The 57,671-nt window shown below is 69.2% G+C and carries 46 protein-coding genes (2 of these 46 running past the window's edge); 16 read left to right on the plus strand and 30 right to left on the minus strand.

The genetic code is table 11. The annotated features are described in order from the left end of the window. Together KL771_RS11975 and KL771_RS11980 are read left to right on the plus strand one after the other, a co-directional pair. On the plus strand, nucleotides 1–792 hold the 3' portion of the coding sequence (locus KL771_RS11975) for a GntR family transcriptional regulator (RefSeq protein ID WP_261968785.1). The gene continues 9 nt to the left of window position 1, outside the view; only the last 792 of its 801 coding nucleotides appear in the window; the start codon falls outside the window, past its left edge; it ends in the stop codon at nucleotides 790–792. Further along, complete coding sequence (locus KL771_RS11980; RefSeq protein ID WP_261968786.1) at nucleotides 792–1,490, plus strand: flavin reductase family protein; 699 nt, start codon at nucleotides 792–794, stop codon at nucleotides 1,488–1,490. Before KL771_RS11975 ends, KL771_RS11980 begins: the two co-directional genes overlap by 1 nt. 42 nt (nucleotides 1,491–1,532) lie before the next feature. Here the strand turns inward: KL771_RS11980 and KL771_RS11985 are convergent, their stop codons facing one another. The 10 genes from KL771_RS11985 to KL771_RS12030 form a co-directional block, all read right to left on the minus strand. Further along, nucleotides 1,533–2,303, minus strand: coding sequence for an SDR family NAD(P)-dependent oxidoreductase (locus KL771_RS11985; RefSeq protein WP_261968787.1), 771 nt, complete (start codon nucleotides 2,301–2,303; stop codon nucleotides 1,533–1,535). Between the two features lie 4 nt (nucleotides 2,304–2,307). Next, nucleotides 2,308–3,789: an aldehyde dehydrogenase family protein gene (locus KL771_RS11990; protein WP_261968788.1), complete on the minus strand. Its 1,482-nt coding sequence runs from the start codon at nucleotides 3,787–3,789 to the stop codon at nucleotides 2,308–2,310. Nucleotides 3,790–3,797: 8 nt separating this feature from the next. After that, nucleotides 3,798–5,249 carry an aldehyde dehydrogenase family protein gene (locus KL771_RS11995; RefSeq protein WP_261968789.1) on the minus strand — a complete coding sequence of 484 codons (1,452 nt, stop codon included), beginning with the start codon at nucleotides 5,247–5,249 and terminating at the stop codon, nucleotides 3,798–3,800. A 38-nt stretch (nucleotides 5,250–5,287) separates the two neighbouring features. Then, entirely contained in the window at nucleotides 5,288–6,253 is a 966-nt protein-coding gene (locus tag KL771_RS12000) for an aldo/keto reductase (protein ID WP_261968790.1), read from the minus strand. Nucleotides 6,254–6,412: 159 nt separating this feature from the next. After that, nucleotides 6,413–7,159: a GntR family transcriptional regulator gene (locus KL771_RS12005; RefSeq protein ID WP_261968791.1), complete on the minus strand. Its 747-nt coding sequence runs from the start codon at nucleotides 7,157–7,159 to the stop codon at nucleotides 6,413–6,415. A gap of 98 nt (nucleotides 7,160–7,257) precedes the next feature. Continuing rightward, the gene (locus KL771_RS12010) at nucleotides 7,258–7,914 is read right to left on the minus strand and encodes a carboxymuconolactone decarboxylase family protein (RefSeq protein WP_261968792.1); all 657 of its coding nucleotides are present in this window, start codon (nucleotides 7,912–7,914) and stop codon (nucleotides 7,258–7,260) included. Beyond that, complete coding sequence (locus KL771_RS12015; RefSeq protein WP_261968793.1) at nucleotides 7,911–9,107, minus strand: CaiB/BaiF CoA transferase family protein; 1,197 nt, start codon at nucleotides 9,105–9,107, stop codon at nucleotides 7,911–7,913. The genes KL771_RS12010 and KL771_RS12015 overlap by 4 nt, the downstream gene beginning before the upstream one ends. A 3-nt stretch (nucleotides 9,108–9,110) precedes the next feature. Further along, entirely contained in the window at nucleotides 9,111–9,776 is a 666-nt protein-coding gene (locus tag KL771_RS12020) for a glutathione S-transferase N-terminal domain-containing protein (RefSeq protein WP_261968794.1), read from the minus strand. Next, nucleotides 9,773–10,594, minus strand: coding sequence for an alpha/beta fold hydrolase (locus tag KL771_RS12025; protein WP_261968795.1), 822 nt, complete (start codon nucleotides 10,592–10,594; stop codon nucleotides 9,773–9,775). Before KL771_RS12025 ends, KL771_RS12020 begins: the two co-directional genes overlap by 4 nt. 2 nt (nucleotides 10,595–10,596) lie before the next feature. Further along, nucleotides 10,597–11,358, minus strand: coding sequence for an enoyl-CoA hydratase-related protein (locus tag KL771_RS12030; RefSeq protein ID WP_261968796.1), 762 nt, complete (start codon nucleotides 11,356–11,358; stop codon nucleotides 10,597–10,599). A 344-nt stretch (nucleotides 11,359–11,702) separates the two neighbouring features. Here KL771_RS12030 and KL771_RS12035 point away from each other — a divergent pair, with 344 nt between their 5' ends. Then, complete coding sequence (locus tag KL771_RS12035; RefSeq protein ID WP_261968797.1) at nucleotides 11,703–12,515, plus strand: alpha/beta fold hydrolase; 813 nt, start codon at nucleotides 11,703–11,705, stop codon at nucleotides 12,513–12,515. A 26-nt stretch (nucleotides 12,516–12,541) separates the two neighbouring features. Here the strand turns inward: KL771_RS12035 and KL771_RS12040 are convergent, their stop codons facing one another. From KL771_RS12040 to KL771_RS12070, 7 genes are all read right to left on the minus strand, one after another. Further along, a complete protein-coding gene (locus tag KL771_RS12040) occupies nucleotides 12,542–13,246 on the minus strand; it encodes an ABC transporter ATP-binding protein (protein WP_261968798.1) in 705 nt (234 codons plus the stop codon). Continuing rightward, entirely contained in the window at nucleotides 13,246–13,998 is a 753-nt protein-coding gene (locus KL771_RS12045; RefSeq protein WP_261968799.1) for an ABC transporter ATP-binding protein, read from the minus strand. Before KL771_RS12045 ends, KL771_RS12040 begins: the two co-directional genes overlap by 1 nt. After that, nucleotides 13,995–15,275, minus strand: a complete 1,281-nt coding sequence (locus KL771_RS12050; RefSeq protein ID WP_261968800.1) for a branched-chain amino acid ABC transporter permease — start codon at nucleotides 15,273–15,275, stop codon at nucleotides 13,995–13,997. Before KL771_RS12050 ends, KL771_RS12045 begins: the two co-directional genes overlap by 4 nt. 4 nt (nucleotides 15,276–15,279) lie before the next feature. Beyond that, a complete protein-coding gene (locus KL771_RS12055) occupies nucleotides 15,280–16,221 on the minus strand; it encodes a branched-chain amino acid ABC transporter permease (protein ID WP_261968801.1) in 942 nt (313 codons plus the stop codon). A 132-nt stretch (nucleotides 16,222–16,353) separates the two neighbouring features. After that, nucleotides 16,354–17,583, minus strand: coding sequence for an ABC transporter substrate-binding protein (locus tag KL771_RS12060; RefSeq protein ID WP_261968802.1), 1,230 nt, complete (start codon nucleotides 17,581–17,583; stop codon nucleotides 16,354–16,356). A 274-nt stretch (nucleotides 17,584–17,857) separates the two neighbouring features. Then, nucleotides 17,858–18,442: a glutathione S-transferase family protein gene (locus tag KL771_RS12065; protein WP_261968803.1), complete on the minus strand. Its 585-nt coding sequence runs from the start codon at nucleotides 18,440–18,442 to the stop codon at nucleotides 17,858–17,860. Further along, nucleotides 18,439–19,548 (minus strand): NAD(P)-dependent alcohol dehydrogenase, encoded by a 1,110-nt coding sequence (locus tag KL771_RS12070; protein ID WP_261968804.1) that lies wholly within the window; start codon nucleotides 19,546–19,548, stop codon nucleotides 18,439–18,441. The genes KL771_RS12065 and KL771_RS12070 overlap by 4 nt, the downstream gene beginning before the upstream one ends. A gap of 207 nt (nucleotides 19,549–19,755) precedes the next feature. On the opposite strand from KL771_RS12070, the gene KL771_RS12075 reads away from it, so the two are divergent. From KL771_RS12075 to KL771_RS12090, 4 genes are all read left to right on the plus strand, one after another. Beyond that, nucleotides 19,756–20,817, plus strand: coding sequence for a hypothetical protein (locus KL771_RS12075; protein WP_261968805.1), 1,062 nt, complete (start codon nucleotides 19,756–19,758; stop codon nucleotides 20,815–20,817). Then, nucleotides 20,817–22,661, plus strand: coding sequence for an NAD-dependent epimerase/dehydratase family protein (locus tag KL771_RS12080; RefSeq protein WP_261968806.1), 1,845 nt, complete (start codon nucleotides 20,817–20,819; stop codon nucleotides 22,659–22,661). Before KL771_RS12075 ends, KL771_RS12080 begins: the two co-directional genes overlap by 1 nt. 11 nt (nucleotides 22,662–22,672) lie before the next feature. Then, complete coding sequence (locus tag KL771_RS12085; protein ID WP_261968807.1) at nucleotides 22,673–25,738, plus strand: glycosyltransferase; 3,066 nt, start codon at nucleotides 22,673–22,675, stop codon at nucleotides 25,736–25,738. A 130-nt stretch (nucleotides 25,739–25,868) separates the two neighbouring features. After that, complete coding sequence (locus tag KL771_RS12090; RefSeq protein WP_261968808.1) at nucleotides 25,869–26,852, plus strand: MBL fold metallo-hydrolase; 984 nt, start codon at nucleotides 25,869–25,871, stop codon at nucleotides 26,850–26,852. A gap of 154 nt (nucleotides 26,853–27,006) precedes the next feature. Here KL771_RS12090 and KL771_RS12095 read toward each other — a convergent pair whose 3' ends face one another. Continuing rightward, nucleotides 27,007–27,492, minus strand: coding sequence for a CYTH domain-containing protein (locus tag KL771_RS12095; protein WP_261968809.1), 486 nt, complete (start codon nucleotides 27,490–27,492; stop codon nucleotides 27,007–27,009). A 318-nt stretch (nucleotides 27,493–27,810) separates the two neighbouring features. Beyond that, the gene (locus KL771_RS12100) at nucleotides 27,811–28,689 is read right to left on the minus strand and encodes a xanthine dehydrogenase (protein WP_261968810.1); all 879 of its coding nucleotides are present in this window, start codon (nucleotides 28,687–28,689) and stop codon (nucleotides 27,811–27,813) included. 373 nt (nucleotides 28,690–29,062) lie between these two features. Between KL771_RS12100 and KL771_RS12105 the strand changes: the two genes are divergently transcribed. Further along, nucleotides 29,063–29,692, plus strand: a complete 630-nt coding sequence (locus tag KL771_RS12105) for a LysE family translocator (RefSeq protein WP_054360973.1) — start codon at nucleotides 29,063–29,065, stop codon at nucleotides 29,690–29,692. Nucleotides 29,693–29,752: 60 nt separating this feature from the next. Here KL771_RS12105 and KL771_RS12110 read toward each other — a convergent pair whose 3' ends face one another. The 3 genes from KL771_RS12110 to KL771_RS12120 all read right to left on the minus strand — a co-directional run bounded on the left by KL771_RS12110 (nucleotide 29,753) and on the right by KL771_RS12120 (nucleotide 32,732). After that, nucleotides 29,753–30,040, minus strand: coding sequence for a hypothetical protein (locus KL771_RS12110; protein WP_261968811.1), 288 nt, complete (start codon nucleotides 30,038–30,040; stop codon nucleotides 29,753–29,755). After that, nucleotides 30,037–31,257: a GTP-binding protein gene (locus tag KL771_RS12115; protein WP_261968812.1), complete on the minus strand. Its 1,221-nt coding sequence runs from the start codon at nucleotides 31,255–31,257 to the stop codon at nucleotides 30,037–30,039. Before KL771_RS12115 ends, KL771_RS12110 begins: the two co-directional genes overlap by 4 nt. Before the next feature lie 497 nt (nucleotides 31,258–31,754). After that, entirely contained in the window at nucleotides 31,755–32,732 is a 978-nt protein-coding gene (locus tag KL771_RS12120) for a TAXI family TRAP transporter solute-binding subunit (protein WP_261968813.1), read from the minus strand. A gap of 200 nt (nucleotides 32,733–32,932) precedes the next feature. Here KL771_RS12120 and dnaG point away from each other — a divergent pair, with 200 nt between their 5' ends. Continuing rightward, nucleotides 32,933–34,864, plus strand: coding sequence for a DNA primase (dnaG, locus tag KL771_RS12125; RefSeq protein WP_261968814.1), 1,932 nt, complete (start codon nucleotides 32,933–32,935; stop codon nucleotides 34,862–34,864). A gap of 30 nt (nucleotides 34,865–34,894) precedes the next feature. Here dnaG and KL771_RS12130 read toward each other — a convergent pair whose 3' ends face one another. Continuing rightward, the gene (locus KL771_RS12130; RefSeq protein WP_261968815.1) at nucleotides 34,895–36,196 is read right to left on the minus strand and encodes a caspase family protein; all 1,302 of its coding nucleotides are present in this window, start codon (nucleotides 36,194–36,196) and stop codon (nucleotides 34,895–34,897) included. A gap of 206 nt (nucleotides 36,197–36,402) precedes the next feature. Here KL771_RS12130 and aroC point away from each other — a divergent pair, with 206 nt between their 5' ends. The 3 genes from aroC to KL771_RS12145 all read left to right on the plus strand — a co-directional run bounded on the left by aroC (nucleotide 36,403) and on the right by KL771_RS12145 (nucleotide 40,250). Then, nucleotides 36,403–37,509, plus strand: a complete 1,107-nt coding sequence (gene aroC / locus KL771_RS12135) for a chorismate synthase (protein WP_261968816.1) — start codon at nucleotides 36,403–36,405, stop codon at nucleotides 37,507–37,509. Nucleotides 37,510–37,610: 101 nt separating this feature from the next. Next, entirely contained in the window at nucleotides 37,611–38,966 is a 1,356-nt protein-coding gene (gene ribB / locus KL771_RS12140; protein ID WP_261968817.1) for a 3,4-dihydroxy-2-butanone-4-phosphate synthase, read from the plus strand. Between the two features lie 144 nt (nucleotides 38,967–39,110). Further along, nucleotides 39,111–40,250, plus strand: coding sequence for an acyltransferase family protein (locus KL771_RS12145; protein ID WP_261968818.1), 1,140 nt, complete (start codon nucleotides 39,111–39,113; stop codon nucleotides 40,248–40,250). Between the two features lie 259 nt (nucleotides 40,251–40,509). Here KL771_RS12145 and KL771_RS12150 read toward each other — a convergent pair whose 3' ends face one another. From KL771_RS12150 to KL771_RS12175, 6 genes are all read right to left on the minus strand, one after another. Beyond that, nucleotides 40,510–41,010 (minus strand): hypothetical protein, encoded by a 501-nt coding sequence (locus tag KL771_RS12150; RefSeq protein ID WP_261968819.1) that lies wholly within the window; start codon nucleotides 41,008–41,010, stop codon nucleotides 40,510–40,512. Nucleotides 41,011–41,155: 145 nt separating this feature from the next. Next, nucleotides 41,156–41,941, minus strand: a complete 786-nt coding sequence (locus KL771_RS12155) for a class I SAM-dependent methyltransferase (RefSeq protein ID WP_261968820.1) — start codon at nucleotides 41,939–41,941, stop codon at nucleotides 41,156–41,158. Nucleotides 41,942–41,966: 25 nt separating this feature from the next. Beyond that, nucleotides 41,967–43,025 (minus strand): NAD(P)/FAD-dependent oxidoreductase, encoded by a 1,059-nt coding sequence (locus KL771_RS12160; protein WP_261968821.1) that lies wholly within the window; start codon nucleotides 43,023–43,025, stop codon nucleotides 41,967–41,969. A gap of 293 nt (nucleotides 43,026–43,318) precedes the next feature. Further along, nucleotides 43,319–43,639, minus strand: coding sequence for a 2Fe-2S iron-sulfur cluster-binding protein (locus KL771_RS12165; RefSeq protein WP_054360963.1), 321 nt, complete (start codon nucleotides 43,637–43,639; stop codon nucleotides 43,319–43,321). A 93-nt stretch (nucleotides 43,640–43,732) separates the two neighbouring features. Next, the gene (locus KL771_RS12170) at nucleotides 43,733–44,131 is read right to left on the minus strand and encodes an Hpt domain-containing protein (protein WP_261968822.1); all 399 of its coding nucleotides are present in this window, start codon (nucleotides 44,129–44,131) and stop codon (nucleotides 43,733–43,735) included. Between the two features lie 124 nt (nucleotides 44,132–44,255). After that, nucleotides 44,256–44,543, minus strand: coding sequence for a hypothetical protein (locus KL771_RS12175; RefSeq protein WP_261968823.1), 288 nt, complete (start codon nucleotides 44,541–44,543; stop codon nucleotides 44,256–44,258). A 316-nt stretch (nucleotides 44,544–44,859) separates the two neighbouring features. On the opposite strand from KL771_RS12175, the gene KL771_RS12180 reads away from it, so the two are divergent. The 3 genes from KL771_RS12180 (at nucleotide 44,860) to dgcA (ending at nucleotide 55,314) form a co-directional block, all read left to right on the plus strand. After that, a complete protein-coding gene (locus KL771_RS12180) occupies nucleotides 44,860–52,926 on the plus strand; it encodes an apolipoprotein A-IV repeat region-like domain-containing protein (protein ID WP_261968824.1) in 8,067 nt (2,688 codons plus the stop codon). A 391-nt stretch (nucleotides 52,927–53,317) separates the two neighbouring features. Then, a complete protein-coding gene (gene dgcN, locus KL771_RS12185) occupies nucleotides 53,318–54,328 on the plus strand; it encodes an N-acetyltransferase DgcN (RefSeq protein ID WP_261968825.1) in 1,011 nt (336 codons plus the stop codon). Continuing rightward, nucleotides 54,325–55,314: an N-acetyl-D-Glu racemase DgcA gene (dgcA, locus tag KL771_RS12190; RefSeq protein WP_261968826.1), complete on the plus strand. Its 990-nt coding sequence runs from the start codon at nucleotides 54,325–54,327 to the stop codon at nucleotides 55,312–55,314. Before dgcN ends, dgcA begins: the two co-directional genes overlap by 4 nt. Here the strand turns inward: dgcA and KL771_RS12195 are convergent. Then, on the minus strand, nucleotides 55,284–56,450 hold the full coding sequence (locus tag KL771_RS12195; protein ID WP_261968827.1) for an MFS transporter: 1,167 nt from the start codon (nucleotides 56,448–56,450) through the stop codon (nucleotides 55,284–55,286). The two genes, dgcA and KL771_RS12195, sit on opposite strands and share 31 nt — an antisense overlap. 133 nt (nucleotides 56,451–56,583) lie before the next feature. On the opposite strand from KL771_RS12195, the gene KL771_RS12200 reads away from it, so the two are divergent. Next, on the plus strand, nucleotides 56,584–57,671 hold the 5' portion of the coding sequence (locus KL771_RS12200; RefSeq protein ID WP_261968828.1) for a chemotaxis protein. Its footprint extends 307 nt past the window's final position; the window shows 1,088 of its 1,395 coding nt (coding positions 1–1,088); the start codon lies at nucleotides 56,584–56,586; its stop codon lies beyond the right edge, outside the window.

The raw sequence follows: 57,671 nt of genomic DNA on the forward strand, positions 1-57,671 counted from the left end.
CCGAAAACCAAGACCGAACCCGCGGCATCGGCTCCGGCCGGCGCGGAGCCCGACGGCAAGGCCGGATCGCGGGCGGCGCTCGTCTACCGGGCCTTGCGCCGCGCGATCATCGAGCAGGCGCTGATGCCCGGCTCCAAGCTGCCGGAGGACGCGATCGGCGAGCGGCTCGGCGTCAGCCGCACGCTGGTGCGCGAGGCGCTGGCGCGGCTTGCGACCGAGGGTCTGGTCGAGCTGCGGCACAATCGCGGCGCCACCGTCGCCTATCCGAGCCTGGAGGAGGCGCGCGACGTGTTCGCGGTGCGCCGGGCGATGGAGCGGCTGGTGGTCGAGGAATTGAGCGGCCGGCTGACGCGCGAGCAGGTGCAGACGCTGCAGGCCCATGTCGCGGCCGAGGATCGGGCGCAAGGCCGCAACGGGCCGGAATCGATCCGGCTGGCCGGCGAATTCCATCTGCTGCTGGCCGCCATGACCGGCAATGCCCTGCTCGAGCGCTACGTCAACGAGGTCGCCTCGCGCTGCTCGCTGATCCTCGCCATCTACGGCCGGCCGCATTCCTCCGAATGCGCCGTCAACGAGCACCGCGAGCTGATCGACGCGCTCGTCTCCGGCGACGCCGCGCGCGCCATCCACCTTATGGACCACCATCTGGAAGCCGTCATGGGCCGCGCCCTCATCAAGGCGCGCGCCGAACCCGACATCCGCGACGTGCTCGCCGCCTATGCGGAGACCGAGGGCCTGGAGCCCGGTCCCGCCCGCACGCCGCCCAAAGCCCGCTCGCGCGCGAGGACCTGATGAGCCTGACCGACGACACCCTTGCGGCCGCCCCGGCCCGGCCGGCGGCCGACCCACTCGCGATCGGCTTCGATTTCGCCGCCCTGACCCCGCGCGAGCGCTACAAGATCCTGATCGGCACCGTCATCCCGCGGCCGATCGCGCTGGTCACGACCGTCGATCGCGACGGCCGCGCCAATGCGGCGCCGTTCAGCTTCTTCAACTGCCTTTCGGCCGACCCGGCCATCCTGGCGCTCGGCGTCGAGTTCCGCTCGGACGGCTCGTCCAAGGATACCGGCCGCAACATCCGCGACACCGGCGCCTTCACGGTGCATATCGTGTCGGATGCGATCATGGACGCGATGAATGTCTGCGCCGTGCCCTTCGCGCCGGAGATCGACGAACTGGCCGAGGCGGGACTTGCGACTGCGCCCGGCACGGCCGTGCCGAGCCCGCGCATCCTGGCGGCGCCGGCCGCGCTCGAATGCCGGCTGCACAGCTTCCTGGACATCGGCTCCTCGCGCGAGATCATCCTCGGCGAGGTGCTACACGTCCATATCCACGCCGATGCGGTCGATCCTGTCCGCCTCCATGTCGACCACCGCGGCATGGACGCGATCGGCCGCATGGGCGGCCACGGCTATGCCCGCACGCGCGACTATTTCGACCTGCCGACGATGTCGGTCGCCGACTATGCGGCGCGGCAGGCGAAAGGATAGCGGCGGCTTCGGACCGGGCGCCCGTGGCGCCCGCCGCTCGGCTCAGACCGAGCGCCCGCCGTCGACCTCGATGGTCGTGCCGGTGACGATGCGGGCGAGGTCGGAGGCGAGATAGAGCACGGCGGCGGCGACATCCTCGGGGCGGACGATCTCGCCCATCGGGATCATCGCCGCGAAGGACTGTGCGGCCTCCGCCACCGGCTTGCCATGCGTGAAGCCGCTCAGCATCGGCGTCTCGGTGGCGCCCGGATTGACCGCGTTGACGCGGATGCCCTCCTTGGCCAGTTCGAGCGCCAGCGACTGCGTGACCGCGATCGCCGCCGCCTTGGAGCCGGCATAGGCGGCCAGACCCGGCTTCGGCCGGACGCCGACATTGGAACAGATGTTGACGATCGAGGCCGCGCCGGCCGCCCGGAGCGCCGGCAGGCAGTGCTTCGCGGTCAGGAACAGCGAACGCACGTTGACCGCCATGATCCGGTCCCAGGCCTCGGCCTCCATCGCGTCGATCGGCGTGAAGGACTGCGGAATCCCGGCGCAATTGACGAGGATGTGCAGCGGTCCGCCGACCCGGGCGGCAAGCCGGGCGACGCTCGCCTCGGCGGCGACATCGCAATGCCAGCCCGCCGACCCGTCGATCGCCGCCGGCGCGTCGCTCTCGGGCAGCCCGATATCGGCGACGATCACCTCCGCCCCGCTCGCCCGGAACAGGGCCGCGATCGCCCGCCCGATCCCGGAGGCGCCGCCGGTGACGAGGGCGCGCTTGCCGGCGAGGAGCGTCGGCGTGGCGCCGGTCGGAACGGAGGGCAGAGCCATGGGGTCAGGCCTTGTGGATGTTGATGGCGTGGATCTCGGTGAATTCGGCGAGACCGGCTTCGGCATTCTCGGTGCCGATGCCGCTCTGCTTGATGCCGCCGAAGGGCATGTGGCGCCGGCCGAGCCGCGACTGGGCATTCTTGTTGATGAAGGTCATGCCCGCCTCCAGCCGCCGCGCGAGGGCGAGGCCGCGATCGAAATCCGTCGTCCAGATCGACGAGCCGAGGCCGTATTCGGTGCCGTTGGCGAGCGCGACGACTTCGTCCAGGCTGTCATAGGCGATCACCGGCAGGACCGGACCGAACTGCTCGCAGGTGACGACCTCGAAATCGGGACCCGGGCGGCGCACCAGGGTCGGGCGGATGAAGTTGCCCTCCGCCCAGGTCGCCGGGTCGACCGGCTGGCCGAGTTCGACCAGATCGCCGCCGGCCGCGCGGGTCCTGGCGACCAGCCCGTTCAGGAAGGCCAACTGGCCGGGATTGTTGATCGGCCCGAAGGTCGTGCGCGGATCGAGCGGATGGCCGATGCGGACCTTGTCGAGATGCGCGGCGAGCCGATCGAAGAAGGCGTCGTAGATCGCCTCCGGCACGTAGAGGCGCTTGATCGCGAAGCAGAACTGGCCGGAGCGGTGAAAGGCGCCGGCCGCCAGCATCGGGATGCCCTTGTCGAGGTCGAAATCGTCGAGGACGATCGCCGCATCGTTGCCGCCGAGCTCGAACTGCACGTTCTTCAGCGTGTCGGCCGCGGTCCGCATGATCGCCCGCGCGGCGACGCCACCGCCCGTGAAGGAGATCAGCCGCACCTTCGGGTGGGCGGCCAGCGCGGCGCCGACCTCGGCCCCGCCATGGACGACGTTGATCACGCCCTTGGGGAACAGCGGCGCCAGTGCGGCCATCAGGAGCGCGATGCCGGCCGGGGCGGTCGGCGGGGTCTTGATGACCAGCGTGTCGCCGGCAACCAGCGCGGGCGCGAACTTGCGGATCAGGAGCACGATCGGCGCGTTCCAGGGCACGATAGCGGCAACCACCCCGATCGGCCGGCGCTCGATGCGCACGATCGATGTGGCGTCCTCGATCACGACCGGCTCCAGCGCGACCTGCGCGGCGGCGACATTGTCGCGCGAGGCGAAGGCGGCGCCGCGCAGTTCCAAGACGATCTCGGCCGGCAGCATACCGGTCTCGCGCACGACCACGCCGGCGAGCCCGTCGAGCCCTTTCTCGGCCTCGGCCTCGATCAGGTCGGCGGCCTTCAGCACCAGCGCGGCGCGCTCGGCGACCGGCACCCGCGACCAGCTCTTCAGCGCCGTCGCAGCGGCCGCGACGGCGCGGTCGACCAGGGCGGCATCGGCGGCAGCGACGCGCGCCACCAGGTCGGCGGTGCGGCCGGGATCGCGCACCTCGAAGCGGGTCTCCCCGCCGATCCAGGCGCCGTCGACGAAATTGTCGACGACGAGCGGCGCGCTGCCGGCCTTGACGATGTCCAGCATGGCGAACCTCAGCGGTGATAGTTGATGGCGTGATAGTCGATATATTCGCGCAGGCCGATCGGCGAGCTTTCCCGTCCGATGCCGCTCTGCTTGACCCCGCCGAAGGGGATGTTCTTCTGGCCGAGCCGCGACGTGCCGGCATTGTTGACGAAGGTCATGCCGGTTTCGAGCTCGCGCGCGACCTCGACGGCGCGGTTGGTATCGCGCGTCCAGATCGACGAGCCGAGGCCGAGTTCGCCGGCATTGATGCTGTCGATGACGGCGTCGAGATCGTCGTAGCGCACGACCGGCAGCAGCGGCCCGAACTGCTCGACCTGGACCAGTTCAGCCTCTGGATCGATGTCGGAGACCAGCACCGGGCGCATGTAGTAGCCGTCGGCCTCGGACTTCGGCGAAACCCAGCTGCCGAGTTCCTCGACCGTCGCCCCGCTCGCCCGGGTGCGCGCCAGGAGCCCCTGCAGGGCGCGGTACTGGCCGGCATTGTTGATCGGCCCGAACGTCACACCCGCCTCGAGCGGATGGCCGACGCGGAACTTGTCGACCTCCGCGCGGATGCGGGCGACGACCTCGCCATAGAGCGAGGCCGGGGCATAGACGCGCTTGACCGCGAAGCAGAACTGGCCGGAGCGGCGGAAGGCGCCGCCGACGATGCGCGGGATGGCGAGATCGAGATCGGCATCCTCCAGGATGATCGCCGGATCGTTGCCGCCGAGCTCGAACTGGACGCCCTTCAGCCCCTCGGCGGCATCCTTCATGATCGCGCGGGCGACCGTGCCGCCGCCCGTGAAGGAGACCTTGCCGACCAGCGGATGGGTGGCGAGTGCCCGGCCGACCTCGGCCCCGCCATGAACGACGTTGATCACGCCCGGCGGGAACAGCGCGGCCATCTTCTCCAGGAGCAACGAAAGGCCGATCGGCGCGGTCGGGGCCGGCTTGACCACGACCGTGTTGCCGCAGACCAGCGCCGGCGAGACCTTGCGCATGGCCAGGATGATCGGCGCGTTCCAGGGCACGATGGCGGCGATCACGCCGATCGGGCGCTTCTCGACGCCGACCCAGCTCTCTGCATCCTCGTAGGCTTCGGGCACCAGGAAGGCGGCGCCGGCCTCGGCATTGTCGCGCACGATGTTGGCCGCCATGCCGATCTCGGCGGTGTTGGTCGCGACCAGCATGCCGCTCTCGCGCGCCATGAGGCCGACCACGGCCGGGGCCTCGGCCTCCAGGAGGTCGGCGGCCCGGCGGAGCAGCGCCGCTCGGGTCTCGACCGGCATCTCGCGCCAGGACTTGAAGGCCTCGGCCGCGGTCCGGACGGCGAGATCGACCTCATACGCGCCGCCCCGGGCGACCAGGCCGACTACGTCGGCGAGGCGGCCGGGATCGCGCACCTCGTCGCGCGCCGCGGAGGCGACCGGCGCGTTGCCGATCCAGTGGTCGACCCGGAGGGGGGATTCTGTGGTCATGCTCGGTCCTTTGCGGCCGGTGTCCGGCCGTCGTCCGGTCAATCGATGGTGCGTTCGATTTCGTAGTCGGGCCGCGGGGCCAGCGCGGCGATGCGCGCGCGCAGGTCGGGCGTCATGGCGAATTCGGCCGCGTCGAGATAGTTGCGCATCTCCGCGACCGTCTCCGCCCCGATGATCGGCGTCGTGACGGCCGGATGCGAGCCCGCCCAGGCGACCGCCAGCATGGCCGGATCGACGCCGATTTCGTCGGCGATCCGGCAGAATTCGGCCGCGATCTCGAAGTTGCGCCGCTCCTCGTAGCGCTTCAGGTAGCGCGGCTCGGCCAACCGGCCCTGTCGCGCACCGTCCGGATCGGCATTGGCGCGGGTCAGGAGGCCGCTCGCCAGCGGCGAGAAGATCATCACCGCCAGCCCCTTGGCCTGCGCCAGCGGGAAGAGTTCGTATTCGGCCTGGCGCTTGACCAGGTTGTACATCGGCTGGACGACGTCGAAAGCGACCAGCCCCTCGGCCGCCGAGACCCCGAGCGCGTCGGCGATGCGCCAGGCCGACCAGTTCGACACGCCGGCATAAAGGATCTTGCCCTGGCGCCTGAGGTCCTCGAAGGCCCTGAGCGTCTCCTCGACGCGCGTGAACGGGTCGTAGTGATGGGCGAAATAGACATCGATCCGGTCCGTGCCGAGCCGGCGCAGGCTCGCCTCGACCTCGGCCATGATGTGCCGGCGCGACAGGCCCGAGCCGTTGGTGTCCTTGGACATCGGCCGGCAGACCTTGGAGGTGATGACGATGTCGTCCCGGTCGGCCTTCATGCAGGCGCCGAGCAGGCTCTCGGCCCGGCCGCCGCCCGCATAGGAATTGGCGCAATCGAAGAAGTTGATGCCGGCCTCGCGGCAGGCGCCGTAGAGGGCCTGCGCCGTCTCGGGCGTCGCGTAGGAGCCGAACGACATGGTGCCGAAGCACAGATTGGAGACGCGGGTCCCGGTCCGGCCGAGTTGCACATACTTCACGCCGACAGTCCTCCCGGTGCGGTCCGCCCGCCTGCCCGTTCCGGCCGATCCGCCGGCGGGCTTTTCCCGACGGTCGCCCGAAGGCGAGCCGACCGAGGTCTGATGTCACGGCCGCCTCAAAAAGTCAATTTTATAGCTTTTACCTTTTTGCAGATCGGCTCAGCGCAGCTTGAAGTCGATCCGGACCTTGTCGCCGCGATAGATGCCGTCGGCGAGCAGCACCAGTTCGCCCTCGGCGTCGACGGCGCAGCGTTCGATCTTGGCGACCGGATGGCTGAGCGGGATGTCGAGCAGGTCGGCGGTGATCAGGTCGGCGCTGCCGATGGTCAGCGTCTGGGTCGCGTCGGTGATGACGAGGCCGGGCACGTCGGCGACCAGGCGCAGGGCGGTCTTGGCCGAATAGGCCTCCTCCGGGATCAGCGGGCAGATGCGCTCGGCGACATAGACATCGGCGATCAGGAAGGCCTCGCCGTCGCGGGTGTGCCGGCGGCGCAGGTGGCGGTAGGCCTCGGCGGGGCGGCCGACCCGACGGCCGGCGGTCGGCAATTGCACGCCGCGCTCGTCGTGCAGAATCTCGATCTTCGCCTTGTCGCGGGCGATCAGCATGCCCTTCCAGTCGGTCTCGACCTGACACCACAGATCCTGCGACGGCCGCTCGCGCACGAAGGTGCCCTTGGCGCGGAAGCGCTCGATCAGGCCCTCGCTCTCCAGGATGTCGAAGGCCTGGCGGATGGTCATGGTCGCGACGCCGCATTCGCGGGCGAGCGATTCCACGGTCGGCACCTGCATGCCGACCGCCCATTCGCCGGTCTCAATGCGCCGCCGGAACAGGGTCGCGAGCTGGATATAGCGGGACACCGCGCTCTTCTTGAGCGCCTCCGCCGTCGTCTGCCTTCCGCCCGCCACCTCTGGCCTCCTCCCGCCGACCCGCCCCCCGGGCTTATGTCGATGATATAGATTATGGGTGAATGACGTCTGCCACCATCCCGTGCCGGATCGACCTCTCAGCCGGCCGGCAGTGCCGGCAGCGGCGTCAGCCGTCCGGGCTCCTCGACCCGGCCTGCGACCAGTTCGACGCCGAGACCCGCCGGCAGCGGAATCCGGTGCACGTTCAGCGTCAGCGCCACCATGCAGTAGTAGCCGACCAGCGCGGTCAGTTCGACCACCCCGCCCTCGCCCCAGCGCGCCAGCACCGCCTGATACGCCGCTTCGCCGACATCGCCGCCGGTCAGCATGTCGCGGACGAAATCGTAGACCTCCCGATCGGCCGGATCGGCGAATGCGGGCGCCGCGCCGTCGCGGATGGCCTCGATCGTCGCGACCTCCAGCCCGGCCGCCTCGGCGGCCCTGCGATGGACGCCCCATTCGAGTTCGCTGTTCCAGACCCGCGCGGTCATCAGCACGGCCAGTTCGCTGAGCCGGGTCGGCAGCCGGGTGCGGTAGCGCAGCGTCTCGCCCAACTGGCTCCAGCGCTCGGCCAGTTCGGGATTGTGCAAGGCCGCGCGCAGGGGCCCGACCAGCTCGCCGCGCCGGCCGTTGATGATCGCATCGCGCACGCGCTTCTGCTCGGCGCTCATGCCGTCGGCATCGGGCAGCGAGATGCGCGCGCCGGTGCGTGGTGCCGCGATGGGCGTGCGGCCGGCCGACGGCGTCGCGGTCATCGGGCCACCTCGCCGGCGAGGCCGAGTTCGGCCAGGATCTCGGCGGTGTGCTCACCGAGAAGCGGCGGCGCGCGCTCGAAGGCGAGCGGCGCGTTGGCGAAGCGCATCGGGCTGACCACCTGCTTGACGGTGCCGGCGAGCGGGTGCGGCAGCTCGCGCAGCATCTCGCGATGCTGGATCTGGGCCTCCTCGAACACCCTCGGCACGGTGTTGATCGGCCCGCACGGCACCTGGGCGGCGCCGAGTGCGGCGAGCCAGTGGTCGAGCGGCTGGGTCAGGAAGCGTTCGCAAATCAGCGGATGCAGGATTTCGAGATGGGTCACGCGCGCCGCGTTGGTGGCGAAGCGCGCGTCGCCCGCCCATTCGGGGCAGCCGAGCACCTCGGCGAAACGGCGGAACTGCTCGTCATTGCCGACCGCCAGCACCAGATGACCGTCGGCGACCGCAAACACGTCCTGCGGCTGGATGTTCGGATGCCGGTTGCCGCGCCGGATCGGCGCCTTGCCGGAGACCAGATAGTTCATCGCCTGGTTGGCCAGCATGGCGACAGAGACATCCAGCATGGCGATGTCGACGAAATCGCCCTCCCCGGTCTCCGCCCGCCGCGCCAGGGCGGCCAGCACCGCGACGGTCGCGTACATGCCGGTCATGATGTCGACGATCGGCACGCCGACCTTCTGCGGCCCGCCGCCGGGAAGATCGTCCCGCTCGCCGGTGACGCTCATCAGGCCGCCCATGGCCTGGATCATGAAGTCGTAGGCGACCTCGCTCTTGCGCGGGCCGGTCGTGCCGAAGCCGGTGATCGAGCAATAGATCAGGCGCGGGTTGACGGCCTTCAGGTCGTCGTAGCCGAGCCCGTAGCGGGCGAGCGTGCCGACCTTGAAATTCTCCAAGACGATGTCGGCCGTTCGCGCGAGCGCGACCACGACATCGCGGCCTTCCGGCGTCGCGATGTCGACCTCGACCGAGCGCTTGCCGCGGTTGACCGAGAGATAGTAGCCGGATTCCTGCGTGCGGCTGCCGTCGGCGGCGGCCAGATAGGGCGGCCCCCAGCGACGCGTGTCGTCGCCCTCCCCGAGCCGTTCGACCTTGATCACGTCGGCGCCGAGATCGGCGAGAATCTGGCCCGACCAGGGGCCGGCCATGATGCGGCTGAGATCCAGCACGCGGATATGCGAGAGCGGTCCGGCCAAGCCTCAGCCTCCCCCAAACACGAGGTCCATGACGGGTCCTTCGTCGGACCCGATGTCGTCCTGAACGGCCGTCGCCACGAGCGAGGGCCGCGTTGCCTGCGTCTCGGCCCAGGCCGCGAGGTGCGGATGGGCCGGCCGCCAGCCGCTGGCGCGGTAGCGGAAATCGAGTTGGCCGAGCGCGCACAGGATGGCGATCTGGCCGAGCCCGAAGGGTGCGGCCGCAAGCGCCGCCGCTTGCCCTTCGAGCGCCGCAAGCGTCGCCACCACCTTGGCGCGATAGCTCGCCATGGTGCCGGGATCGCCGCCGGAGACGCCCATGCGCTCGATTCGCCAGAGCAGCAGGTTGTCGGTCAGGCCGTCGCCGAGCGCCTGCCAGCGCAATTGCGTCAGCCGCGCCTCGCCGGACGCCGGCAATATCTTTTCGCCGTCCGGCACCAGCGCGATCAGCGCCTCGGCGATGACGCGCGAATCGTAGAGCGGCGGCAGGCTGTCGCGCAGCAGCACGGGGATCTTGCCGAGCGGGTTCTCCGCCGCGATGACCGGATTGGGCGCGCCGCGCGGCACCGCGACGGCGCGCACGCATTCGATTCGGTCCTGAAGACCGAGTTCATGCACCAGGATCATCACCTTGCGCACGAACGGCGAGCGCGGCGACCAGAGCAGCCTCATCGCCGGCCCTCCCCGCCCATCAGACGGCCAGGTGCGCCACCGTCGCGCTCCCAGGCGTCGAGCGCATCCGCGATCGCGGCCAGGAAGGCCTCCGGCCGCTCGAACACCGGAACATGACCGGCATCGGGGATCGCGGCGAACCGGGCCTGCGGGATCGCGGCCGCCATGGTCCGCATGGTGTCCGGCATGGCGCCGTCCTCGGCGCCGGCGACCAGAAGGGTCGGCACGGCGATCCGGCCGAGCACCGCACTCTCGTCGTAGCGCTGCAGCGCGGAGGCGGCGGCGACGAAGCCCTCGAGCGGGGTCGCCCCCACCATGGCACGCAGCCGTTCGGCCATCGGCGTGCCGAGCCGTTCGGGCCTCAGCCAGCGCCGCACCGTCGCCTCGGCGAGCCCGGCCATGCCCTCGGCGCGAGCGAGCGCGATCCGTTCCTGCCAGAAGGTCTGGCCGGTCGGTGCGCTCTTCGCCTGGCCATCGACCAGGATCAGGCCACCGAAGCGGCCGGGCGCGCGCGCCAGGGCGGCAAGCCCGGTAGGCACGCCCATGGAGAGGCCGACATAGAGGCAGCGGTCGATATCGGCCGCATCGAGGACTTCGATCAGATCGGCACCGAGTTCGGCCATGGCGAGCGGATGCGACGGCACCGGCGACCGGCCATGGCCGCGCTGGTCATAGCGCAGGAGGTTGAAGCGGCGGCCGAGCGGGCGGGCGACCTCGTCCCAGAGCGACAGATCGGTCAGCAGCGAGTTGCCGAACACGATCCAGGGCGCGCCGTCGCCGGCCCGCTCGATCTCCAGATGGAGGCCCATGGCTTTCATGGTCAGCGGCCGACGAAGACGGGCGGGCGCTTCTCGACGACCGCCCGGGTCGCCTCGCGGGCGTCCTCGGTGGTCATCAGGCGGGTCGAGAAGGACTGCTCCAGCTCGTAGCCGTCCTCGGTCTGCATGAACTCGACGCGGTTCAGCGCCTCCTTGGCCATGCGCAGGCCGATCGGCGCCTTGGCGGCGATGACGGCGGCCATGGCCTGCGCGGTCGGCGCCAGTTCGGCGAAGGGCACTACCTCCTGCACGAAGCCGACGCGCCAGGCCTCGCGGGCGTCGATCGGCTGGCCGGTGAAATACATCCGGCGCAGCAGGCCCTGCGGCAGGTGGCGGGTCATATGGGCGGCCCCGCCGCAGCGGCCGACATTGATCTCCGGCATGCCGAAGCGGGCATGCTCGGCCGCGATGCGGATATCGGCCACCGAGGCGTAGACGCAGCCCGCCCCGAAGGCCGGGCCATTGACGGCGGCGATGACCGGCACCGGCGCATGACGCACCGCCGCGAAGGACCGGCGCACGATCGCCGCCCGCTTCGGGTCGTCCTGGATGGTGGCGGCCAGGAATTCGTTGAGGTCGAGGCCGGCGCAGAAGGCCTTCTCGCCCGCCCCGGTGAACACGATCACGTTCACGTCGTCCCAGGCCTTGGCGGCCTCGAAGGTCTCGGCGATCTCGCCATAGAGCGCCAGCGTCAGCGCATTGACCGGCGGGCGGTCGATGGTCACCGTCGCGATGGCGTTCTGCTTCTCGATCTTCAACGTCATGCCGTTCCTCCCGCCCGAGTCCGGCCCATCCGATTCGCGACCGCCGAAGCGACGACGACCCGCCCGGCGCGGACCCGGGGTCCGTCCGTACCGCGTCCTCGCCGAGCCGATCCCGGAACCGGTGTGCCCGCCGCCCCGTCCCGCGCAGGGAACGCCTGGATCGAAATCCGGAGCGGCTTGTTAAATGATAAAGCTAGTTTTATGTATTTTCTCGATCCCGGGCTTGTCAATCGCCGCCCGGCCCGGGCAGGTCCGGCCGGGACGGTTCGCCCGTTCGCGATCACCCGCCCGCCGCGCCGCCTCCCAGCCCTGATCGGCGCCCGCCACCCAGAGGAACCCGCCCCGTGTCCCCAGCCGAGACCGATGCCGCCGCCCTTCGCCTGATCGACCGCCCCGGCGGTATCCGCATCGGCTACCGGGTTGCGGGCGACGGCCCGCTGGTGGTCCTGATCGCCTCGACGGGACGCTGCGCGGCCGAACTCCGGCCGCTCGCCGAGGCGCTGAACCGCCATGGCTTCCGCGTCGCCCGCCCCGAGCCGCGCGGCATCGCGCCCTCGGCCGGGCCGATGACCGGCGTCACCTTCCATGATTTCGCCGCCGACTTCGCCGCCGTGATCGAGGCCGAGCGCGCCGCCGGTCAAGGCCGGCCCGCGATCATCGCCGGCCACGCCTACGGCACCTGGATCGCGCGCACGCTTGCGACCGACCGGCCGGATCTGATCGACGGGGTCGTGCTGCTCGCCTCTGGGGCGCGCGCCTGGCCGGCGCATCTCTCCGCTGCGATCACGGCCATCAACGATCCCGCCACCGCGCCGCAAGACCGGCTCGCCGCGCTGCGCCTCGGCTTCTTCGCGGAGGGCAACGACGCCACCGAATGGCTCGAAGGCTGGCATCCGGCGGTGGTCGCCAGCCAGCGCGCCGCCCGCGCGGCGACCGTGCAGGCGGACTGGTGGCCGACCGGCGTGGCGCCGATCCTCGACCTGATGGGCGGCGCCGATCCGTTCCGCCCGGCCGGTTCCGAACGCGAGCTCGTGGACGAATTCGGCCCCCGCGTCACGGCCGCGGCGATCGCCGGGGCGAGCCACGCCATGCCGGCCGAGAAGCCGGTCGAGGCCGCCGCCGCGATCGCCGCCTGGTGGCGCGACCTTCATCCCTGACCGGGGGACCGGCCGCCGACGCGCCATCAGCTGACCTCCAGCCAGGCGCGCCGGATCTCGTCGTCGGCCTGGAAGGCCTCGACCGATCCGGAGAAGACGATCTCGCCGCGGCCCATCACGAAGACCCGGTCGGTCAGGCGCATGACCATGGCGAGCTTCTGTTCGAGCAGCAGGATGGCGAGGCCGCGCCGCTTCATCTCCAGGATCGTCTCGGCCAGCGCCTCGACCACCTTCGGGGCCAGGCCCTCGGTCGGCTCGTCGATCAGGATCACGTCCGGATTGCCGAGCACCGAGCGGAACAGGGTCAGCATCTGCTGCTCGCCGCCCGACAGGAACCCGGCCTTGACGTTGCGCCGCTCGCGCAGGCGCGGAAACACGTCGTAGAGCTCGTCGAGCGTCCAGGACGGCTTGCCGGACCGGCCCGCCTTCATGCCGAGGATCATGTTCTCCTCGACCGAAAGATTGCGGAAAATCTGGCGATCCTCCGGCACATAGGCGATGCCGGCCCGGGCGACCTCGTGGGCCGGCAGGCCGGCGAGATCGCGGCCACCGATGCGGACAGCGCCGCGGCTCGGCGGCAGAAGTCCCATCACGGCCTTGCAGGTCGACGAGCGGCCGGAGCCGTTTCGGCCGAGGATGGTTGCGATGGTGGCGTCCGGAACCTGGAAGGTGACCCCGTTCAGCACCTTCACATGGCCGTAGGCGGCATGCAGGTTGGCGACGTCCAGCATCAGTGCTCCCCATCGCCCAGATAGGCTTCGCGCACGCGCGGATCGGACCGGATCTCGGCCGGCGTCCCGGTCACCAGGATGCGGCCGTTGACCAGCACCGAGACGCGGTCGGCGAGCGTGAAGACCACGTCCATGTCGTGCTCGACCATCACCAGCGTGCGGCCCTCGGTCATGCGGCGGATGAATTCGATGATGTGCCGGGTCTCCTCGCGCGACATGCCGGCGGTCGGCTCGTCGAGCAGGATGACCGAGGCGCCGGTGCCGACCGTCATGCAGATCTCGACCGCGCGCTGCTCCGAATAGGCGAGATCGGCAGCGCGCTTTTCGGCCTGCGCGGCAAGGTTGGCGCCCGCGATCAGCCGGTCGGTCTCCTCGGCGATGCGTGCCCAGACCGGGCCGATGCGCATCAGGCTCCAGCGCTTGCCGAACCGGCCCATCACGGCGAGCAGGATGTTCTCGCGGACCGTCAGCCGGTCGAAGACATGGGTGATCTGGAACGAGCGGCCGAGCCCGGCGCGGTTCAGGGCATGCGGCACCAGTCCGCCGATCGACGTGCCGTTGAGGGCGATCACCCCGGAGGTCGGCGCGAAGGCACCCGAGATCAGGTTGAACAGCGTCGACTTGCCGGCGCCGTTCGGGCCGATCAGGGCGTGGCGTTCGCCCTGCCGGATATCGAGGTCGATCGCCTCCAGGACGCGCACCACGCCGAAGGTCTTGGCGACGCCCTCGAGCTTCAGGGTGTTGGCGTTCACGGGCTCTCTCCGGGACGGGTTTGTTCGGCGCGGGGGCCGGGGCGGCCGGCGAAGAGGTGCGGCAGAACCGGCCGGCCGGCGCCGAGGGCAAGGCGGCTACCGCCGACGAGCGCGACGAGGCCGACCAGCCAGGGCCACGGCGTCAGCGGAGCGAACGGCACCGCGAAGATGCGGACCGGCGGCCAGACGCCCTTCAGCGACGCGATTTCGGCGCGATAGGCCTCCGAGCAGACGGTGCCGGTCAGCTCGATCAGTAGAACCAGTCCGGCCATCGCCATCACGGCGCCGGCGAGACCGGCGAGATCGCCGAGGCCGATGAGCGGCCCGGTGCCGTCGCGCACGCGGCGCCAACGCGCCAGGATCGCGCCGCCGATGCCCTCGGGGGCGAACAGCACCGTGACGACGAAGACGACGCCCAGATAGAAGGGCCAGAAATGCGACAGGCTCGAGCCGAAATAGGCGAAACTGGTGGTCAATGCCGCGCCGATCACCGGCCCGAGGAACACCCCGGCACCGCCGATCACGGTGTTGAGCACCACGAAGGCCGATCCGGCGCCGCCGAACAGCACCATGCTGGCGGATTCGTCGGAGATCGCCAGGAGCCCGCCGGCCAGTCCCGACACCGCCGCCGACAGCGCGAAGACAACGGTCTTGACCCGATGCGCGTCGTAGCCGAGGAAGCGGATGCGCAGTTCCCGCTCGCGGATGCCGCGCACGACCAGCCCGAACGGGCTGCGCTGCAGGCCGTAGAGGGCGAGGAGCACGACCAGCGTCCAGGCCAGCGTCAGGTAGTAGACCGAACCGGTCGACTGGAAATCGAGCGGACCCCAGTTGGTGCGAATCGAGCGGATGCCGGCCTCGCCGCCGAACAGGCCCTCCCATTTCTGCGCCAGCGCGCTGACCAGTTCGGCGATCGCCACCGTGATCATGGCGAAGTAGACGCCCGACCGGACGGTCGCGAACCAGCCGGCGACCAGCCCGAACAGGAACCCGGCGCCGGCGCCGACCAGCGGCAGCAGGGGCGTCGGGAAGCTTCCGCCGCGGTCGATCGCATCCATCATGTAGATGGTCGCGAAGGTGCCGACGCCGTAATAGGCGGCGTGGCCGAAGGACGGCAGACCGGCCTGGCCCCAGAGCAGGTTGAAGCCGAGCGCGAACACCGCCGCGATCATGATCTTGTTGGCGAGGTTGAGCGTGGCGAGCCCGCCCAAGGCCGGCAGGGCGACGAGCGCCGCGGCGGCGGCGAGGCCGAGAAGGACGAGGACGATCCTGGACATGGGGTCAGACCCGCTCGTCGCCGGCGATGCCCTGGGGCCGGATCATCAGGACCAGGAGCATGAGCAGGAAGGGGAGGACGCCGGCCGTGTTGGCGATCGGCACGTTGAGCAGCGTGCGGGCGGTCTCCGCCGAGACGACGCCGATCTTGGCGAGGAGGTCGCCGAAGGTGGTGTCGACATAGACGACCGCATTGACCAGCACGCCGATGATCAGCGAGGCGATCAGCGCGCCGGAGAGCGAGCCGAGACCGCCGACGACCACGACCACGAAGACGATGACACCGAGTTCCGTCGCCATGTTCGGATTGGTCGTGTAGTAGGCGCCGCCCATCGCGCCGGCGAGCCCGGCAAGACCCGCGCCGACCGCGAACATGCCGGAGAAGATCGCCGAGACATTGTAACCGAGAGCACGCACCATGTCGGGATTGAGCACGGCGGCGCGCACCACAAGACCGATCCGGGTGAAGCGCAGCAGGCAGAAGATGGCCGCGAACATCGCGATGGCGGTCGCCCCGATCAGCACTCGGAAGAAGGGATACTGCACGGCGCCGATCGAGAAGGCGGCGAAGCGCAGGCTCTCCGGCACCGGATAGGAGACTGCATAGGGACCGAAGAACACCTTGACCAGTTCCTCGAAGGCGAAGGACAGGCCGAAGGTCAGGAGCAGTTCCTGGACATGGCCGTGCCGGCGGACATGGCGCAGCAGCGTGCGCTCGCAGATGAGCCCGATCAGCGCGACGCCGAGCGTGCCGATGACGATCCCGCCCCAGAAGCCGAAGATTCGGGTCGCCGCGAAGGCCAGATAGGCGCCGAGCATGTAGAAGGAGGCATGGGCGAAGTTGAGGATGCCCATCATCCCGAAGATCAGCGTCAGGCCGGAGCTGATCATGAACAGCAGCAGCCCGTAGATCAGCCCGTTGAGCAGGGCGACGACGATGGTATCCATGCACTCCGGCTCCGGCGCGTCGGGCGCAGGCCCGAACGGGACGACCCGACAGGATCGAAGGGGATCAAGCGGCGAGCCGGCGGCCGGCGCCCTGCGGGCGAGGCCCCGGCCTCGTCGGGATGGCGGGTCCGATCAGTTGCGGACCATCTTGCAGTCCGGATTGACCGGCGTGGAGGCCTCTTCGGCGCTCAGCAGCTTGACCGGCTTGAAGCCCATGTCGGTGCCGTCGAGCTTGCGGGCGGCGTCCTTCGAGACCACCGAGACGACCAGCGGCAATTGCAGCTGATGGTCGTCGGCGCGCATGGACAGATCGCCGAGCGGCCAGGGCGTCTTGGTCGTCTCCATGGCGGTGATCAGCGCCTTGATCGGCAGCTTCGGTGCGGCCGGAACCTGCTTCATGGCATGGGTCAGCATGGTCAGGGTGATCAGGCTGTTGCTCATGAAGGCGACCGGATCGCGTCCGGTGGCGGCATTGAAGGCGGCCCGATAGGCCTCGCCCTTCTCGCCGCCCGCCTGGGCGTTGAAGATCTGGGCCGTGAAGTTGCCGAGCGCGGCCGGGCCGGCGGCGGCGAGGTTGCCGGGCTCGTCCAGGAACATGCCGGCAAACTTGGCCGGCAGACCGGCCGAGGAGGCCGCCTGCAGGATCAGCTGCAGGTCGCTGCCGCCATTGGCGGTGAAGATGGTCTCCGGCGCGCCCGCGCGGGCCTTCTCGATGAAGGACGAGAAGTCCTTGATCTTGAACACGTCGTGGCGCGCGGTGCCGACCACCTCGTAGCCATAGGTCTTGGCGTTGGCGACGGTCGCCGCCTCCATGTCGCGGCCCATCGTGTAGTCGGGCTGCAGCGAATAGACCTTCTGGCCGAGCGCGCCGGTCTCCTTCATCACCTTGGCGAGGGCGTTCTGGCGGATATAGGGCGTCGTGGTGAAGCGGAAGGAATAGTAGCTGCAATCCGCGCCGGTGAAGTTCACGCCCTCGGCGCCGACGATCAGCAGGATCGCCGGATCGTCCGGGTTGCGCTGGTTCCAGCGCTTGATGTCGGCGAGATTCTGCGCAGCGAGCGGCGAAGTGCCGGCGCCGATGATGATGCGCGCGCCGTCGGCGACGGCCTGCTTGAAGCGGTCCGCCGCGCCCTGGGTCGTGCCCTGGTCGTCATAGACGGAGACTTCCACCGGATTGCCGTTCCAGCCACCCGCGGCGTTGAACGGCTTGACGATGAAATCGATGGTCGGATCGTACATGGCGCCGATGAAGGCCATCGACCCGGTCTTCGGCGTCAGATAGGCGACCTTGACCGGTTCGGCCGCAGCGGCGGCGGCACCGAGCGCCAGGGCCGGGATGGCGGCGGCGACAAGCTTGAGCACGGGATGCATCCGTTTCCTCCGACATGAGGCAAGTCCCGGTCGGAGCGCGCCGCTCCGACCGGCGGGGACTTGCCTTGAGACAGTGATGGGAGCTGCCGACGAGTCCGAAGGATCGCAGCCCGCTCCGGGATCCGGGCTTCTGGGGGCCCGGTTCGGCGCTCCGTCCGCTCGCGCGGCCGGACTGGGGATCGGCCCTGAGGCCGAACGACCGGCGCAGGCTAGGCGGCGATCCGGTAAAAGTCAATAATATGACTTTTCGATTTAATGGGCTTTTTCACAGCATCGGCTCGAAGGCCGGCAGGGCCCGGATGCGGGCAATCCAGCGCCCCACGGCCGCATACGGATCGAGGGCGACGCGGGCTTCTGGTGCCAGCGCGACATAGGGAAAGCAGGCGATGTCGGCGACGGTCGGGCGGGTGCCGACGAGCCAGTCGCGCGCGGACAGCCAGGTCTCCAGGATCGCCAGCGCCCGCCGGGCCTCTGCTTGCGCCGCGACGATATCGATCGGCGTGCCGATCAGGAAATGCAGCCGCGCCGCCTGCAGGCCGACCGCGATCTCCTTGGCCGCAAAGGCGAGCCATTGGGTGACCTCGCCGAGGCCGCGCGGATCCGTCGGCAGCCAGTCGGGTGCATGGCGGGCGGCGAGATAGACCAGGATGGCCTGGCTGTCGAACAGCACGGTCTCGCCGTCGACCAGCACCGGGATCTGCCCGCGCGGATTGAGCACCAGGAAGTCGGACGCCTTGTGCGCCCGGACCGCCACGTCGACGGTGATCCGTTCGGCCGCGAGGCCGGCGAGCGCCAGGAACAGGCGCACCTTGTAGCCGTTGCCGGAGACCGGATGGTCGTAGAGCTTCATGGGTCCGCCATGCGCAGGATCGGTTTCACGACCTGCCCCGATGCGGCCGCGGCGAATGCCGCCTCGATCTCGTCGAAGGGGAAGAAGCGGACCAGGCGATCGAAGGGAAAGCGGCCCTGCCGCCAAAGTTCGATCAGGCGCGGGATGAACACCGGCGGGTTGCTGTCGCCCTGGATCACGCCGCGCAGGGTCCGACCGTAGAGCAGCGTCGCCGCGGGAATCGCGATGTCGCCGGTGCCGGCGGCCGCGCCGGTCACCGCCGCGGTGCCGCCCATGCGCAGCGCCTCCAGCGCGAGCCGCACGGTTGCGGCGCTGCCGACGCATTCGACCGCGCCGTCGACGCCGCCGCGCCCGGCGATGGCGCGGATCTCGTCGAGCGCCCCCGCCCCGGCCGTGACGGCATGGCTGGCGCCGAGGTCGAGCGCGAGGTCGAGCCGCCCGGCATCGCGGTCGACCGCCAGGATCGGATAGGCGCCCGCGGCCTTGGCGGCCATCACGGCGGCGAGCCCGACGGCACCGGCCCCGATCACCGCCAGCGCGCTGCCCGGCGCCGGCTTCAGGACATTGAGAATCGCCCCGGCACCGGTCTGGAAGCCGCAGCCGAGCGGCCCCATCAGTTCGACCGGCACGTCCGCCGGCAGTTTGACGAGGGCGCGCGCGGCGACCACGACCCGCTCGGCGAAGGAGGACTGGCCGAAGAAGGCCGCCGCCACCGCGGTGCCGTCGCAGCGGAACACCGGGCTCGTGCCGTCGGCGCGGCCGCCGGAGAAATTGAGCCGCCGCTTGTCCTCGCAATAGGCCGAGCGCGCGTCCAGGCAGTTCGGGCAGGTGCCGCAGCTGCGATAGGTGACGACGACCGGATCGCCGGGTGCGAATCCGGCCACCGCCGCGCCGACCGCCTCGACGATGCCGCTGCCCTCATGGCCGAACACAGCCGGGCGCCGATAGGGCAGCCGGCCGTCGCGGGCCAGGATGTCGGTATGGCAGAGGCCGGTGGCCACGATCCGGACCAGGACCTCGTCGGCCCGCGGCGCTTCGAGCCGGACGGGTTCGATCCGGACCGATTCGCCCGCTTCGCCGAAAATCGCCGCCCTCGCCTCGAACACCCGCGCCTCCCTGGCCCGTTCGATCACTAGCGGCTGACCGCAATTAAATCAATCATATAGCTTATGGACTATTGAATGCCCATACTGGGCATCGTTGCTTGATATCGGTGCGAATCCGCCCAGAAACCCTGATAGAATTGAATAGATCGCGTCTCGCCGGATCGCATTGTCGCAGACTGCGGGGTCCGACTGCGAATGGGGGGCTCCTTGTACTGTTTCATTCATGCGGGACTGCATAAGACCGGCAGCTCATCCCTGCAGGAACTCTTCTTTCAAAATGCGAAGGCGCTTCAGCAGGAAGGTATTCTCTACCCGACGCAGTCCGCGCAACATCGCCAGCATGTCATCCTCGCCAAGGCGCTTCAGACCCGCAGTCAAGACAATTCATCCGTGGTTCGCGCCTTCGAGGCCGAGATCGCGACCAAGACCCATGACGCGCTTCTCCTGTCCGCCGAGTGGATTTCGACCACCTTGCGCAAGCCGGAAGGCTCCAGGCTGGTCGAGTATGTTCGCGCGCTCGGTTACCATCCAATTGTATTCGTCTATTTGCGCCATCAACCGCAGATGATAAACTCGCAATATCTTCAAGGTGTACGGACTTTCAATTTTTCGGGTTCGCTGAGCGATTTGATCGCGCTGAAGCGCGACACCTATCCAGAGAACAAGACATTCCTTCCACAAATCGACAGGTTCGGGGACGATATCGTGTTTCGCCCGTTCAATGAAGAATTGCGCAGAAACGGCGTCGAACGCGATTTCCTGGCCGAACTGGATCGTCGGCTCAATCGCAAAGGGCGCCTCACGGCATTCGCGAACCGATCCCAGGGCAGGCGCGAGAACGTCTCGACAGAGGGGCCGATTCTGGTCGAGGTGCTGCGCGGGTTGCGCCGGCGCGTCGAAGATGCCCTGTCGAGGCGCGAGCGCATGCTTCTGGCCCGCAAGATCGTCGCCATGTGCACGCGCCGGGTCGGACCGGAGGCGACCTATTGCGGTCTCGACACCGCGCTCGCACGAGCCATCGAGAAGCGGCATCGGGCCGGCAACGACGCGATCGCGCGGGCCGCCTGGAACATGAGCTGGGAAGACGCCTTCGGCGCCGACATCGGACAGTCCTACCAGTGCAACGATCTGCACGTTACCCGCGACCGCGCCGGCCTGCTCGCAGCGCTTGCCATGATCGAAAGGCTCGTCACCCTGACGCCGGGCTGGATCGAAATGGCGCGCCAGCGGCAGATGCCGGAAATCGACCCCGCGATAGCATTCGCCTGATGCCGACCGGTCGCCCGCCTGCCCGCGACAACCCCGCCGCCGGGATCACCGGCCGCGTCGCCCTGGTCGGATGCAACGGCTTCATCGGACGCGCGGTTACGCGGCTGCTCGGCCCGGTGCTCGGCGAGCGCCTGACCCTGGTCAACCGGTCCGAACTCGGTCCCGTCTTCGAACGCTGGGCGCCGTCCGCGCTGCGCGCGGTCGCCGACCTTGCCGAGCCCGATCGGGTCGCCGCGGCCTGCGGCGACGCGGAGACGGTCGTCGATCTTGTCGCCGATGGCACGCCGGCTTCCGTCCATGGTCTCGATCTGCGCCGGATCCATCATCTGACCGCCCTCAGATGCGACTTCCACGCCGCTCTGGCGGCGCGCCCCGGACGCCATCTGATTCTGACCTCCTCGGGCGGTGCCGTCTATGGCGAAGCCGGCGCGACGCCGGTCTCGGAGAGCCGTGCCGAGCGGCCGGCCGCCCCCTATGGTCTGCTCAAGCTGTCGATCGAACAGGGTCTCGCCCATGTCGGCCGGGCCACGGGCCTGACCTGGACCACCCTGCGGATCGCCAATCCCTACGGTCCCGGGCAGCAGGTCCGCCGCGGACAGGGTGTGGTCGCGGCCCTGGTCCAGGCTTCCCTCAACGACATCCCCTTCCAGTTGCGCGGCGACGGCGGCGAGGTGCGGGACTTCGTCCATGTCGCCGACGTCGCCGAGGCGATCGCCCTCGCGGTTCGCGTCGGCCGCGACCTGGCCGGGGAAATCATCAATATCGGCAGCGGCACCGGCCGCAGGATCGGCGACCTGATCCGCCTCGTCGAGGAAGCCGGCAGGCGTCCGATCCGGATCGAGACCATGCCGCAGATGCCCGGCGAGATCCGCAGCAACATTCTGGACATCGGCAAGGCGGGCCGCCTGCTCGGCTGGCAGCCGCATCGCTCGCTCGAAAGAACGATCCATCTCCTGCTCACGGAGCCGACCGGCGCGACCGCGGAGGCCGCCGACGATCCGCCGACGGCCGAGGATGTGGCGCAGGTCCGCATGCCGTCGTTCCCCAGCGCCCAAGCGAAAGCCCCGCCGAAAGGGCCGCTCTGGTTCTTTCTCCACATTCCGAAGACCGCCGGCAGTTCGCTACGCTCGGAACTGGCCGGCGGCCTCGCCCCGAACGCCAATGTCACGGTTGCGCAGTCCGATAGCGGTCGGACCTTCGAGATCCGTCGCGACGCGGCCTTTGACCGCTTCCTGGCGGAGCATGCGGTGCGGCCGCTCCGCTTCGCCTCCGGACATATGCGCTGGCGGCAGGTACGCAGGCTGCCGGCCCAGGACCCGCAGGCCCGTCTGGCGACCATGCTGCGCGACCCGGTCACCCGCGTCGTCTCGGCCTATCGGTACATGCGCACCCCCATGCATCCGCCGCATGAGGATTTCATCCGGGAATTCCCCCGGATCGAGGACTTCATCGAACATTCGGCCCATCGGAACTACATGGCCATGTTCCTTTCCGAGTATGACGACGAGCCGGCGAGTAGCATCGCCGACCGGCTGGAATCGACCTTTGCCTTCGTGGGGCTCTACGAGGACTACAGCCTGTCGCGCGCCGTCCTGCTCAAGCTGGCCGGAGTCACCGCCGCCGAGGAAAGGCATGTCCGCAAGACGCCGGACCTGCCCGTCAACGAAGTGACGCCAAGTGCAGACCTCGAGCGCCGCATCCGAGCCCGCAACGAGCGCGATTGCGAGATCCATGCCCTCTGGCGCGATCGTCACGAACGGCGCCGGGCCGAATGGGTCGCGTTCCTGGCCGCCCCGTCGGACGCGCGTGCGCAGATGGAGATAGTGGGTGGGACGTTGCCTTGAGGATCTCCCCATTGCCTGACCGGCCGGCCTCGCTCTCCCGCGCCATCGCGACGGAACCACCGCCTGCTGCCGGCGACGGACCGGGCTCGATCGGGGGCCGGCTGCAAGCCCGGCTGCTCGCCCTGCCGCCGGCGGGCGCTCTGGTCGCCTCCGGCCGTTTCGATGCCGCCTTCTACGCCGCGGTCACGGGGCTGAGCGGCACCGCCGAGACCCTCGCTGCCCACTATCTGGAGACCGGCGCGGCCGCAGGAACGGCGCCCAGCCGGGATTTCTCCGCGGCCGACTATTGCGGCTGGTATGCCGACGTTCCCCGCCGGCCGGCCGATGCCTTCCTGCATTTCGTGCGCCATGGCCAGTTCGAATTCCGCTGCCCGTCGCGCGCATTGGCCTGGTCCGACGGCGCGATGATTATGGCGACGGGCCTGTTCGATTTTTCAGGCTATGCCAAATGGCGCCAGTTGGAGGATCGGTCCGCGGTCGCACTGCTCATTGACTATTCGGTTCATGGCGCGCCCGGCGGCGTGGCGCCCTGGGCCGGCTTCGAGCCGGCCTTCGTCGCGCGCCTCTACGGCCCGCTCCTGATCGGCCATTCCAATCCGCTCGTCTTCTATCTGGCCAACCGCCATCGCCCCTGGTGCCATCCGAACGCGGCCGCCGCCGAGGAGGTCGCCCGGGCCGTGCGCGCGAGCGGCATCCTCGACGAGGCCTTCTACCGTCGGACCGTGTTGGGCGGGCGCACCGACATCGATCCGGCGCTGCATTACGCATCGGTCGGCTACATCACCGGCGCTCCGGCCGCGCGCGATTTCGACAGCCGCGCCTACTACGCGAACAACCCGGACATTGCCGCGGCCGAGATCGACCCGGCCGTCCATTTCGCCGCCCACGGCCGGGCCGAGGGCCGGCGGGGAAGCGCGCAGCCGATCGCGCACGCCCTCGACGACGAGCGCGAGTCCGAGTCCGACGGACCGACGATCCTGATCGTCTCCCACGAGGCGAGCCGTTCCGGCGCGCCCTTCGTCGCCCTGGAACTGGTCTCGGCCTTCGCGGACCGCGCCAATGTGGTGGTCTGGCTCGGGCAGGACGGTCCCTTGCGCGCGGCCTTCGCGCGGGCCGCGGTCGACATCGTGGTCGCACCGATCGACCATGGCAGCGCGGGGGCGGTCGTCGACCACCTGAAGGCCCGCCATGCCTTCGACTTCGCGCTGGTCAACTCGGTCGTCGCCGCGCCGGCCCTGCCGGCCTTGGCCGCGCGCGGCGTGCCGGCTGTCCTCATGCTGCACGAATGCGCCGATTATGTCTTTCCGGCCGGCACCGCCGCCGCAGCGGTCGCGCGCGCCGCCGCCACCGTCGTTCCGGCCGAATTCGTCGCCGCCTCGGTGCGGGCCGAATTCGAACGGCTCGGCATGCCGTCGCTCGACCTGCCGCTGGTGGTCCGCCCGCAGGGCCGCTGCGATACCGGTCGCCAGGGCCAGGCGGCGGGAGGGCTGACGGCGGCGGAAATCCGGGCGCGGCTCGGCATCGACGACGACGCGGCGAAGCCATTCGTGGTGTTCGGCGCCGGCCGGGTGCAGCCGCGCAAGGGCGTCGAGCTCTTCATCGAGACCGCCCACCAGTATGTCGAGGCCTACGGGCGGGACTGCCGCTTCGTCTGGGTCGGCGGCGGCTACGAGCCGCCGGACGACGCCGAATACTCGCTGCACCTCGCCGACCAGATCGCGAAATTCGGTCTCGGCGACGTGGTCTCCGTCTTCGGCGAGCAGGCTTCGCTCGCCGGCTTTTGGGCGGTCGCGGATGCCTTCCTGCTGTCCTCGCGCTTCGATCCGTACCCCAACGTGGTGCTCGACGCGCTCTGGGACGGGCTGCCGGTGGTATGCTTCGAACGCACGACCGGCGCCGCCGATCTGGTCCGGCCGGGCTCCGACGACGTCCAGGTAGTGACCTTCAAGGACCCGGCCGCCGCAGCCCGCGCGCTCGCCTCCCTTCACCCCGTCGTCGGCGCCCGCGACCGGGCCCGGCGGGCCGAGACCTGGCGGCCGCGCCTCGCCATGGCGGACTATGCGCAAGCGATCTTCACGCTCGGGATGGAGGTCTCCAGGGCCTCCCCGCCGCCGACAGTCGAAGCGCTGCCACGCTCGCTCGACGAGCGCGCCTGGTTTGCGGCCGCACAGCCGGCCTGGGCCCTGGCCGACCGGCGCGGGCCGTTCCGCAGCGATGCCGAACTGGCTGCGGATCATGCGCTGGCGATACGGCGGGCGATGCCGTCGATCGGCCGCAGCGTCGCCGCGTCGCCCGTCGTCAGACGCGCCGATGCCCGGATCGTTGCGCCCGGGGAAGACCTGGCGGTCCCGCCCGGCATGCGGGCCGGTCTGCATGTCCATCTGACGGAGAGCGCCGACCCGATCGTCCTGCTCTCGATCCTGCGCGCCCATGCGGCGATCCCGATCGCGGTGACATTCGCCAGCCGGTCCGTCGAGGAGCGCTGCCTCAATCACCTCGCCACCGTTCGGCATGTGTCGATCCCGGACGATCCGCAGGCCTTCGAGCCCCCGCGCGCCCTGCTCAGGGTGCTCGCCGCCGCCTTCGCGGGATTCGACCTGGTCGGCAGCATCGCGGTCGGGGCACCGCCGCCAGCCGTCCGCGGCCGCGCCGGTGCCGATCTGGCCTTTGCGACCGACCGGGCGGCGATCGGCGGCATCCTGGCCGCGCTCGCCGCCCCGGACGGCCCGATGCTCGCCTTCCCGCATTGGCCGGTCGGCGACGGCACCGCGGGCTGCGATCGGGTCGCCGGCCGCCTCGCCGCGAGTCTCGGCCGGCCCGAACGCCCGCGCGACGACCGGCCGCGACCGGCGACCTGGAACTTCTGGCTGGCGCCTTCACGCTGCCCGGACCTGCTTGAGCCGGCGCTCGGCGCGGCCGCCGCCGGACTGGTGCGCTCCGAGAACGATGCCGACCGGCAGGCCGGCTTCCTCGCCTTCCTGGCGTCGCTGGCCGATCCGCTGCGCCCGATGCTGGCGGTCGATGCCTTCGTCCACCTCCGGCGCGCGGCACCCTGCTACCTGCCGTTCGCCGGCTGACCGGTTTCATCCGGTCTTTGTTCACATCCTGTCACATTGCCGCGAGCGCATGGAAAATCCCGATGGCCGTCATCGCCTTTCGGGCAGGCCCCGATAAAGTCCTGCCGCCAACAGCTTGGAGGAGCGCAGCATGAGCATGGACCGTCGGGCTTTCATCACCACCAGTCTCATCGGCCTCGCCGCGGCCAGCGCCACCGGGGTGGCGACCGTGCCGGCGATGGCACAGGGAACGGCGCCCGCCCCGTCCGCTCTGAAGCCCGGTCCGGCCGCCCAGGTCTACAAGCTCGGCGATTTCGCCGTGGCGGCGCTGCATGACGGCGCTGTGCAGTTCCCGACCCCGCCGAACTTCATCCGCAACCTGTCCGACGCCGAAACCGCCGCGACCTTCGCGGCCGTCGGCCTGCCGTCCGACAAGCTGAGCCTGACCTTCACGCCGATGGTGGTCTCGACCGGCAAGAATCTGGTCCTGTTCGACACCGGCTTTGCCGACAACGGCAGCCCCACGGCCGGCCGGCTGATCGCCAATCTGGCCGCCGTCGGCATCAAGCCGGAGGATATCGACACCGTCGTGATCAGCCATTTCCACGGCGATCACATCAACGGCCTGCGCAACAAGGCCGGCACGCTCCTGTTCCCGAAGGCCGAGATCGCCGTGCCGGAGCCGGAATGGGCCTACTGGATGGACGACGCCAAGATGAGCGCCGCCCCGGACGGACTGAAGGGCAACTTCCAGAACTGCCGCCGGGTGTTCGGGGCGGAAGCCGCCAAGGTGCGCCGCTTCGGCTGGGGCAAGGAGGTCGTGCCCGGCGTGACCGCCGTACAGGCCGACGGCCATACGCCCGGCCATACCGCCTTCCTGGTCGCCTCCGGCAAGGACCAGTTGATGTATGTCGCCGACATCACCAACAATCCGGCCATCTTCGCCAAGAATCCGGAGCTGAAGGCGATGTTCGACATGGATGCCGACCGCGCCGTCGCCACCCGCAAGGCGATCCTCGACCGCGCCGCCGCCGACAAGGTCCGCGTCGCCTTCTATCACGGCGCCTTCCCGTCGAACGGCTTCGTCACCAAGGCCGGCAACGGCTTCGACTTCACCCCCGCATTCTGGCAGTGAGGCTGCGCTGACGGATGCCCGGGGCCGCGTCTGCGGCGCCCGGGCGTTCGGCTCTGCCCGACGCCGCCGGAACCATGTCTTCGGACGCTCAGCTGCGCCAGGGAAACGGGTCGTTGGACGCTCAATCGCGCCAGGGAAACGGGCCGTTGGACTCTCAGCCGCGCCAGGGAAACGGGCCATCCTCGGCGGCGGCGAGCAGCAGGGCGGCCGAGCCGTAGCGGCGGTCATGGGTGATTTCCGGGCCGACCCAATTCGGAGGCAACACAACTGCGGCCTCGTCCCGCAATTCGATCTCGGCGATCACCAGCCCGTCGAGCGGCCCTAGGAAGACGTCGACCGTCCACAGATGCGTGCCTTCCGGGACGGCGAAGCGGACCCGTTCGATGATCGGGCCGTGACAGCGCCGCGCCAGCATGGCGTCCGCGTCGGCGACGGGAATCTCGTACTCGAACTCGTCCCGGGCGATGCCGCTTTTCGGCCCCTTCACGGTCAGCCAGGCCGTCCGCTCGCTGCGCCGCACGCGCACCTTGTTGGTGCCGCCGCTCGACAGCAGCCCGTCGAGCAGACGCTCCGACCCACTCGCGCGTTCCCGCCAGCCGTCATGGGCGATCAGGAACTTGCGCTCGATTTCGATGGCCATGAACCCTCAATCCCCGTTGCGGAGAGCCGGCCTCCCGGGGCGTTGCCGTCCTGCGACGCCCGAGGGCAACGATCCGGTCCCTTCGTTCAGGACCTCGGGCCTGCGCTGCCCCTCCGCAAAATCCCGGTCTCTTGCGCTGTGTCCCCGCTTCCATTGTCACAATCAAGCTGCGGCCGGTTGCGATCGAACGCCGCGCTCGGCGCCTAGGCATTTCCCGATCGGATGCGGTCGTCCGATCGGGAAATGCGCCAGAATCGATCCCTCGAGCCGGTCCTCTGCTTCCGGATCTCTTCGATCCGGATGGGACGGACTGCGGGGTCATCCGCCCAAGGTCCGGCCGTCGCGGCGACCTGACGGCCCGGCCCCGATCGCCAGCCGATGCCGCATCAAGGCCGCGGCGGTCGCGTCGGCAATCGTGCGGCCGCGCTCGTCGGTGCCGCGCCAGGCCGCCTGCCAGCGGCTGCGCGGATCGATCTCGAGGAGTTTCACATGGCCGGCGACCTCGGTGTCGTCGCGCACCAGGCCGCGCAGCACCCCATCGAGCGGAGCCGCGACCGGCAGCCCGGCGAGATGCCCGACCACCATGCCGCGGTAGACCCGCATGCCGATCTCGAACGAAGTGCGCCAGCGTCCGGGGCCGGCCGAATAGACGAACCGCTCCCGCCCCAGCCCGCCGAGCGGGTTCGACCGGCCGTCCGCGGCCGCGGTGGCCCCCTCGGTGACCAGTTCGCCATTGCGGCCCGGCCGCGTCTCCACGGCGACATCGCAATTGCGGCCGATCTCGAAACCCGGGCCGAGCCCGACGGTGACGGCGGCGAGATGGCGCAGATCCGGAATCACCGCATATTTGTTCATGCGGGCGTCGATCAGCACGTCGAAGGCCGCGAAGGGGCAGAGATCGACGAAGCCGAGCCGGGTGATGCCGATCCGCGCCGGTCCGTCCGCAAAGGTCAGCAGATCCCGGCCCTGCTCGACCGGTTCCGCGCCGATGCCGTCGACCTGGACGTCCTCGCCGAACAGGATGTCGTGAAAGGCCATGCCGCGGCGGATCACCGGCGGGTGCGGATCATGGGCCAGGATCACCGCATGGCCGATGCGGTTCAGCCGGATCGCAACCGAGGAGGCGATTTCGTTGGTGCCGAGCACGAGGACGAGCGGCGCCGCGCGCGGACCCGCGCCAATTCGGTTGAGCGGCAAGGACGGCCTCCATGGTCAGGTGCGAGCGTTCATGACGACCGCGCAGCAAGGCTCGTGCCGGCCGCTTTGCGGCAGAGGCCCGGGTCCGCATCGGCGAAAGCGGCCCGACATTGTCGGCATTCCGACAAACCGAACACGACGGATCGCCCGGAACCGGGATGCCGCGTCCGCCGGCCGCAGACCCGCCCCGCACGGGATCCCATCAGGGCGCCGGGCCAGATCCACACGGCAGGAATTCGCCCGGCCCCCTCCCGTCGGCACAACGGCTCCGCTAGTGGTGAAGGAGTGAGCGGTACGGAATCACGCGACGGACGGGCAGCATCCGTCTCGATCGAGCCGTTCCGCCGGCCCGAACGATCCGACAGGAGCCCCCATGACGCTCGCCGCCCTCGCCGCCTCCTTCCTGGCCGGCGCCCTCTACGTGCTTTCGCCCGGCCCGGCAGTGCTGGCCCTGATCGGCATCGGCGCCTCGCAGGGACGGCGGCCGGCGGCGCATTTCGTCATCGGCCATCTGGCCGGCGATACGCTCTGGTGTGGCCTGGCGATCTTCGCCCTGGTCGGCGCGCAGGTGATCGACCAGCATGTCTTCGACGCCATCGCGCTTCTGTGCGCCGGCTATCTCGGCTGGCTCGGCTACAAGGGCGTCACGGCCCGCTCGGCCGGGGCGGCCGACGACGTGATCGGGCGCCGGCCGCTGCGCCGCGGCATCCTGTTCGGGCTGACCAATCCGAAGAGCTATCCGGTCGCGCTGGCGATGTTTTCGGCGCTGTTCGCCGGCCAGGCCGGGACCCTGTCCTTCGAGGCCCTGCCGATGCTGCTGATCGCAGCCTTTGTCGGCTTCCTGATCGGCGACCTGATCCTGGTCTGGATCGTCGGCACCAAGCTGCTGCGCGGCCTCTATCTGCGCCACGCGCTGTGGATCATCCGCGCCACCGGCGCGCTGTTCCTGCTGTTCTCGCTGCGCACCGCCTGGGAAGCCCTGCCGCGCCTGCTGCGCCGCTGACGGCCTTCCCTTCCGGCCCCGCGCTCCCGGACGGCCCGGCGATCGGGCCGGCCGGCAGCGTCACGGCGGCCAGAGATCCGGCCGCCGCGAGACCGCGTCAAGCACCTGCGGCCAGCCGACGGTCCGCATGGCGCCGGGGATCTTGAGGGCCTGCGTCGGCCGGCCCTCGGCCATGATCAGCACGATCGTCTCGACACCGCCGCAGGCCGCGTCGCCGCAGGCGATCTCGCTGACCGTGAACGCGACCCGGTCGTCGGCGCCGAGCGCCTCGCGGGTCCAGTCGCGAATGCGCTGGCGGGTTTCGGCAAGAGACGGATCGTCGACCTTCCGCGAGAAGCGCAGGATCACGCCGCCCGTCCCCAGCGCGGGAAGGGATCGGCGAGCCTCCTCCAGCGCTCCAGTTGCGGCGCCTCCTCGTCGACCAGGCAGGCATCGAGCCGCGCCCGCAGGGCGGCCTCGTCCATCGCGCCGCGCTGGCCGATGAACACGATCTCCTGCATCCGATCGCCCCAGACCGGATCCCACAGCCGGTCGAGCCGGGCCAGCCAGTCCGGGTCCTTCGGCCAGCGCGTCTTCTCGACCGCCGAAGCCCAGAAGCCGGTGCCGCCGGTCTCCACCGCCGCGCCCGCCTGGGACAGATGCGCGCACCATTCCGGCCGCGTCGCGATCCAGAACTTGCCCTTGGCGCGCAGCACGCCCGGCCAGGCGCTGTCGACGAAGGCGTTGAAGCGGGCCGGATGGAACGGCCGGCGCGCGCGATAGACGAAGGAATAGATGCCGTATTCCTCCGTCTCCGGGACATGCTCCTGCGGCCGGTTCAGTTCCCGGAACCAGGCCGGATACTGGTGGGCGGCCTCGAAATCGAACCGGCCGGTCATGACGATGCGGTCGAGATCGACCGCGCCGTGGTCGGTGCAGACGATTTCGGCGCCGCCGTTGAGCGCGCGGACCAGCCCGATCACCGCCTCGCGGTCGGCCGGACAGACGGCCGAGATCTTGTTGATCACGATCACGTCCGCGAACTCGATCTGCTCGACCAGGAGCCCGACCAGAGGCCGGCCGTCCGCGTCGTCGACCGCCAGGCCGCGGTCGGCCAGGAAATCCGAGGACCCGTAGTCGGCCAGGATGCGCATCGCGTCGACTACCGTCACCATGGTGTCGAGCCGGGCGACGTCAGAGAGGCTGGCGCCCGCCTCGTCGCGGAATTCGAAGGTCGCGGCGACCGGCAGCGGCTCGCCGATGCCGGTCGATTCGATCAGCAGGCAGTCGAACCGTCGCTCCTCGGCGAGCCGCCGCACCTCCGTGATCAGGTCGTCGCGCAGGGTGCAGCAGATGCAGCCGTTGCTCATCTCGACCAGCCGCTCTTCCGTCCGCGACAGGGCCGCCCCGCCCTCGCGCACCAGCGCGGCATCGACATTGACCTCCGACATGTCGTTGACGATCACCGCCACCCGGAGACCGACCCGGTTGGACAGGACATGGTTGAGCAGCGTGGTCTTGCCGGCGCCGAGGAAGCCGGACAGCACGGTGACGGGCAGACGGGACTCGAGGGAACGCGGCGACATCGGCGATCTCGTTATGTTACGTTATAACATAACATAATCGCACCAATCGCTCCCCGTCAAGCACGCCGCAACCGAGGCCCGCCCCGCTTGCCAGGCGCCGTGGCACAGTCCCGCTTCCCCGTCTTCCCACCGCTCTCCCGGCAGCCCGGCGGCATTCACTGCCCCATTCCCGCTCTCCGCCGGCCGCTTCCCCTTCGCCCCCTGAGGGGCGAGAAGGGGATATCCTGTTGGGGGATTGAGGAAATTACCGCACGCGATCCCCCAGCTCCTTCCCCTTCTCCCCCTTGCAGGGGGCGAAGGGAGTAACCCGTTGGGGGATTGGGGAAATCAACCGGGATGCGCTCCCGGCTCCCGCCTCTTCGGCGACTGAAAGGGAGAGGGGCGGCCGGATTTAGAGTTCCCGGCACGGCAAGTGGCCGTCGAGACGACAACGGCGCCCCGCAGGGGGCGCCGCTCGGAAAGGCAACGGCGTCGACCGGTTGGTCGGCGCGCCCGGTTCACTTCATGCCGCGGATCGCTTCCTCGGCCTTGTCGACCAGATCCTTGGCGACGGTTTGGCTGGCCGAATAGGCGCGGTTGAACAGCGAGACGGTCGGGCCGGATTTCGGCAGCAGCTTGTCGCGCGGCATGCCTTTGACCAGCTTGATCAGGTCTTCTTTGTTGGTGCGCTGGTTGGTGCCGGCGGGAAGCACGTCGGCCGGCTGCGTGATCAGCATGATCGGCGTGGCGATGGTGGTCACCTCGACGGCATTCTTGATGAAGCCGGCCTCGGTCACCGGGCGGGTTTCGAGCACGTAGACATTCTGGCCGTTGACCTGCTGGTTGACCAGCGCGCGGGCGACGACCGGGATGAAGTGGCCCTTCTTCTCGACCACGGTCTTGAAGTTGGCGTTGGCCGGATCGGGCAGCTGGACGAAGAGCGCGATCGTGTTGTCGGAGGCGAGCGCCATCTCGATCGCCTTGGAGGCCGATTCGGCATAGGTGATCTGGGCCGTCTCGATGCGGGTGAAGACGTTCGGCAGCACCTTCTTCATGTTCTCGAAGGTCTGCGCGGCGCCGGAACCCTGCGGCGGCAGCACCAGCTTGACGCGGGTGATGATGCGCACCACGTCGCTGAACTGGGTCAGGTTCTTGGAGACGAAATAGACGCCCTCATTGGCGAGGTCGGCGCGAATCGCAACCAGCTTCTTGGCCGCATCCGGATTGGCCGCCGCCCAGTTGGCGAAGGCGTCGGTCTGCACCATGGCGATGCCGTCCTGGTCCGCCAGCACCTTCTCGATATTGTCGAGCGAACCCTTGGTCTCGACGCAGTTCGGCGTGAAGCCTTCGTTGCGCAGGCCATCCAGCATGGCCGGGCAGAGCGTGCCGAAATAGGCGCCGGCCTTGCCGCCCGAATAGATGTTCTGCGCCGCGCTCGCGCCGGCCCCGGCGATCGCGATCAGCGCGGCCACGGCGATGGTCTTCAGCATCTGCATGAATGTCTCCTGCCCATTGGCGATAAGGAATGTCGCCCCCTTGCGTCCGCAGCCTCCCGCCGCGACCCGCCCGCGCGCGGGACTGTCTCCGCAAACTCGGACGGATTCATGACCGCACCGATAGGTGCTTCGTGCAAATTCCTGTCGATGGCAATGGCGAATGTCGGGCACGGACCCGGACGATCGGTTATGATCAGCCCATGAAATTCCCGCCCAACATTCTTGACGAAATCCGCGCCCGGCTGCCCGTTTCCGCCGTGGTCGGACGGCGCGTGCGGCTGAAGAAACAGGGCCGCGAATATGCCGGCCTGTCGCCGTTCAATCCGGAGAAGACGCCGAGCTTTTTCGTCAACGATCACAAGGGCTTCTATCACTGCTTCTCGTCCGGCAAGCATGGCGACGTGTTCCGCTTCCTGATGGAGACGGAGGGCCTGAGCTTTCCCGAGGCGGTCGAACGGCTGGCCGCGGAGGCCGGCGTCCCGCTGCCCAAGCCCGACCAGCGCGAGGTGGTGCGCGAGCGCCAGCGTGCCAGCCTCGCCGACGTGGTCGAACTGGCCTGCCAGTTCTTCCAGGAGACGTTCCGGCTCTCGGCCGGCGCGACGGCAAGGGCCTATGCCGAACGGCGCGGGCTTCGGCCGGAGACCATCCGCGAATTCCGGATCGGCGCGGCGCCGGCCGAGCGCGACGCCCTGAAGCGGCACCTGATCGGACGCGGCGTCGACGAGCGCTCGATGATCGATGCCGGGCTGCTGATCGAGCCCGACGACGGCCGGCCGAGCTACGACCGCTTCCGCAACCGCCTGATCATCCCGATCCAGGACGAGCGCGGTCGGGTGGTCGCCTTCGGCGGCCGTGCGCTCGGTCCCGACGACAAGCCGAAATACCTGAACTCGCCGGAGACCGAGCTCTTCCACAAGGGGTTCATGCTTTTCAACGGCCATCGCGCCCGCGCGGCGGCGCATGAGAGCGGCCAGATCGTGGTGGTGGAGGGCTATCTCGACGCCATCGCAGTGGTGCAGGCCGGCATAGGTTCGGTGGTGGCGACCCTCGGCACGGCCTTCACGGAGGAACAGATCCAGCGCATGTGGCGCTTCGCGCCCGAACCGGTCGTCTGCTTCGACGGCGACCGCGCCGGCATCAGCGCCGCCCACCGCGCCATCGACCGCATCCTGCCGCATCTGAAGAGCGGCTTCTCGTTCAACTTCTGCTTCCTGCCCGACGGCAAGGACCCGGACGAACTGATCGCCGGCGGCGGCCGCGAGGCCTTCCTGGCCGAGATCCAGCGCGCGGTCCCGCTGGCCGAGGTGCTGTGGGAGCGGGAGACCGCCGGGGCGACCATCGACACGCCCGAGCGCAAGGCGGCGCTGGAGAAGCGGCTGAACGAGTTGACGACCCAGATCCAAGATCGGGCAGTGCAACAGAACTACAAGAATAAGTATCGAATTCAGCTCATGAACATGTTCTGGAGAACTGATCGTCAGAAGAAGCAAGAAACAAACGACAATATTGTATTGCCCAAAAAAACGGCAGACGATGAATTACCGGGAGTTGAGGCGATAATTCTTGGCATCTGCGTAGAGTATCCGGGTGTTTTTTTCGAGTCTTTGGAGCATGTTATTTCCGCAAATTTTTTGGTGGAGCAATATAATTATTTCAGAATGGAGTTGTTTCGTGTTCTTGTTGAATTTGAAAATGTGGATGTTTCAAAGTTTTACGAGAAAATCGATAACAAGTTTCACTTTGTTCTGCGAAATGTTCATGGTGACAGTGTTTTAGATAAGTCAGGTAATATAATTAAACACCGCGGTCATGCGCTTCGAGCGAGACTGCCGATCGTAGGATTTCTTCCGAGTGAAGAATTTATATACCGGATATTCTATAATTTCTTGGGTCGTCTACAGCTGCGGGATTTGGAGCGCCATCGTGAAGAGGTAATTTCGTCTGCCGGAAATGATATCGATAGCGAAACTGAAGTTCGAGCGATGGAACTGATAAGAGAGGTATTGCGACGGAGGGAAGAGTATTTTCACCGCGAACAGGAGCTGGCCGAGGAGGCCAAGCTGATCCGCGCCGCCTTCGGGGCGGACAAGGACACCGGCCCGGTCTTCGCGCCGGTCGGTGGACGGAAATGAAATCCTTGGTGTGAGCCACCCGCTCGCGGGTCAGCGCGCACCGACAAAGCGGAGGCTGATCGCCTCGGAATTGGCGTCGAGCGGGCGATCGGTGTCGGTCATCAGCCGGCACAGGGACCGCGCCTTGAAATAGGTCAGTCCGCGGCAGGTTCGGTCAGCGCGGCATTGCGCCCGGCAGGCACTGAAATCGGCGACCGTGGTGCTGGTCTCGCCCTGATAGCGATAGGCGAATTCGTCGACGATCTCGGCGGCCGGGGCCGGCGGTCCAGACGGCATGGCGGCCAGATTGCGACTGTTGGCCCAGCCGGTCAGGCCGCCGTAGCGGACACGCCACCACCCTGCCACGGACGACGCATCGAGCCGGACGACACCCTCGCCCAGGAACGGGATGGCGCCGACCGCGTCTGCGCTTCGGTCCGGGCCGGCGCGCAGAAAGAGGACGTCGCCCGCCGGAACGTTGACGACCCGGAATCGCGTAGTCTCCTCGAGTCCGGACACCAGGGAGCGCCATGGGACGACCACCGGGGGCGGTGCCGGTTCGACGCCGCCGCCCTGTTGCGAAGGCCTTGACGCCAGGGTGATCGCGTCTCCGCCCAGCGACATGGTCAGGAAAGGCTTCTGTCGTGCTCGAGTGCTGGCCTGGACCTCGTCACGGACCTTGCCGAGCGCGATCCGGATGTCGAGATCGGGAATGACGAGGTTGCGGGTGAGAGCCTGGGTGAAGGGGCTGAGGTCACCGTCGCCATCATAGGCCACGGCACCCGGGGCGGCCGCATAGGCGATCAGCATGTTGCCGTCTCCGGCGGAGACGACGGCGAGGCCCCTGCTGCCGCCACCTTTGGTCCGTCCGTCGGCGACAGCGAACGGATTGTCGCGGCAGGCGTCGAGCAGGATCATGCGCAGGCGGGTCGCCCCGTCGAGCGCACTGACAATCTCGTCGAGCGGAATGGTCTCGTATTTCACGTCGCGGGCCGCGGCGAGGCGTGCGTCTGTGGGGACCAGATAGTTTGTGCCGCCGACCTCGAGCCCGTGGCCCGAATAGAAGACCAGGCCGATTTCGGCGCCCCGGACGCGGTCCGAGAAATCCTCGATGGCGGCCAGCATGGCGTCGCGGCCGAGATCGGTGTGGGCGGAGACCAGTTCGAAGCCGATCGACGACAGGGCGCGTTTCATGGCCGCGACGTCCCTGCCGGGATTGCGCAAGGGCCCCTGATTGTAGGCGGCATTGCCGATCAGCAGCGCCACCCGGCGCTCGGCCGAAGCGGGCAGGGCGGCGCCGATCGCCAGGAGGCCGACAACCGCCAGGATGAGAAGACTTCGAACCAGCACCATGGCTTCCCCCACCGCCGGACCCCGTGCCTGCCTGCAGTCTAGAGGGGGAGATGCGTGGCGGGAACCGTCTGCAACCGGGAGCGGTCGCCAAGCCATTTGGAACCTCGCCGAGCCTGGAGGGCGCCGCCCCGCCGGCAAGCCGCCCTTTGACCCCGCCGCCCGGTTCGGCATAGAAGAGCCTCCCGCTCCGTCCAGCCGGTTGACCCATGTCGCACAACAGTTTCGGCCATCTCTTCCGCGTCACCACCTGGGGCGAGAGCCATGGGCCGGCGCTCGGCTGCGTCGTCGACGGCTGTCCGCCCGGGCTGCCGCTGACCGCGGCCGACATCCAGGTCTGGCTCGATCGGCGCAAGCCCGGCCAGTCGCGCTTCGTCACGCAGCGGCGCGAGCCGGACGAGGTCGAGATCCTGTCGGGTGTGTTCGAGGACGAGCGCACCGGCGGCCAGCGCACCACCGGCACGCCGATCTCGCTGATGATCCGCAATGTCGACCAGCGCTCAAAGGACTATAACGACATCCGCGACAAGTTCCGGCCCGGCCACGCGGATTTCACCTACGACGCCAAATACGGCATCCGCGACTATCGCGGCGGCGGCCGCTCGTCGGCGCGCGAGACGGCGGCCCGGGTGGCGGCCGGCGGTGTCGCCCGCAAGGTGCTCGACGCAGCCGTGCCGGGCGGGGTGACGGTGCGCGGCGCGCTGGTGCAGATGGGGCCGCACAAGATCGACCGCACCCGCTGGGACTGGGCCGAGGTCGACCGCAATCCCTTCTTCTGCCCCGATGCCGAGGCGGCGGCCCGCTTCGAGACCTATCTGGACGGCATCCGCAAGGCCGGCTCCTCGGTCGGCGCGGTCCTGGAGATCGTCGCCGAGAACGTGCCGCCGGGCTGGGGGGCGCCGATCTACGGCAAGCTCGACCAGGACATCGCCGCCGCGCTGATGTCGATCAACGCGGTCAAGGGCGTGGAGATCGGCGCCGGCTTCGGGGCTGCCGAACTGACCGGCGAGGAGAATGCCGACGAGATCTATCTCAGGCAGGACGGCACGCCGGAATTCCGCTCCAACCAATCGGGCGGCATCCTCGGCGGCATCTCGTCGGGCCAGCCGATCGTGGCGCGCTTCGCCGTCAAGCCGACGTCCTCGATCCTGACTCCGCGCAAAACCATCGACAAGTCAGGACAGGCGACCGAGATCCTGACCAAGGGCCGTCACGATCCCTGCGTCGGCATCCGCGGCGTGCCGGTCGGCGAGGCCATGGTGGCTATCGTGCTCGCCGACCATTTCCTGCGCCATCGCGGCCAGACGGGGCGGTGACCGGGCCGGCCTTCGGCTCTGCATTCCAGGGAATTCAGTATTGCTGAAAGTTTGGCGCTTCATTCGTTGCGCCTGAAGGTGCGCGACGATAGGGTTGCGTCATGCGCCTCGACGAGTTTCTCGCCGGACGCGGCGAGAGCCGCGCCGCCTTTGCCCGCCGCGCCGGCCTGTCGCCGGCCGCGGTGACGGCCTTGTGCAACGATCCGGAGGTCTGGATCGGCCGCGAGACCGCGGCGCGGATCGCCGAGGCCACCGGCGGCGCCGTCACCCCCAACGACTTTCTCGGCCTGTCCGGACGGGACCGGGTCTTCACGGAGCAGATCATGTCGCAGGAACGCGTCGCCGAGGCCATCCGGGCTTTCGAGAAGGGCGAGATCGTGGTCGTCACCGACGACGACGATCGCGAGAACGAGGGCGACCTGATCGTCGCCGCCGTCCATGCCACCACCGAGAAGATGGCCTTCATCATCCGCCACACCTCCGGCATCGTCTGCACGCCGATCACCCGCGAGGAGGCGCGCCGGCTGCATCTGGAACCGATGGTCGCCGTCAACGACGCGCCGCATTCGACCGCCTTCACGGTCTCGATCGACTATCGCCACGGCACCACGACCGGCATCTCGGCCGAGGAGCGCACCGCCACCGTGCGCGCGCTCGCCAATCCCAATGTCGGTGCCGGCGATTTCGTCCGCCCGGGTCACATCTTCCCGCTGGTCGCCCGCGAGGGCGGCGTGCTGATGCGTTCCGGCCATACGGAAGCCGCGGTCGATCTCTGCCGGCTGGCCGGCCTGCCGCAGGTCGGCGTGATCTCCGAACTGGTCAATGACGACGGCACCGTCAAGCGCGGTGCGCAGGTCGCCGAATTCGCCCGCCAGCACGGGCTGAAGACCGTGTCGGTCGCCGACCTGATCGCCTATCGCCAGCGCAACGAGCGGCTGGTCGAGAAGATCGAGGACTTCGAGATCGACACCCCGGCCGGCAAGGCGCAGGCGATCACCTTCCGCACGCCCTTCGACCCGATGCATCACCTGGCGGTGGTGTTCGGCGACATTCGCGACGGCCGCGCCGTTCCGGTGCGGCTGCATCTGGAGAGCGTAGTCGGCGACGTGTTCGGGCCGTCGCGCACGCTCGACCTCCTGATGAAGCGCTTCGCCGAGAAGGGCCGCGGCGTGATCGTCTATTTGCGCGAGGGTTCGGTCGGCGTCGCCCGTTCCGCGTCCCGGCCGCGCGACGGGCTCAAGGGTGTCGATGGCGCCACCCATGCACCCGAAGAGATGGAAGGCCACGGTTCGGCGTCGATCCGGGCGGAGAACTGGCGCGAGATCGGTCTCGGCGCGCAGATCCTGAAGGCGCTCGGCGTCGGTTCGATCCATCTGATCTCGTCCAAGGCGCGGCGCTATGTCGGCCTGGAGGGCTTCGGCATCGAGATCGAGGGCACCGAGGCCCCGGAAGCCTGAGGCGCGCGGGGCGCGTGAACGGAGGCGGCGGGGCGATCCGGCATCGCCTGCCGCCGCACGCCCCGTGCGATGTAAACGAATGTGAATGTTTCCGACCTAGTCTGGTTCGCCTGACGGCCGCTGCGGGCCGGGAGGGCGGACGGCATGGCGGCGGACGGCGGCGGCGACCGGCTGGAATGGCTCGACGGGCTGCGTGGCCTTGCTGCCCTCGCGGTCGCGCTGTTCTGGCACTACGTGCATTTCGTCGATCCCTACCAGGACTCGCCGCTCACGATCGCAGCGGCGCCGGGTGCGGGGTTGCCGGGAATCGGCGCGCTCTACCGGCATGGCTATCTGGCGGTCGACCTGTTCTTCCTGCTGTCCGGCCTCGTCTTCCACCATGTCTATGCGGCCCGCATCGCGGCCGGGCGGATCGGCTTCGGCACCTTCCTGGCCCTGCGGCTGACCCGGCTCTATCCGGCCCATCTGGCCGGCTTCCTGGCCACCGCGGCTCTGATCGCGCTTGTCGGCGGTCTCGGCGTGACCGGCCATGCCGGCTCCGCCACGGTGATCGGCAACCTGCTGCTCGTCAACGACGGCACGTCCTTCAACCATCCGTCCTGGTCGCTGAGCGTCGAGATGGCGCTCTACGTCCTCTTCTTCGCCGCGATGCAGACCGTCGGCCCGGCGCTCGCCGCGCCGGTGCTGATCTTCGCCGGCATCGGCATCTTCCTGAAGACCGACCTGTTCATCCTGACCGGGCTCGCCCGCGGCCTGATCGGTTTCTTCCTGGCGGTCGGTGCGGCCGAGGCCGTCCGCTGCATCCGGTCCGGAGAACGGCTCTCGCCGGTGCTGGTCGCCGGGCTTGCGGCGACGCTGCCCTTCTGCTGGTGGATCAAGACCTTCGCCTTCGATCTCGCGGCCTTGGCCGCACTCGGCGCGGTCGCCGCGCTGGCACCGCTGCGCCGCCTGGCCGCCGCGCGCCCGCTGCGCGGCCTGGGCGCGATCAGCCTCGCCGTCTACATGCTCCATCTGCCGATCCAGCTCGGCCTGAGCGCGCTCTGGCAGGCCTTCGGCCAGGCCCTGCCGGCCGATCGGCCCTGGTTCTGGGCGCTCTATGCCGGATCCGTCCTCGTGATCGCGACGGGGTTCCATCGGGCCTGCGAGGTGCCGCTACGCGAAGCACTGCGCCGCCGTCTGGCGGCCCGGCCGCTCCGTCCATCACGCTCCCGTCGCCGCGCTTCCTTTCCCTTCGCTCCCGTGCAGGGGGCGAAGGGAAAGGAGCCGGGGTATCGCGTGCGTTGATTTCCCCAATCAATCCCCCAACGGGTGACTCCCTTCGCCCCCAAGGGGGGAGAAGGTGCCCGAAGGGCGGATGAGGGGGGCAATCTCGCGGCAGGGCGACAGGCCCGCGGTCCGAGCCGCAGGGGCGCGATCTTCGAACCGTGGGCGCGGTGAATGCTTCGTCTTCCAGACCCCTCATCCGGCCTTCGGCCACCTTCTCACCCCTTTACAGGGGGCGAAGGGGAAGGAGCCGGGGGGTACTTCGGAAAGCGCGGGTGGTTCAGCCCTTGGCCAGGCCGAGCGAGACGTATTGGACCGGCTTGCCGGATTTGGAATCCTTGCCGGAAACCGCCAGCGAGAGGCGGTTCGCGCCGCTGACCGTCAGGGTCAGCGTGCTGACCGCACCGTTCTGCGACGTCACCTGCATCACCAGGCTATTGCCGGAAAGCCGCCCGGACAGGGAGGCCGTGCCGGCTTCCGCGCCGCCCTGGAAGGTGCCGACGAAACTCTTCTGGTCGCCGCTCCAGGTCAGCTGCACGGCCAGATTGGCGCCCTTGGCGGCGCCGTCGCACTTCCCCGTCACGGTGATCGACGCACCCGAGGGGGCACCCTGCAGATGGCAGGTGGTCGCGGCCGGCGCCTCGCCGCCCGACGCGGTGATGCTGCCCGAGCCGGTCCAGGAGCCCGACAGCTTGGCGATGAAATCGGCGCCTTCGTCGGCCCGGGCGACGGACGGAGCGAGGCCGGCTGCGACCACGGCTGCGAAAAGCAATCCCTTCATGCCAATCTCCTGCGATGCCGCCCGATGAAGCGGATCCTCCGCAAAACCACGGACTGCGGACTTCGAGCGACATCTGTAGGGGTCGCTGCATGCATTGTCGAGATGCTGCACTGCAGCAGTGCCATTCCGTAACAATGTGCTGCCGTTACGGCACAGGTCGGCCGGCCAGGGGCTCGAGGCCGGCCAGAAAGACATCGGGATCGACGATGCGGAGGCTCTCGATATAGCCGCCAAGCGCGTCGTCGGTCAGGTCGACGGCACCGAAGGCCTTGACGATCTCGGCATAGTGTTCGCCGAGCCGACGGGAGGTCGGGTCCAGGCCGGTCAGGGCGACCAGTCCGGTCGGCGGGCTGTCGAGCACCGTCATGGTCAGATCCGGCCGATACTGCTGCAGGATCGGGATCAGCTTCCAGACGTCGCCGGTCCAGGCCGATCGATAGACGGGATCGCGCCGTGCCGCCGGATTGGGCCGGCGCTCGGTCATCTCCGCATTGACCGGGATGCAGTCGTGCAGGAAGACGATGCTGCCGGCATGGGCATAGCGTTCGGCGTTGATGAAGTCGCGCAGCAGATACTCGAACTGGTGCATCCCGTCGAGAAAGGCGACATCGTAGCCGCCGGGCAGATAGCGGAACAAATCCTCGCTGGCGAAGAAGTCGTCGCTGGTCATCTGGAACAGAAAGAGGCGCGACTTGCCGCGCGTGAAGTCGTTGGCGACCCGGCCCATCTGCGGGTCGACGCCGACGGCGTCGCACCCAAAGCAGGCCATGCTGGCGCCGAGATTGACCCCGATCTCGAAATAGCGATGCGGCTTCCGGCGGCGGTGAACCTCGGCGAGCACCTTCAGATAGGACCGCCCCTTGCGCGGGAAGCGCAGAAGCGGACCGGTCGCGGCGTCGCCATCGACCGGAACTGCGGCCACATCCGTCATCGGGCTGCCTTCGCCAATGCCCGGGTCACGAGACGCCGAGCTTCTTCTGCAGGCTGGTCGAACTGGTCGTGTACTGGAACACGATGCGCTGGCCGGGCGCGACGATGCGCTTCGCCGCCTGCGCCATCAGCGCGACCTCGTGGAAGCCGGACAGGATCAGCTTGAGCTTGCCCGGATAGGTATTGATGTCGCCGACCGCGAAGATGCCGGGTTCGGACGTCTCGAACTTCTCGGTGTCGACCGGGATCAGATTCTCATGCAGGTTCAAGCCCCAGTCGGCGATCGGCCCGAGCTTCATGGTCAGCCCGAAGAAGGGCAGCATGCGGGTGGCGGCGATCTCGCGCGCCGTGCCGTCGTTGAGCTTCACCTGGACGCCGGACAGGTGCCCGTCGGCGCCGGCCAAGCCCGTCACCTGCCCCAACACCAGGTCGAGCTTGCCCTCGGCGACCAGGCTGCGCATCCGCTCGACCGAATGCGGGGCGGCGCGGAACTCGTCGCGCCGGTGCATCAGCGTCACCCTCCGGGCGATCGGCTGCAGGTTGAGCGTCCAGTCGAGTGCGGAATCGCCGCCGCCGACGATCAGCACGTCCTGGTCGCGGAACGCCTCCATCCGGCGCACCGCATAGAAGACCGAAGTCCCCTCATAGGCCTCGATCCCCGGCACCGGCGGGCGCTTCGGCTGGAACGAACCGCCGCCGGCCGCGATCACCACCACCTTGGCGTGGAACCGGGTGCCGAGATCGGTCGTCACCGCGAAGCCGCCCTCCGGCAGCCGCGCCACCGTCTCGACCATCTGCGAATAGTGGAACACCGGGCTGAACGGCCGCGCCTGCTCCATCAGTTTCTCGACCAGCTCCTGGGCGCCAACGACCGGGTAGCCGGGAATGTCGTAGATCGGCTTCTCCGGATAGAGCTCGGCGCATTGGCCGCCGGGCCGATCCAGGATGTCGACCAAGTGGCAGCGCATGTCGAGCAGGCCGAGTTCGAAGACCGCGAAGATGCCGACCGGGCCGGCTCCGATGACGAGGACATCGGTTGTGATCGCGTCGGAGGCATTCACATCGGGAGCGATGGTTTCGGACATGCGCATCTGACCGGGCGATGGCGGCCGCGCCGCCGGGTTGGGACCCGACCTATAGGATGGTTCGGCCGCGCGGGCCAGAGCGGAGGACTGCGGGCCGACAACACGCGCCCCTGAGACCACCGCTCGGACAGTCCCGGCCGCGCGGCGCTGCGCAACCGGCGAACCTCCTGCGCAACGGCGTCGCGCACCGGATTGCCGGGCAATGGATTGCAACGGCTTGCAATGGCCAGCAAGGGGCGCCGCGGCGTCCGGATCGGGGCCGGCGGCTCGGCCGTGCCCACGATCCGGCCGGGTCAGGCCTGGCGTTCGGGTGTCCGGACGACGAGACCGTCGAGCGCGGCGGTCACCTTGATCTGGCAGGACAGCCGGGAGGTCGGGCGGACGTCGTAGGCGAAGTCCAGCATGTCCTCTTCCATCGGCTCCGGCGCCCCGACCTTGGCATACCAGGCCTCGTCCACATAGACATGGCAGGTCGCGCAGGCACAGGCGCCGCCGCATTCGGCCTCGATGCCGGGCACCATGTTGCGGATCGCATTCTCCATCACGGTGGAGCCGATCTCGGCCTCCACGGTCTGCTCGGCGCCGGCTGCGGAAATGAAGGTGATCTTGGGCATCGGGATCTCGGGCTCGGGAGGCAGGGGAAGGGCAGCGCCCGAGATAAAGGCTCGGGCGGGAAGGTCAAGACGGCGCGAGGGCGCTGCGGCCGATTAGGCCCGATTCCCCAGTTCCTGGCGGATCACCCGATCGACCGCCTCGACGGCCGCGGTCAGTTCGCCGAACAGATGCGCGGCGTCGCCGGGGACCCGCTCGGCCATTTCGACCGCCTCGGCGAGCCGGGCGACGCGGAACGCCCCGATGCCGCGGGCCGATCCCTTCAGCGTGTGGGCCGCCCGGCGGCCGCTGTCGGCATCGGCCGCCGACCGGATGCGATCCAGCAGCGCCTGGGATTGCGCCAGGAACATGCCGAGCACTTCGTGCTGCAGGTCGCGGCTGCCGAAGGTCATGCGGTCGAGATGGGCGAAGTCCAAGGGCCGGCCGTCGCCGCCGACCGGGCGGACGGCGTCCCGACGAACCGCTCCGAAGCCGACATCGCCTCCATCTCTCATCGCCCGCTCTCCCGCCGATCCTCGTCGAGAGAAGCCCCGTAGAGGCCAAGGAGACGTAAATTCCGCTGCCGAAAGAAGGCGATCGCGCAATACGGTAAAGGAAAGGTGGAGGCCACCGACCGGCTCAGCCCTCCGCCTTGCCGCCGAGCGCGCGCCGACCGGCCGCGGTCAGCCGGGCGACCACCCAGTCCGGTTTCATCGGATTGTCGAACCACGGCTCTGCCCAGCCCTTTTCCAGACAGGCGCGGATGGTGCGGTGCGGGAACTCCTGCCCGTCGGAATCGAACAGCGGCAACTTGCCGCCCGGCTGCCCGAGCCCCTGCTCCAGGTAGCGCCGCTGGCTCGCACTGGGCCGGCCCGGCGCCGCCGGCGCCTTCGCGCCCGGATTTCCCCCGGCCCCGTCGGTCCCCATGCGGCCGCCATCTTTCTGCTTTTTCAAGGAATGCAATGGATCAATCCGGTTGCCCCTGGGCATGGCCGCCCCCGTTAACGATGATGAGGGAAAACCCCCGCCAATGGTTCCAACTTCGTTAATGACATATTACCATCAAGGTGCGGCAACTTACGAGGAGGCTTGAGAATCGGGGTATTCCCCGTTTCTTCAAAGCCTTGTCCGGTGAATACGACGTCGTGCATGAAGCGACGCGGGATCGGTCGTCAGTCTCCAAGGCCATGGAGGCGGCGACCGACAGAGGGTACCGAGTACGGACGCGAGGCAGTAGATCACGATGGCGACCAATCAAAACAAGCAGATGGATCCTGCCGAGGCCGCCCTTTCGGCCGTCGAGGAAGCCCTGAAGCTGGATTTCGGCGGCCCGGAGGATTCGCCTCCCGCCACCTCGACGCCGATCGATGCTCCGCCCGCGGCCTCCGCCGCCCCACCCCGTCCCGAGCGCAAGCCGACCGTCACCAAGCGCATGGTCACGCGCCCGACCGGCGCGCGCTCCCCGCTGGATTCCCTGCCGCCTGAAGAGGAACTGACCGCGATCGTCGAGGCGCCGCCGCCGTCCCCGGCCGCGACCGAGCGTACCGCCGCAACCCGGATGCCGTCCGCCGCCGCCGCGGCACCGGCGCCCCATACCGCGGCTCCGTCCGCCGCCGCCGAACCGGCACGGGCCGCGGACGCCCCGCGCCCGACCGAGGCGCGCACGTCCGAGACCCGCCCCTCCCCGCGCCCGCCGGCCAATGACGACCGCCAGTCGGTCGGCAACCTCATCCACCGCTTCGGCCAGAAGCCCTCGCAGACGCCGCTGTGGATCGCGCTGATCGCCTCGATCGTCTGGCTTGGCCTGGTCACCGTGCTGATCATGACCAGCTTCGGCGGCTTCCTGCGCAGCGCGACGCTGCCGGAAACGCTGTGGTCGCTCGCCGCCACCCTGCTGCCGGTGATCGCATTCTGGGTCTTCGCCGTGGTCGCCCGCCGCGGCCAGGAGATGCGCATCGCCTCGCGCACCATGACCGAAGTGGCGCTGCGGCTGGCCGAGCCGGAGGCGCTCGCCAAGGATTCGCTGGTCTCCCTCGGCCAGGCTATCCGCCGCGAGATGGCCGCGGTCGGCGACGGTCTCGATCGGGCCGTGGCGCGGGCGAGCGAGCTGGAAGTGCTCGTCCACAACGAGGTCTCCTCGCTCGAGCGGGCCTACGGCGAGAACGAACTCAAGATCCGCAGCCTGATCGAGGAACTGGTCAACCAGCGCGAGGCGATCACCAACAACGCGGAGCGGGTGCGGGCCGTGATGGTCGGCGCCCACGAGACGCTGGCCGCCGATCTGGCCCAGATCCATTCCCGCGTCACCGATGCCGTCTCGGATGCCACCGGCCATCTAAGCTCCACCCTGATGGAGCGCGGCGTCGAGATCGCCACCCGCATCGACGTCTCGTCCGAGAACCTGATCAACTCGATCGCCAACCGCGGCTCCCAGGTTGTCGACCGTCTGGTCGTGACCACCCGCGAGGTCACCGATCAGTTTGCCAATGTCGGCGAGGAAGTGGCCGATCGGATCGCCACCGCCGGCCAGATCGTCGCCGACACCCTGTCGATGAAGGGCAGCGACATCTCCGACAAGCTGACCCGGACCGGCAACGAACTGGTCGAGACCTTCTCGCGCCAGAGCGCCGATCTGACCGAATCGGTCGGCCGGATGAGCACCGACGTGGTCCAGACCCTGTCCAGCCGGACCGACATGGTCACCGAGGCGCTGCACCGCACCACCTCGACCCTGGTCGAGACGGTGACCGACCGTGCCAGCTACGTCACCGATGCCTTCGCGACCACCGGCACGGCGCTGATCGACACCCTGACCGAACGCTCGACCAGCGTGAACGAGACCCTGGAACGCACCGGCGCCTCGGTCATCGACCGGCTGGCGCAGACCGGCGCGACGATGATCGACACGCTGAACGAGCGCAGCGGCTTCTTCACCGACCAGTTCCAGACCACCGGCACGACGCTGATCGAGACGCTGACCGAGCGCTCCACGGTGGTCAACGAGACCCTGCGCGATACCGGCTCGACGCTTATCGACACCCTGAACGACCGCAGCCGCGCCGTCGTCGACAACATCTCGATCACCGGTTCGACCCTCATCGAGACGCTGACCGAGCGCTCGAGCGCGCTCAACGAGACGCTCAGCCGCACAGGCGCGACCCTGATCGAGACGCTGACCGAACGCAGCCAGGCGGTCACCGAGGCGCTGTCGTCGACCGGCGGCACGCTGATCGACACGCTGACCTCGCGCTCGACCCATCTCAACGAGACGCTCAGCCGCACCGGCGACACGCTGATCGAGACGCTGACCGAACGCTCGACCCATCTCAACGAAACGCTCAGCCGCACCGGCGATACGCTGATCGACACCCTGACCGAGCGCAGCCGCTCGGTCACCGACAATCTGTCCTATACCGGCGCCTCGCTAATCGACACGATCACCGAACGGGCGGATTCGGTCGCGCAGATCCTGTCCTCGACCGCCGCCAACCTGATCGACACCCTGAGCGAGCGCAGCATCGCCGTCACCGAAAGCCTTGCGCGCACCGGCGACACGGTCGTCGAGTCGCTCGCCGATCGCAGCCGCTTCATCACCGATTCGCTGTCGGCGGCCGCCGATCAGCTGATCGAGTCCATGCTCGAGCGCTCCGCCTCGGTGAGCGAGGCCCTGTCGTCGACCGGCGCCACCCTGATCGGGACCCTGACGGATCGTTCGGGCGAGCTGAACGACACCTTCCAGCGCACCGGCTTCTCGCTGATCGATACGCTGACCGAGCGCTCGACCACCCTCAACGACACGCTGAACCGCACCGGCGACACGCTGATCAGCTCGCTGACCGAGACCGGCTCGTCCCTGACCGAGGCCTTGAGCAGCACCGGCAGCCATCTGCTGGCCACGCTGACCGAGCGCTCGACCACCCTCAACGACACCCTGAGCCACACCGGCGGGACGCTGATCGCGACCCTGACCGAGCGCACGACGACCCTCAACGACACGCTGAGCCGCACCGGCGACACGCTGATCGACACGCTGACCGAGCGTTCGACCACCCTCAACGACACGCTCAGCCGCACCGGCGATACGCTGATCGACACCCTGACCGAGCGTTCGACCACCCTCAACGACACGCTCAGCCGCACCGGCGATACGCTGATCGACACGCTGACCGAGCGCTCGACTGCTCTCAACGACACGCTGAACCGCACCGGCGACACGCTGATCGGATCGCTGACCGAGACCGGCACGTCGCTGAACCACTCGCTGTCGCGCACCGGGACCGACCTGACCAACACGCTGGCGCGGACCGGCGGCGATCTGACCCGGACGCTCGCCTCGACCGGCGACAACCTGATCGGGACCCTGTCGGCGACCGGCGAGGGCCTGATCGGAACCCTGACGCAGACCGGCACGAACCTGACCGAGACGCTGGCTTCGACCGGCACGCTGATCACCGACACGATCCTGACCCGCGGCCAGGAGGTCAACGAGGGCCTGCTGTCGCACGCCTCGGTGATCGACCAGACCCTGTCGCGGACCGGCAACGAGATCGTCTCGATGATCGCGACCCGCGGCACGGAAGTCTCCGATACGCTGTCGCGCGCCACGGAAGAGCTCAACCAGCTCTTCGTCGGCCACTCGCGCGAGGTGTCGGATACCATCAACGCCACCGGCACCAAGATCGTCGAGGCGATCGTGTCGCGCGGCAGCGAAGTCAACGAGGCCCTGAAGGGCACGGGCCAGTCGCTGGTCGTCGATCTCAGCCTGCGCGGCTCGGAGATCACCGAACGGCTCGATACGGCCGGCATGCAGATCGCCGAGATCATCGCAATCCGCGGCGGCGACCTGAACCGCGCCTTGGACGATGCGATCGGCCGGCTGAACACCACCATCCTGACCAACGGCGACGTCCTCGCCGACCGGCTCGACGCCACCAGCGACCGCATCCGCGAATCCATCGTCATGCGCGGCGCCGAGTTGGAGGACGCCGTGCTCGCGGCCGGGCGCACCCTGGACCAGATCATCGGTTCGCGCGCTGCGGATTTCCGCGACCGCCTGCATGCCAGCCTGGACGTGGTCTCGGGCGACATCTCCACCCGCACCGGCGAACTGGCCGAACGCCTGGCCAAGGCCGGCTCGGAGGTCGCCCGCCTCGTCGCCGCGCAGGGCGATCTCGTCACCGACCGGATGAACGCGACCGGCGGCGACTTCCTCGGCCGGCTCGCCAGCCAGGGCCAGGAGATCACGACCGGCCTCTCCGAGCGCATCGCCGCCATCGACGAAATCGTCGGCGTGCGCGCCGTGCAGGTGGTCGAGACGCTCGGCCAGCGCTCCGAACAGATGCGCGACCTGCTCGAGCGGCGCCTCGGTCTCGTCGACGAGACGCTGACCCGCAAGACCGTCGCTCTGGTCGACGCGCTGCAGAGCCGCACCGACGAGTTGGCCGAGACGATCGAGAGCCGCACCTCCAGCCTGTCGGCGGCCCTCGACGGCAAGCTCGCCCATTTCGGCACCTCGCTCGACCGCAAGGCGGACGAGGTCGGCCTGATCCTGCAGGAACGCGCCGTCTCCTTCGAGCAGACCGTCGCGGCCCGGGTCGACCGGGTGGCGGCGACCTTCGCCGAGCGCACCGATGCGTTCAACGACACGGTCCGCACCCGCACCGAGAAGATCGAAGAGGCGCTCGACACCCGCGCCCGGCAGATCAGCGAGACCTTGATGGACCGGGCGCGCGACATCGCCCGCACCTTCGTGGAAGGTCACACCGCCATCTCCACCGTGTTCGACAGCCGCGTGGCGGAACTCTCGACCTCGCTGGTCGGCCGCGCCAAGGAGGTCGGGGACCAGATCAGCGATCAGGTTTCGACGCTCAACGCGACGCTCGGCATGCGCGTGACCGAGATGACCGAAACCCTCGGCGAACGAGCCGGCTTCTTCGATCGGCTGCTGCAGGAACGCATGTCGGCGATCGGCAGCACGCTCGGACAGGAAACCGAAAAGGCCCGCCAGATCGTGCTGCGTTCGGTCGGAGAGGCGACCGAGGGCATGCTGATCAAGTCCGAGGAGGCCCGCCGGACCATGGTGGCGACCACCGAGGAGGTCGCCGCCCGGCTCGAACAATCGGTCATCTCGCGCACCTCCGCGGTGGTGGTCGACCTTGAGAAGTGCACGACCGAGATCTCCGCCCTTCTGGAAGGCCGCGGCGGCCATCTGATCGAGACGCTCGACGCCAGGGCGGTCGAACTCGCGGAACGCTTCGCCAGCGCCGAGAAGTCGATCGTTTCGACCGTCGAGGCCCGGACCGAAGACCTCGCCTCGACCCTGGCGACGGCGCACGACGTCTTCGACCGCACGCTCGACCGGCGCCATCAGGACATCGTCGCCGTCCTCGACGGACGGACCAACGGCCTGATTTCGAGCGTCACGGCCGCCCACGACATGCTGGCGCGGACCCTGGAGGCGCGCCAGAACGACATTTCCGCGGTGCTCGACGAGCGGACCAGCGGCCTGATCGCCGGTCTCTCGACGGCCCACGATGCGCTCGCCCGCACCCTGGAAGCCCGGCAGGGCGACATTGCCGGTCTGGTCGAGACCCAGGCCGCCGGCCTGCTGTCCAGCCTGGCCGCGACCCAGGACATGCTTGCCCGCTCGCTCGATCAACGCCGCTCGGCCATGGCCGGCGAGATCGAGGCGCGCGCCAACAGCCTGATCGACGGTCTGGCGAATGCTCACGACCGGCTCGCCGGCATCCTCGAAATCCGCCGCAGCGAGATCGCCGATCTGGTTTCCGGCCATGCCGGCGGCCTGCTCTCGGGCCTGGAGGCGACCCACGACCGGCTGGCGCAGTCGCTCGATCAGCGCAAGTCGTCCATGACCGCCGCGATCGACGAGCGCGCCGGCAGCCTGATTTCGGCTCTTGCGACGGCGCACGAGCGTCTGGCCACCGTGCTTGAGGCACGCCGCGGCGAGATCGCCGAACTGGTCTCCGATCAGGCCGGCGGCCTGCTGGCCGGCCTCGCGGCGACCCACGACCTGCTCGCCGGGACGCTGGAGCAGCGCCAGACGGCCCTGACCTCCGCGCTCGACGAACGCGCCAGCGGCCTGCTGGCCGGCCTTGCCGCCGCCCATGACCGCCTCGCCGGCGAACTGGAAAGCCGCCGCAGCGAGCTCGGCAACCTGGTCGAGAGCCGGACCGAGGCCCTGATCGGCCGGCTGGCGAATACCCACGACATGTTCGCCAGCACGCTGGAGACCCGTCAGGCCGAAATGGCCTCGCTGGTCGAGGAGCGGGCCTCGGACCTGGTGGTCAGTCTCGCCAGTGCGCACGACCAGCTCGAACGCACGCTGGAGACCCGGCAGAGCGAGCTGGTCGCCCGCACCACCCAGGCGCGCGACGGCATCGCGGAGGTGCTCGACAGCCGCTCGGCCGACATCTTCGGCAAGCTGCAGGGGGCGCAGGACCAGCTCTACAAGGGCCTCGACAGCCGTTCGGCCAATCTCGCCGACAAGATCGGCCATGCCGGCGACCTGCTGCTCGACGCCCTCGAACGCAAGGGCCGCGACGTGGCCGAGACCTTCGCGGTCCAGGGCGTCGAAGCCTCCCGGATGGTTTCGGAGGCCTCTGATCGCCTGCGGTCCGAGATGGGCGAGATCATGGAGCGGCTGACCCAGTCGAACATGGTGCTGCAGTCGGTGATGGGCCGGACCGCCGAGAGCCTGCGCGAGATCGAGCAGAATCTCGACCGCCAGAGCGGCGAGGTGAAGAGCGCGCTGGAACAGGCCGTCTCCGACACCCAGGTGGCGACCGCCACCATCGCCCGCGAAGTCGGCACCCTGCGCGAGGTTTCGGCCGGCGTGCTGAAGGACGTGGTCGACCTGACTTCCAAGTTCGACCAGACCGCTGGCCGCCTGCACGATGCCGGCACCGAGGTCGGCGGCGCCAACGACCGGCTGGTCCGCTCGATCGAAGAGCGCCAGCAGACGCTGGAGGCCATGAACGAGGCGCTGGCCGAGAAGACCAAGACCATCGACGAACTGGTCCGTGCCTTCGCCGGCACCATCGCCCAGAGCCTCGCGGCGGCCGAAGCGCGTGCCCGCGATGTCGGTGCCTCGCTGACCGGCTCGACCGAGGGCGCGATCCGCTCCGTGCTCGGCCAGTTGGAGAGCCTGCGGTCGACCGCCGATCAGGAAGGCAACAAGGCCTCCTCGACCTTGAAGTCGATCCAGGACGCCATGGTGGCGGACCTGTCGCGGACCGTGTCGGACACCACCGCCCGCTTCGGAGAGGCGGCGGAGAAGATGCGCGAAGCGGCGCGGATGATGCAGGGCGAACTCGACAAGACGCGCGAAGAGCTGCGTCGCGGCGTGTTCGAACTGCCCAAGGAGACCGAGGAATCGACCGCCGCGCTGCGCCGCGTCGTCACCGAGCAGTTGAAGGCGCTGAACGAACTGACCAGTCTCGCCAGCCGCCAGGCCGCCGCCTTCGATGTCACCGGCCCGTCCGCCGAACCGCCGCGGCGCGGCAGCGGCACCGCTTCGGCCGCGGCTGCGGCCATGGTGGTCGAACGGCCCGCGGTCTATCGGGAAGCGGAACCGCGCCGGATCGAGACGGTCCGGCCGGAGCCGGTCCGCGCCATCGAGCCGGCCGCCCGTCTCGAAACGCCCGCCGCAGAGCCGATCCGCCCGGAACCCGTGGCGCGCATCGAGACGCCGCGTGCCGAGCCGACCCGGGTTCCGCCCGCCCCGCTGCCCGAGGCGCGCCGCGTCGCTCCGCAGCCGCCGGCCGAGCCGGAGCCGCGCAGCCGCGACGGCCAGTCGCGCGGCTGGGTCGCCGATCTCCTGCGTCGCGCCTCGCGCGACGAGGAGGAGGACGCGGCCGCACCGGACCCGGTGGCCGAAGCCCCTGCCCCTGCCCCTGCCCCAGCCCCGGCCCCTGCTCCGTCGGCGCCGCGCGCCGCCGGCTCGGGCGCGGGCGCGGAAGGTCTCGGACAGGTCGCCTCCGACATCGCCCGTGCGATCGACGACCGCACCTTCCTGGATCTGTGGGATCGTCACCGCGCCGGCGAGAAGAGCGTCTTCACGCGCCGGCTCTATACCCTGCAGGGCCAGCAGACCTTCGACGAGATCCGCCGCAAGTATCACCGCGACCTGGATTTCCGTTCGGTGGTCGACCGGTACTGCGACGATTTCGAACGGCTCCTGGACGAGGTCGGCAGGACGGACGGAGACGGCATCATGTCCCGCTCCTACCTGACCTCCGACACCGGCAAGGTCTACACCATGCTGGCCCATGCCGCCGGCCGCCTCGACTGAGGCCGACCGACCGGGATCGCCGAGACCATCCGAAACCCCGGGGCAGCCCCCCGGGGTTTCTCGTTCCCGGCAGCCGCCCGGCGATCCGGCGACGCCACCGGCCCGGGCATGCCCGATCCGCCGCAGCCGTGCCGTCCCGCGGCAGCCGCTGCGGCTTCCCGCCGTCCACAACCTCACAGGCCGCCCCGGTCGCAATCGGCCCATCCGGGTGCAACCGGCCTTGCCGGGCACGGTCCAACCGCGGCACAGTGCGGCGGAGAGGGCCGGCCCTGCCCCTGCGCCGCAGCCGGTGGCGCGAGGCCGCAACCCTGCCTCCGTCCGCGGCGCCGGCCGACAGCGTGCCCCGCGCATGCGGTCGCCTGCCGAAGATGCCTGTCTGTCCGAGGTCGTCATGGAAATCGCCCATCCCTACCTGCTCTTCCTCGGCGACGTGCCCGACGCGCTCGCCGCCAAGACCGCGCTCGGCATCGTCGACTGGCGGCCGGAATGGTGTCTCGGCCAGTTCCGCCTTCCCGGTTGCGCGGCCGACGCGAAATTGCCCGACATGACCATCGCCGAGGCCGCCGCGGCGGGCGTGCGGACGATGGTGGTCGGCGCCGTCAATGCCGGCGGCGTCCTTCCGGATCACTGGGTGGTGCCGATCGTCGAGGCGCTGCATACCGGACTGGACGTGGCCAGCGGCCTGCACATGCGGCTCGCCGACGATCCGGAGATCCGGGCCGCGGCGGAGCGGACCGGCCGCAAGTTGCACGATGTGCGCCATACCAGCGAGCGCTTCCCGACCGGCAAGGGCACCAAGCGCCCGGGCCTCAGGCTGCTCACCGTCGGCACGGACTGCTCGGTCGGCAAGAAATACACCGCCCTGGCGCTCGAGAAGGCGATGCGCGCGCGCGGCTATGCGGCCGATTTCCGGGCGACCGGGCAGACCGGCGTGTTCATCTCCGGCCGCGGCGTCGCGATCGACGCGGTGGTGGCGGATTTCATCTCCGGGGCGGTCGAATGGATCGCGCCGGCGGCGGACCCGGATCACTGGGACCTGGTCGAGGGCCAGGGTTCGCTGTTCCATCCCTCCTTTGCCGGCGTCTCGCTCGGCCTCCTTCACGGCGCCCAGCCCGACGCCTTCGTGGTCTGCCACGAGCCGACCCGGACGCGCATGCGGGGAGTCCAGCATCCGCTGCCGAGCATCGCCGAGGTGATCGACCTGACCGTCCGCTGCGGCCGGCTGACCAATCCGGCGATCCGCTGCGTCGGCATCGCGATCAATACCGAGCATCTGAACGACGTCGACGCGGCGCATACCATCGCGGCCGCTGCCGACGCCCACGGACTGCCGGCCAGCGACCCGATCCGCTTCGGGCTGGAGCCGATCGTCGACGAGATCGAAAGGCACTGGCCGCGATGACCGGACCCCATCTGAGCGTCGCCGTCGAGCGCTTCCCGATCGCCGGCAGCTTCACCATCTCGCGCGGCAGCCGCACCGAGGCGGTCGTCGTCACCGCCACGCTGACGCTGGATGGCGCGACCGGGCGCGGCGAATGCGTGCCCTATGCCCGCTACGGCGAGACCGTCGAGGGCGTGGTTGCCGCGATCGAGGCGGTCGGCCCGGAGATCACCGCCGGCCGGATCGGCCATGCCGACCTTGCCGCCGTCATGCCGGCCGGCGCGGCGCGCAATGCCGTCGACTGCGCCTTCTGGGATCTGGCGGCGAAGCGGACCGGCATCCGCGCCTTCCGGGCGGCCGGGCTCGACGCGCTGAAGCCGCTGGTCACCGCCTATACGCTGAGCCTCGGCACGCCGGACAGCATGGCGGAGGCCGCCCGCGGCGCGGCGCACCGGCCGCTCTTGAAGGTCAAGCTCGGCGGCGACGGCGACCCGGAGCGCATCCGCGCGGTCCGTGCCGGCGCACCCGACGCGATGCTGATCGTCGACGCCAACGAGGCCTGGACGCCGGCAAACCTCGCCGACAACCTGGCGGCGGCGGAGGCCGCCGGGGTCCGGCTGATCGAACAGCCCCTGCCCGCCGGCCGCGACGGCGCGCTCGCCGGCATCGCCCGCCGGGTACCGATCTGCGCCGACGAGAGCCTGCACGGCAGCGGCGACCTCGCCGCGCTCAGGGACCGCTACGACGCCGTCAACATCAAGCTCGACAAGGCCGGCGGCCTGACCACCGCCCTGGAGATCGTCGCGGCGGCCGAGCGGGCCGGGCTCGCCGTGATGGTCGGCTGCATGGTCGGCACCTCGCTCGCCATGGCGCCGGCGATCCTGGCCGCCCAGCGCGCCGATTTCGTCGATCTCGACGGGCCGCTGCTGCTCGCCCGCGACCGCGATCCCGGCCTGACCTATGACGGCTCGACCGTCTATCCGCCGGAACCCGCGCTCTGGGGCTGAGCCCGGCGCGCAAACAGGGTCACGATGCCGACCCCCGCCATGGCGACCAGCGCCATGGCCGGGAAGCCGTCGAGGCCGTAGGACTTGTAGAGGGCGCCGGACCCGAAGGTCGCCAGCGCCATGAACAGCCCGTTGAAGGTGACGAGCAGGCTCTGCGCGGAGCCGGCCAGTCCCGGCAGGGCGGCGCGGGTCAGGTAGGCCATGGTGCCGATATGCACCGCGCCATACGAGAAGGCGTGCATCGCCTGCACCGCGCCCCAGGCGACCGGCGAAGCGAGGCTCGGATAGATCAGCCAGCGCGCCGCCGCGACCAGCCCGCCGAAGGCGATCAGAGCGACTGGGTTGACCCGCGCCACGATCCGGCCGGCGGCGGCGAACAGCGTGATCTCGGCGATCACGCCGACGATCCAGACCACCCCGATGGTCGCCTCGCTCATCCCCTGCGCCGACCAGGCGAGCGAGGCGAAGCTGTTGTGCATGGCATGCGAGGCGTGGATGCAGGCGGTGCCGATCATCACCGCGATCAGGGCGCGATGGCCGAAAAGATCGGCGAAGCGCACCGCCGGCTTCCCCTCCGCCGGCGCGGCCGTCTCGACCGCCGGCAGCGCGGCGACGGCGACCACCTGCAGGGCGAAGGCGGCGGCGAGCAGCCAGAAGACCATGCCGGCATCGGTGCGGGCGACGATGAGGCCGGATGCGAGCGTGGCGGCGATGAACGAGACCGAGCCCCACAGCCGCATGCGGCCGTAGTCGGCGCCGTCGCGGCGGACCAGCCCGACCGCGATCGCCTCCGCGCCGGGCAGCACGCCGTTCCAGGCGACGGCGGTCACGATCATGACCGCAAGGATCGTCCAGAAGCCGGTGGCGACAGGAAAGAAGGCAAAGGCCAACAGAGCGGCGACCGCATAGGCGAGCACGGCGAGGCGCCGGTCGCGGACCCGATCGCTGGCGATGCCGAGCATCGGCGAGGTGGCGACCCGGAACAACGTGGGGATGCCGATCACCAGGGCGATCTCGGTATCGGACAGGCCGCGATGGTTCAAGAGAACCGGATAGAACGGCAAGTGGACGCCAAAGGTCACGAAGATTGCCGCATAGGCCAGACCCATGCGGCCGCCGGGGGATAAGAATGTCATTGTGATTGCTCGAACTTGGGCGGGCACTTAAACTTGAATGAAAGATTCGGTCGATATGGAATCGTGTTCGTTCCGGCTTTTTTGCTGCGGCCCGGAACACGACACCAGCGGCACGGCACGAACGGCGGACCGCATGCAAGGCGACGGAGAAGTCACCGGTCTCCCCATCGAAGACTATCAGGCGATCGAGGATGCCGTCATGGAGACGGCCCGCGGACGCTGGTTTCTGGCCGAATATGCCCGCCGGCACCGCGCCGCCGATACCGACGCCATCGTCTCGTCGATCGAGCGCCTGGAGCGGGTGATCAAGCGCGACCGGCAGGTGCCCGATATCGACCGGATCAAGCTCGACCTGGCCGACATGGCCGAGGCGATCCAGCGCACGAAGGCCGAGATCGCGCAGATGCAGTTGGAGACGGTCGAAGGCGGCCGTTTCGCGCAGGCCTCGAACGAACTCGATGCCATCGTCAGCCAGACCGAGGACGCCACCGAGACCATCCTGTCCAACACCGAGCGGGTGCAGGAGATCGCCTGGACGCTGCGCGAGGACGGCATCGACGGCGCGCTGTGCGACCGGCTCGACAGCCACGCCACCGAAATCTACACCGCCTGCTCGTTCCAGGACCTGACCGGCCAGCGCACGCGCAAGGTAGTCACGGTCCTGCGCTATCTGGAGAGCCGGATCGGCTCGATGATGTCGATCTGGGGCATGGGCGATATCGAGGACATGCCCGTCAACGGCCGGTCCGCCGAGCCGTGCCCGGGGGACCTCCGGCCGGACGCGCATCTTCTCAACGGGCCGGCCCTCGCCGGCGAGGGCATCGAGCAATCCGCCGTCGACGACATCCTGGACATGGCCATCGACGCCCTGCCGGAGCCGGCAGGTCCGGCGGACGAAACCGCAGCGCCTTTGGCGGACTGCGGCCCGGCTGCGGAATTCGACGACCGGCAGCCTTCCATGGCGGCGCCGGTCCGGCTGTCCTCGACCGATTTCGAGGTCGGCTCCCGCCAGGACTATGCGACCATCGACGACGACATGATGATCGTCGTGCCGATCGAACTCGAATTCGTCGGTGCCGACGAGCCCGACGTATTCGCACGCGCCCCCCTGCCCCGATCGGTCCCTCCGATGGCCGCTCATCCGGCCAACGGGTATCCGGCCAACGGGCACCCGGCCGCCGAAGCCGCGACGGAGGCAAGCCTGCTCGCAGCGGCGGATGT

This window comes from Prosthecodimorpha staleyi (assembly GCF_018729455.1).
In the GTDB taxonomy this organism is placed as follows: domain Bacteria; phylum Pseudomonadota; class Alphaproteobacteria; order Rhizobiales; family Ancalomicrobiaceae; genus Prosthecodimorpha; species Prosthecodimorpha staleyi.

Excerpts from the sequence above, each read along its gene's own strand:
- ribB (WP_261968817.1), top strand. The coding sequence starts at position 37,611 with ATGCGCCTCGACGAGTTTCTCGCCGGACGCGGCGAGAGCCGCGCCGCC.
- KL771_RS12105 (WP_054360973.1), top strand. The coding sequence starts at position 29,063 with ATGACGCTCGCCGCCCTCGCCGCCTCCTTCCTGGCCGGCGCCCTCTAC.
- KL771_RS12120 (WP_261968813.1), bottom strand. The coding sequence starts at position 32,732 with ATGCAGATGCTGAAGACCATCGCCGTGGCCGCGCTGATCGCGATCGCC.
- dgcA (WP_261968826.1), top strand. The coding sequence starts at position 54,325 with ATGACCGGACCCCATCTGAGCGTCGCCGTCGAGCGCTTCCCGATCGCC.
- KL771_RS12155 (WP_261968820.1), bottom strand. The coding sequence starts at position 41,941 with ATGACGGATGTGGCCGCAGTTCCGGTCGATGGCGACGCCGCGACCGGT.
- KL771_RS12195 (WP_261968827.1), bottom strand. The coding sequence starts at position 56,450 with ATGACATTCTTATCCCCCGGCGGCCGCATGGGTCTGGCCTATGCGGCA.
- KL771_RS12180 (WP_261968824.1), top strand. The coding sequence starts at position 44,860 with ATGGCGACCAATCAAAACAAGCAGATGGATCCTGCCGAGGCCGCCCTT.
- KL771_RS12010 (WP_261968792.1), bottom strand. The coding sequence starts at position 7,914 with ATGACCGCGACGCCGTCGGCCGGCCGCACGCCCATCGCGGCACCACGC.
- KL771_RS12145 (WP_261968818.1), top strand. The coding sequence starts at position 39,111 with ATGGCGGCGGACGGCGGCGGCGACCGGCTGGAATGGCTCGACGGGCTG.
- KL771_RS11990 (WP_261968788.1), bottom strand. The coding sequence starts at position 3,789 with ATGCTGGACATCGTCAAGGCCGGCAGCGCGCCGCTCGTCGTCGACAAT.
- KL771_RS12080 (WP_261968806.1), top strand. The coding sequence starts at position 20,817 with ATGCCGACCGGTCGCCCGCCTGCCCGCGACAACCCCGCCGCCGGGATC.
- KL771_RS12175 (WP_261968823.1), bottom strand. The coding sequence starts at position 44,543 with ATGGGGACCGACGGGGCCGGGGGAAATCCGGGCGCGAAGGCGCCGGCG.
- dnaG (WP_261968814.1), top strand. The coding sequence starts at position 32,933 with ATGAAATTCCCGCCCAACATTCTTGACGAAATCCGCGCCCGGCTGCCC.
- KL771_RS12160 (WP_261968821.1), bottom strand. The coding sequence starts at position 43,025 with ATGTCCGAAACCATCGCTCCCGATGTGAATGCCTCCGACGCGATCACA.
- KL771_RS12020 (WP_261968794.1), bottom strand. The coding sequence starts at position 9,776 with ATGAGGCTGCTCTGGTCGCCGCGCTCGCCGTTCGTGCGCAAGGTGATG.
- KL771_RS12090 (WP_261968808.1), top strand. The coding sequence starts at position 25,869 with ATGAGCATGGACCGTCGGGCTTTCATCACCACCAGTCTCATCGGCCTC.
- aroC (WP_261968816.1), top strand. The coding sequence starts at position 36,403 with ATGTCGCACAACAGTTTCGGCCATCTCTTCCGCGTCACCACCTGGGGC.
- KL771_RS12055 (WP_261968801.1), bottom strand. The coding sequence starts at position 16,221 with ATGGATACCATCGTCGTCGCCCTGCTCAACGGGCTGATCTACGGGCTG.
- KL771_RS12130 (WP_261968815.1), bottom strand. The coding sequence starts at position 36,196 with ATGGTGCTGGTTCGAAGTCTTCTCATCCTGGCGGTTGTCGGCCTCCTG.
- KL771_RS12115 (WP_261968812.1), bottom strand. The coding sequence starts at position 31,257 with ATGTCGCCGCGTTCCCTCGAGTCCCGTCTGCCCGTCACCGTGCTGTCC.
- KL771_RS12040 (WP_261968798.1), bottom strand. The coding sequence starts at position 13,246 with ATGCTGGACGTCGCCAACCTGCATGCCGCCTACGGCCATGTGAAGGTG.
- KL771_RS12095 (WP_261968809.1), bottom strand. The coding sequence starts at position 27,492 with ATGGCCATCGAAATCGAGCGCAAGTTCCTGATCGCCCATGACGGCTGG.
- dgcN (WP_261968825.1), top strand. The coding sequence starts at position 53,318 with ATGGAAATCGCCCATCCCTACCTGCTCTTCCTCGGCGACGTGCCCGAC.
- KL771_RS12030 (WP_261968796.1), bottom strand. The coding sequence starts at position 11,358 with ATGACGTTGAAGATCGAGAAGCAGAACGCCATCGCGACGGTGACCATC.
- KL771_RS12025 (WP_261968795.1), bottom strand. The coding sequence starts at position 10,594 with ATGAAAGCCATGGGCCTCCATCTGGAGATCGAGCGGGCCGGCGACGGC.
- KL771_RS12170 (WP_261968822.1), bottom strand. The coding sequence starts at position 44,131 with ATGAGAGATGGAGGCGATGTCGGCTTCGGAGCGGTTCGTCGGGACGCC.
- KL771_RS12165 (WP_054360963.1), bottom strand. The coding sequence starts at position 43,639 with ATGCCCAAGATCACCTTCATTTCCGCAGCCGGCGCCGAGCAGACCGTG.
- KL771_RS11980 (WP_261968786.1), top strand. The coding sequence starts at position 792 with ATGAGCCTGACCGACGACACCCTTGCGGCCGCCCCGGCCCGGCCGGCG.
- KL771_RS12050 (WP_261968800.1), bottom strand. The coding sequence starts at position 15,275 with ATGTCCAGGATCGTCCTCGTCCTTCTCGGCCTCGCCGCCGCCGCGGCG.
- KL771_RS11985 (WP_261968787.1), bottom strand. The coding sequence starts at position 2,303 with ATGGCTCTGCCCTCCGTTCCGACCGGCGCCACGCCGACGCTCCTCGCC.
- KL771_RS12065 (WP_261968803.1), bottom strand. The coding sequence starts at position 18,442 with ATGAAGCTCTACGACCATCCGGTCTCCGGCAACGGCTACAAGGTGCGC.
- KL771_RS12150 (WP_261968819.1), bottom strand. The coding sequence starts at position 41,010 with ATGAAGGGATTGCTTTTCGCAGCCGTGGTCGCAGCCGGCCTCGCTCCG.
- KL771_RS11995 (WP_261968789.1), bottom strand. The coding sequence starts at position 5,249 with ATGACCACAGAATCCCCCCTCCGGGTCGACCACTGGATCGGCAACGCG.